The sequence below is a fragment of the Peribacillus sp. NPDC097295 genome, assembly GCF_044761665.1.
Taxonomy (GTDB): Bacteria; Bacillota; Bacilli; order Bacillales; family DSM-1321; genus Peribacillus.
On the sequence record NZ_JBIWCW010000022.1, the window covers coordinates 1 to 53,050 of the forward strand.

Here is a 53,050-nt window from a genome sequence, read left to right on the forward strand (position 1 = left end):
GAAATGTTTGACTTGCTCATTTTGCTTTTTTAATAGTGTGTGCTCACTCAAAATTTACGTTGGCGCTTTGTTTTGTTCAGTTTTCAAAGAGCAATGCCTTACGACAGCTTATTTATAATAACACTTTGTTAACCCAGAGTCAACAACTTTTTACAACTTTTTTTAAAACTTGTAATCCGTGTGTAACTCGTTCGTAACAACAGATATAAATATAACATCATTATTCAAACTGCGCAATACCTTTTTAAAAAGTTTTTTTGAAATAACAAAGTTTTTATTGAATGCATTAATCTCAAACCCTGATAACTTCATTATAATTATAATTAAAAAACAAAAACCGATTTGGAACAGGGTGCAGTGAGACATTGTTCTCGCTATAGCCTCTTCCTAAATCGGTTCTCATTACTAATCTTCAATATGGATTAACGATGTCTCATTAACGGGAACAATAGGACGTCACGAATCGACGGTGAATTCGTCAACAACATAACCAGACGGTCTACCCCAATCCCCAATCCTCCTGTTGGTGGCATTCCATATTCTAAAGCCTCTAAGAAATCTTCGTCCATTTCATGTGCTTCATCATTTCCTTGCTCACGCTCTTTCAATTGTGCCTCAAAACGTTGGCGTTGATCTATAGGATCATTCAACTCCGTGAATGCATTGGCATGCTCTCTTCCTACAATAAACAACTCAAATCTGTCAGTGAAACGAGGATCCTCTGGATTTTTCTTCGCTAATGGCGAAATTTCAACCGGGTGTCCATAAATAAAGGTAGGTTGAATCAATTTGTCCTCTACTTTTTGTTCAAAGAATTCATTAACAATATGACCAAATTCCATGGAATCCTTCACTTCAATCCCGTTGTCCTTCGCAAGCTGTTGCGCTTCTTCTTTGCTCATAGTAGCCCAGAAATCTACACCAGTATATTCTTTTACAGCATCGACCATATGGAGTCTTTTCCACTCGGGTTTCAAATCAATTTCATATTCTCCATACTGGATGGTTGTCGTACCTATAACCTCTTTAGCGATATGGGCAACAAGGTTTTCCGTCAGACTCATGATATCCTTATAATCAGCATATGCCTCATATAATTCAATAAGGGTGAATTCCGGGTTATGTCTTGTTGAGACACCTTCATTCCTAAATACTCTACCAATTTCATATACTTTCTCTAAACCGCCGACAATCAGGCGTTTTAAATGAAGTTCGATTGCAATCCTTAGGTTTAACGGCATATCCAAAGCATTGTGATGAGTCAGGAATGGACGTGCAGCCGCTCCACCCGCAACAGAGTGCAATAACGGTGTTTCAACTTCTAAATAACCTTGGTCATCTAAATAGCGTCTCATAGCCTGTACAATACGACTGCGCATAATTAAGGTGTTTTTACTTTCTTCATTTGTAATTAAATCTACATAACGTTTCCGGTAACGCTCCTCAACATCCTTCAAACCATGGAATTTATCTGGAAGCGGGCGTAGCGCTTTTGAAAGGAACACATAATCTTTAGCTTTAATAGAAAGTTCGCCGACTTTCGTTTTAAAAATAACTCCCGTGATTCCTACGATATCACCAAGATCCGTTTGATTGAATAGTTGGTACGACTCTTCTCCAACCTTATCCAAGCGGACATAGATTTGGATTTGGCCACTTATGTCTTGTATATTGGCAAATCCCGCTTTCCCTTTACCACGTTTAGTCATAACGCGACCTGCGATGGTAACCTCTATTTCTTTTTCTTCTAGTTCTTCTTTTTCCAATCCACTATATGCATCAACAATCTCCTGCGTAGTATGGGAACGCTCGAACCTGCTGCCAAACGGGTCTTGTCCATTGTCTATCATAGCCTGCATTTTATCGCGTCTTACCTGCAGCTGGTCATTCAATTCTTCATGACTCACGAAAATCATCTCCATCTCTATTAATCAAAACCTCTTATAACTATTTGAACTTTCTTTTTGCATACCTATTTATTCTTACATAAAGTAAAGGATTTCAACAGCTTTTTATCTTAAATCCTAATATATGGACAGATAAAAACTGCCAGGTTCCCTGGCAGTTTTTGATAAACGTATTATAGAAAAACAGGAAGGTAATGTCAAACATCAAACCATCTGGATGTTCTGTTCCTTCGCTTCAACTTCATCAACGAGCTCATAAACTAGGCGCACTACATCTTCTCTTGTCTCACATTCATTAATACCTTTACGTGCTTTCGCATTACCTTTGATACCCTTTAAGTACCATGCAGCATGCTTACGCATTTCACGAACTGCAACATGCTCATTCTTCAAGGCAATCAGGCGGTCCATATGAAGAACGCATACGTCCATCTTTTCACGAACATTAGGTTCATCAATCAATTTCCCTGTTTCTAAATATTTCACCGTCCTGTAAATCATCCACGGATTCCCTAAAGCAGCCCGGCCAATCATTACTCCATCAACACCGGTTTCCTTTAGCATTCTTTCAGCATCCTGAGGAGTTTCTACATCACCGTTTCCAATCAAGGGAATGTTAATGGAGTTTTTCACTTCTCGAATGATGTCCCAATTCGCTTTCCCTTCATACAGTTGAACGCGGGTTCTGCCATGAAGGGATATTGCCTTACCACCTGCCCGCTCTACCGCTTTGGCATTCTCAACAGCAAAAACATGTTCATCATCCCAACCAATACGCATTTTAACGGTAACGGGTTTATCTACCGCATCCACGACTGCCGAAACCATCTCATAAATCTTATTGGGGTCAAGCAACCATCTAGCACCAGCATCGCATTTCGTTATCTTGGGAACTGGACATCCCATGTTGATATCAATAATGTCCGCTGTTGTATTTTTATCTACAAACCGCGCAGCTTCTACTAATGTTTTCTTTTCACCACCAAAGATTTGCAAGCTTAGCGGTTTCTCTCTTTCATCTATATAAAGCATATTCATCGTTTTGGCATTCTGAAGAACGATTCCCTTATCACTTACCATCTCTGCACACACTAATCCTGCACCAAATTCTTTGACAGTCAAGCGGAAAGCCGAATTACAAACGCCAGCCATCGGAGCAAGGACTACCTGGTTTTTCATTTCGATATCGCCTATTTTTAACACATCGTGACCTCCTACGCTGTCTTTCATTTATCCTCAAGCGGTTGAAGATCCTCCATAGAAACATTCAGAACATCCACCACTTCTAATAAAAATTCCTCTGAGGGGTTACGGTTTCCTCTTTCGACTTCTCCTAACAAAGAAACGGAAACACCCATCTCTTTTGCGAACTCCTCCTGGGTAAATCCTTTTAACTTTCGAAAAGCGCGAATACGCCTTCCCCATTTTTCAGCTTCCATAATCGAACTCCTTCTTTATCCGGAATCTTATCAAGCAGGTCGCTCAAGGATGTATTCATTTTCGGAAGAATCATATCTGGTTCCAATTCCATTAAGGGAATGATCACAAATGCTCTTTCATCCATTCGGGGATGAGGGATCGAAAGAATCTCCGTCTCAACATTTTCATGATTATACAGCAAAATGTCAAGGTCTAAAGTACGAGGGCCCCACCTTATATCCCTTTTTCTCCCTAACTCTTGTTCGATTTGCATACATGTTTGCAATAAGTCCTCCGGTTTTATATCCGTCTCCACCTTAATTACAGCATTCAAGAAACAGTCCTGATCCGTATACCCAACCGGGTCCGTTTCATATAAAGAAGAACAGGACAACAGTTTAATATGCGCATGTTCATCCAGTAATTGGAAGGTCTTTTTAAATGTATCAAGGCGATTCCCCATATTCGAACCAATCGATAAGTAAGATATATTTTCCATATCAACGCCCTCTTACAATTTCTATGGCAACAGATTCGTAGTGTCCTGCAATAGGGGGGTCAGGTTTATACACTTTCACCGTACACAACGAAATTGTTGTAAACTTCGTTAATAACTCTGAAGCGATCCTTTCGGCAACAGCTTCCACAAGCTTATATGGTTTCCCTTCAACGATACCTTTGCAAACTTCATATAATTCCCCATAATTAATAGAGTCCTCGAGATTATCACTCTTTCCCGCTTTAGCTAGATCCAGTTCTACAACGAGATCCACTTTAAAACGCTGGCCAAGTTTAGTTTCTTCCGGAAATACCCCATGGTATCCGTAAAACTCCATCTTATTCACAAATATCTTATCCACTAAATTCACCTTTTCCCATAAGAGCATCCATCATTTTAGCTGTACGTCCCATTTCCTTTACATCATGAACCCGGACCATTTGGCAGCCCTGTAGAATTCCATGACAGATTGTGGCTGCGGTTCCTTCCAAACGTTCGTTTGCCGGTAAATTAAGAACTTGTCCGATCATAGATTTTTTCGATGTAGCAAGTAGTATCGGATACCCTAATGATACCAGCTTATCAAGGTTCCTCATCATTTCCAAATTAAGTGTTAAATCTTTTGCAAACCCGATACCTGGATCGAGAATGATATTCTCATCCAAGACTCCCTCTTTCTTTACAATCCTAATGCTTTCGAAAAGGTCTTGCAAAGAATCGCGGATAAAATGTTGGTACTCCATATTATCCCGGTTGTGCATTAAAATAATCGGCACCTGGTATTTAGCGGCCACTTTCGCCATGTCCGGATCAGCTTTTGCTCCCCAAATATCATTCAGGATATGAGCGCCGGCTTTCACCGCCGCTTCCGCTACTTCAGATTTGTACGTATCAACAGAGATGGGTATTTCGATATTACGGGCAATGGCTTCAATCACTGGTGCGACCCGTTCAATCTCTTCCAATTCCGATATCCGCTCATAATTTGGCCGCGTGGACTCTCCGCCGACGTCCAGGATATCTGCACCATCTTTGACCATCTGCTCTGCATGCTTTAGCGCGGAGTCTACCCGATTATATTTTCCTCCATCCGAAAAGGAATCAGGTGTGACGTTTAAGATCCCCATGATTAAAGTCTTCTTGTTGTAATCCAATTCCAACGTACCGCATTTGATCTTTGATGTACCCGCTAATGACATAGGACGCTCCCCTTCATCTAATAATCTCCATATATATGAGTTTACCTATTTACATAGGAAAAGTGCAAGCACCTTGGAAATCAGGATTGTACTGTTCCTTACACAAAAAAAGAGAAGCAAAGACCCTTGGAGGTACTTTGCTTCTCGGTTACCTTTTATTACTCTTATTCAAAGTTATATAGTGGCGTACTTAGGTAACGCTCGCCATTACTCGGAATGATAGCCAGGACCTTTTTACCTTTTCCTAGTTTCTCAGCCACTTTGATTGCAGCAGCGATGGCACCACCAGATGAAATGCCACCCAGGATACCTTCTTCTTTTGCTGCACGACGTGCGTACTCAAAAGATTCGTCCGTGTTTACTTGAATGATTTCATCATATAGGTCTGTGTTTAAAATACTTGGAACGAATCCTGCACCAATACCTTGAATCTTATGGGGTCCAGGTTTTCCTCCAGACAATACTGGTGAGTCTGCAGGCTCTACAGCGTAAATTTTAATATCCGGATACTTTTCACGAAGCACCTCTCCAGCACCAGTAATCGTACCGCCCGTTCCAATTCCTGCGATGAAAGCATCCAGACCATCTTCACCAAAAGCTTCTACAATCTCCGGACCAGTAGTGTTACGGTGAACTTCAGGATTTGCTTTATTTTCGAATTGTTGTGGAATGAAGTATCCGTGTTCTTTAGATAATTCAGTCGCTTTAGCAATCGCACCTTTCATTCCTTCAGGTCCAGGTGTCAGGACTAAATCAGCCCCATATGCACGAAGTAGGTTACGACGTTCCAAACTCATTGTTTCAGGCATGACTAGAATCGATTTATACCCTTTTGCCGCAGCTACCATCGCAAGTCCGATCCCTGTGTTACCACTTGTAGGTTCGATGATCGTATCACCTTGTTTAAGATCTCCACTTTTTTCTGCAGCTTCAATCATCGCAAGAGCGATCCGGTCTTTAACGCTACTCCCAGGGTTAAAATACTCAAGTTTCAAATATATATCTGCACTATTTTCATTTTGAAGTTTATTTAATTTAACGATAGGCGTTTGTCCGATTAAATCCGTTACAGAGTTAACAATACGTGCCATGCTCTCCACTCCTTTTATTAATACCGAGTATGTTTATTGGTTTTATTAATTTAAAGGTAACAGTTTCACTAGTTCGTTGTCAATGTTTATCTGTAATTTTCTAAATTTTCTTTTATATCTTTTTACCTATTTCTTGTCTTCTGTTTCATATATCCAATCCACGTCAAACTCTTCCCAGAAAATCTTACCGGAAACTGGCGTCTGGATTTGTTCAAGAGCCTTTTGGCGGTGAATTTGCTCTTTTACTTCCTTATAGGAATATTGTCTACCCTCAATTTTTTCATGTAAATAGAGAACGGCCCATCCTTCATCCGCCTCCACTGGCTGGCTCCATTTGCCCACCTTTAAATTTTCAGCAGCCGAAATATATGTCTCAGAGATTTGTTCATTATCCTCCGATATATATCCCATGTCGCCACCTTGATTCGCTGTAAATTCATCAAGGGATTTTTCCATGGCTAATACGGAAAACTTAACACCTTTATTCAATTCTTTAATTATTTGTTCCGCTTGGGTCTTCGTCGATGTGGTTATCTGAGAAATATGATACGTGGTTGGTATTCGATAGATGTCCTTATTGTTCTCGTAATAATCTTTCAAGACTGCTTCAGGAACTGTAACATCCTTTGTAAGCAGCTTTTCGAGCAAGAGGCTCGATCTAATTTCTCGCTTCCATTGTTCTTTACTTTTATTGAGATTCTGACCAGCTGTTCCATACATCGTTTTCATCATCTTAAGTTCCCGATCCACTTCATCATCCGATAGGGTCACTTTGTATTTTTCAGCCGCTTGTTCCACTACCTCTTCATCAACCATTTCCTCGAGTAGATCTTTACCATATCGTTTTTCCAGTTCATCGATCCATGCTTCCCGGGAAATATCTTTAGAACCAATCTTCGCTGCTGTTTCCTCTCCCAAGGAGATTTTGGAAGCGAAGAATGGCCAAATGACAAAGATTAGGATTGTCAGTAGGTTCAATAAGGCAAGACCTGCAATGATGGCCCTAAGCTTTTGTTTAGACAATATCCTTTTCTCCCGTCTTTTTTATTTTTTGGCTTCGTTCTCCAGTTCTTCAAGGTCCTCTTTGGAAAACTGGTAAGTTTCATTACAGAAATGGCATTGAGCCTCAGCTTGTCCATCCGTCTCAATAATATCTCTAATTTCCTCTTGCCCAAGGCTAATCAAAGCATTCGAAATTCTCTCTCTTGAACACTGGCAGGAGAATTCGACGTTTATTTTTTCTAAAACTTCTACATTCTTTTCCCCTAATAGTTCTGTTAGAATTTCTTCCGGAGTTAATCCATTCTGAATCATTTTGGAAACGGGAACAATCGTACTTAACCGCTGTTCAATCTTGGTAATCGTTTCGTCAGTAGCACCAGGCATTAGTTGAATGATGAAACCGCCCGCAGCAAGGATTGAATTGTCTGGATTCACCAATACTCCCACACCGACAGAAGAAGGAACCTGTTCTGAAGTTGCGAAATAGTAAGTGAAGTCTTCCCCTAATTCTCCCGAAACAAGTGGAACCTGCCCTGAAAAATGGTCACGTAAGCCGATGTCCTTCACGACGGTCAATAGCCCATCCGTTCCAACTGCCCTTCTGACATCCAGCTTTCCTTGTTCGTTTAAATCAAAATGGGTTTGTGGATTCGTAACGTATCCGCGCACTTCTCCTTTTGCATTACTATCTACGAGAATCGAGCCGATAGGTCCTCCACCCTCGATCTTAATGGTTAGCTTCTCTTCACCTTTCATCATGGCTCCCATCATTACGCCTGCAGTCATAGAACGTCCGAGTGCTGCAGATGCTGTCGGCCATGTATAATGCCTTCTTTGAGCTTCCCCTACTGTTTCTGTTGTAGAGACCGCATATGCCCGCACTTGCCCCTCATAACCTAACGCCTTTATTAAATAATCTTTCATTTTTATGTCCTCCCGTGCTGTTTTTGTTTACTTCTTCGCTTGTTCCCGATTTCGTTTATATATTAGCTGTAGCCCTTTTAATGTTAAAAATGGCTCCACTACATCGATAACAGTTGACTCATTAGCGATTAATGTTGCTAATCCACCGGTTGCAATGACCGTGGGCTCTAAATTACTTTGTGCTTTCATTCGATTTACGATACCTTCTACTTGACCAACATACCCGTATAAAATGCCTGATTGCATGGCTGAAACCGTATTTTTCCCGATTATTCCGTCTGGACGGCTAATTTCAATTCTTGGTAGTTTGGATGCCTTCGAATAAAGTGCTTCTGTAGAAATACCTATCCCTGGAGCAATAGCGCCACCCATGTACTGTTTTTCTTCATTTATATAGCAATATGTCGTTGCCGTTCCAAAATCCACGATTATGAGAGGGCTTCCATACTCCTGAATGCCCGCTACTGCATTCACGATTCTGTCCGCTCCCACTTCGCGTGGGTTTTCATATTTTATATTTAATCCTGTTTTAATACCAGGTCCAACGATAAGCGGTTTGATGCCAAAGTATTTTTTGCACATTCGTTCAAGTGCAAACATTATTGGCGGTACTACCGATGATATAATGATGCCATCAAATTGGTTGAAAGAGAGTCCTTCATGTTGCAGTAAAGACTTTATGACCATTCCATACTCATCTTCTGTTTTATTGCGACTCGTTTCAATTCTCCAATGATATTTAAGAATTTCTTCATCGTATACGCCCAATACAGTATTCGTATTCCCAACATCCAGTACAAAAATCATTGTTTTCACCACTCCGCTAAATTATTCTCCCACATCATACCATACTGTTATTTCCCACGCTATTAGTCACACTTCTTGAGCAATAAAAAATACCATCCTCTAGAATTGTAAGGGGTGGCACCGTTTCTTGTGTAAAGAAAAGGGTATTTCCGATGAGGAAATACCCTTTTGGCTTCAAGTCAACTTATAACTTTTTGTTGTCATCTTCATTTGGGAAAGAAAGTGGCTTATCTTGAGGTCTACCTTCTTCTATCGGAGGGGTCTTTAAGCCTTCCTCCGTTATCTCAAGGTCCTCAGGTTCTCTTTTATCCAAAGGATCTAAAAGTGCCTCTTTTTCTTCCTTTTTAGAATTGATGTTAACTTTTACGTTTTCATCAGTAGTCAAATTTCCATTTAGAGCGGTATAATCCCGTTCAGGTAATTTACCATTATGGAAAAGTCCTTTGATTTGTTCTGCATCCAGTGTTTCCACTTCAAGCAGGGTCTTGGCAACCAAATCAAGCTTTTCACGATTCTCCGTAAGGATTTTCTTACATCTTTCATACGCTTCTCTAATGATACGTTGAATCTCCAAATCAATCTCATAAGCGATTGCATCTGAATAGTTCTGATCATTATTGAAGTCGCGTCCTAAGAACACTTGACCTTGTGAATTACCAAACTGAAGAGGTCCAAGTTTACTCATTCCGTATTCCATAACCATGCTACGAGCAATGCCAGTCGCACGTTGGAAATCATTATGGGCACCCGTGCTCACTTCACCGAAAGTGACTTCTTCTGCCACCCTACCACCTAAGAGGCCAACAATCTTGTCTTTTAGTTCAGGCTCGGTCATGAAGAAGCGATCTTCTTTAGGAAGCATGACGGCATATCCGCCAGCTTGACCACGAGGGACAATCGTAACTTTATGGACCACTTCTGCATCATCAAGGACCAACCCGATAATCGTATGGCCCGCTTCATGCCAAGCGACAATGTTCCGTTCTTTTTTCGAAATGACGCGGTTTTTCTTTGCAGGTCCCGCAATAACACGATCCGAAGCTTCATCCAAATCGGACATATCTATTTTTTTCTTATCTTGACGAGCTGCTACAAGAGCTGCTTCATTCAGTAAGTTTTCGAGATCGGCACCGGAGAATCCAGGTGTACGTTGAGCAATTGCTTTTAAATCAACGCTATCTGCCAAAGGCTTGTTACGAGCATGAACCTTCAGTACTTCTTCACGACCTTTTACATCTGGGCGTCCTACCGTAATTTGACGGTCAAAGCGTCCAGGTCTCAGTAATGCAGGGTCCAATACATCTGCTCGGTTTGTTGCGGCAATGATAATAATGCCTTCATTTCCACCAAAACCATCCATTTCCACGAGTAATTGATTCAACGTCTGCTCACGTTCATCATGACCGCCACCAAGGCCTGCGCCCCTTTGACGACCTACAGCATCAATTTCATCAATGAAGATGATGCATGGTGCATTTTTCTTCGCATTTTCAAATAGATCACGAACACGTGATGCACCGACACCAACGAACATTTCCACGAAATCAGAACCACTGATTGAGAAGAAAGGAGTGCCTGCCTCACCAGCTACCGCCCGAGCAAGTAATGTTTTACCTGTACCAGGAGGACCCACTAACAGGACGCCTTTAGGAATACGGGCACCAAGCTCTGCAAACTTGCGAGGGTCTTTTAAAAACTCAACGACCTCGACTAACTCTTGCTTTTCTTCATCCGCCCCAGCAACATCATTGAAGCGTACTTTTTTCTTATCATCGTTATACAGCTTCGCCTTACTTTTACCGAAGTTCATCACTCGGCCGCCACCGCCGCCTTGTGCCTGATTAAGTAAGAAGAAGAAGAGTATGAAAATGATTACAAACGGAATGATCGAAGTAAAGAATGTAAACCAACCACTAGTTTGTTTTGGAGGTAAAACATCAATGATTTCTGTATTTTGTTTTTCTACAGCTTCACCGATGCGACTCTGTGCATATTCACTAAATGGAACGTATGCTACAAAGTATTTTTTTTCGTCTTCATACGATTTAAGCTTCCCTGTAATTTCAAATACACTGCCTTCGGGTTGCATCGTTAATGATTTGACGTCCCCACTCTCCAAATGCTTATAGAATTGATCTTGGGTCAATTTTTCCTGAGGTTCATTGTTATTGTTAAAAATGCTTACAATTCCAATGATGACTAAAAATATCAGTAAATAAAATATGGTATTACGGAAGATCCGATTCATTCCTTACCTCCTCCCACGGGTACAAAAACTATAGTAAATATTATCATACAAAATTAATGAATTACAATAATTTAACACCGCTGTTTTTATCTGGCTCTCACGTTTAAATGGATACCATTATTTCGTGTAAATCTCAGGCTTCAATATGCCGATATACGGGAGATTACGATATCTTTCAGCATAATCCAGACCATATCCAACAACAAATGCATCAGGGACGATAAATCCTACATAATCAGGTTTAATGTCAACCTTCCTACCTGTTGGTTTATCTAATAAGGTAACAATTTTAATTGACTTTGCTTTGCGGTAACGGAAAAGCTCTGCGAGGTAGCTCAATGTTAAACCGCTGTCGATTATATCTTCGATGATTAAAACGTCACGACCCTCAACTGATGTATCTAGATCTTTGATGATTTTCACTTCACCAGATGACACAGTGGAGTTGCCATAACTCGAAACATCCATGAAATCCATCTCAAGATGTGTATCCACACGTTTCAATAAATCTGACATAAATGGCATAGCGCCTTTCAAAACACCGATAGCCAGTGGGAATTTGCCTTGGTAATCAGCTTCAAGCTGCGCTCCCACTTCTCTAATTTTCTGTTGAAGTTCTTCCTCAGATATTAACACTTTTTCAATGTCATTTTGCATGGTCATTGTAATTAATTGCCCCCCAAGAAGATTAAGCTTTTTTATATTCTAAGTAGATTAAAGATGATTCATCAGAAACCAGGTCCGGTTCAACATTCGATTTTTTTAAGCCGGGAAGCCAAATGACTAATCCCGATTGATCGATGATAATCGGCCATGCATTTCTTTCAAGCATTGGGATTTTTTCATTGATAAAAATCTCCTTCAACTTTTTCGTTCCACCCAATCCCTTAACACCCATTCTTTCGCCTTCACGCCTTGTTCGGGCAATCAGGGGAAATTGAACAGCTGATTCAGGTAGTATAAAAGAATCATTTCCTCTTGAATGGGGAATCTCATCTTTTATATAGTGTGCTTTAATTTTATATCCATTCGGAAGAAAAGTCTCACCAGGAATTTGTAATAAAACGGAATAGTCAGGGCTTTCTTGCCGGAAAAATCTAAAGATGCATGTTTGATAGGACTTTTCCACAATAAGGCCTTCCGGTAGGTGCAATTCTGCAGAAGGTTGAGGATTTAAAAACAAAGCTAAAAGTTGATCGATATGTAATGCTGAAAGCGATGAAGGTCTCTCCAAATAAAGATAGTTTAATATTAGTTGAATAGATCTTCTTTGTAAAGGTTTAGGCATTGCAAGAACCTTTTCAATCTGAATGACCGAATGGTTCCTATCCTGTTGAAGCCAAATTTCAGAGGTTTCTTTCCTGGCTAATTCCTGTAAAAAGTTCTCATCCTCCAATAATTCTTCGCTAAAGCGTTGGAAGTGATCATGAACATTCCTATTTTCTTTCTTCAGGAATGGAAGGACCTCGTGTCTAAAACGGTTTCTTGCATAATCATTCTTTTGGTTGCTTGGATCGTATCTGGGTTCAAGATGGTGGATACTTGCGTATTCGATAATTTCATCCTTAGTGACTTCAAGAAATGGACGGATGAGCTGACCGCCATGGAAAGGTCTTTTTAACGATATCCCAGCTCTAGCTTTACCTGTTGCCCCTCTGGTCATTCGCATGAGGATTGTTTCGACTTGGTCATCACCATGGTGTCCTAAAACGAGCGTTGTAGCTTGGTGTTTATCCATCATTTCTTCATAGAAAGCGAAACGCAATGTTCGTGAAGATGATTGAGAACTTTGACCTGTCTCTTCAATATACGCTGGTACATTGATCCTTCTGCCTTCAAAAACGATTCCCCACTGTTTGCATATTTGTTTGACATATTGAAAATCGGCAAAGGATTCCTCGCCGCGAAACATATGGTCAACACTCGCAACAACGATATCGTAATGAAAAAGAGACCGAACTTCATTAAGGAAATGTAGCAGCACCAGAGAGTCAGGTCCTCCCGAAACACCTACGATCAGCTTTGAATCTTTCTGAATCAAATCGTTTCTATAAATGGTCTTGAGAACTTTTTCCTTTAACATACAATCTTCCTTTTTTATGTACAGGCATTAGTTTCTACGTTTTAAAAGCGTAATGGGTTTCATTTATTTCTTGTCTACACCTTATTAACTATATCATAACAACTGTTCATATATGTAAAGAACATAGATTATTGAAATGACGGCTACTAATAAAAAGGTCTCAACAAATCCTCCCCTTTTGTTTTTAGGCTGACTCTGGCTCCTTCTTGCCTGTCTGGTGGCAGCCTGACTTGACGGTTTTTTCATCGATTGATTCTGATCACTCAGTAAAGCAACTAGGTCTTCACGCATCCGTAAGGCAGAATCATACTTGCCGAGTAACGCCTTATCAAGCATCTTTCTATATGGTCGCAATTCCTTTTTCTGTTTGATCAATTCAGTTAGTTGACTATACCCCTCCCCTTTTTTCTGAAAACGCGCAGGATAGGCCGAATTAATGATAATCATGGCTACTGCAAACAAATCATACTGTAAATCGGCTTTTCTCGATCCCATTCCCCAGTATCCTCTATCAAAGAACTCGGTGAACTCCTTAACAGACCGCCCCATCAGGGTCGTTCCGCCAACATCTACACACCTGACTTTATAAGCTTGGGAGGTTACGATCAAATTCTCAGGCTTCAGGTCACCAAAAACCCACCCATTGGAATGCAAGGCAGATAAACTCGTTAATAATTGAAGGGTCAAGACTCCGATCCACGAAAATCCCTTTTTCTCAATAAAGTATAAGAAATCATGGCCATGGATATATTCCATCACATAAAACGGTAGCTGCTTTCCCTTTTTCATATAATCATCCGCTTCCAGAAATGAAGGCCCAAGGGTAGACCCCTGGACCTTAGAAAAGGATTTTAAGATATTCATCTCTGAAATAATGGATGTCCCATTATCACTGAGCTTCAGTGCATAATGACGGTTTTTGCTTTCAACTAGATAGACATATCCGTTAGCGCCGCAGCCCAACTCCTTGATAATCGTGTATTGATTTTTATTCCATTTTCCATTGATGATACTTCCAGGGGTTAGTTTACATAGATTCCTCAAAGTATTGTTCATCATCATGTGATAACAATCCCCTCAACGAACGTTTTTTACTAAAATGAGAAAGTGCTTCCCGAATTGCTGGCCCTGTCGGTGTAAGTCCTCCCGTACTAAGCTTGGAAAAAATTTTCGTCAACGCTTCCAGGTTCGGGGTCCAATCAAGCAATTTTTCCACATCGTCCCTTTTCCCGGGAAATGCAAATACGGAAAAACGACTATCGCCCATCCTTGCATTCATACTGAGGGATAGATCTAATAAGGAATCCTTCACGGTAGGAAGCTTATGTTTCATACTCGCACTGGAGTCGACAAGAATCAGCACTTCAAGCTTGCTCGTTTCCCCAAGCTCATCAACGACCTCCATCACTTCTCCCCTTTTATCAGGCGGGAGATCTTCCATTGTTCTCGAATCGCCTAATATTTGTTGAAGCTCACGATTAATTACTCCCTGTATAGTTTGAGTCATTGCTTTTTGGGTCACCATCTGAACGGTCTGTGATAATTGTTGTGCATAAACGATTTGGCTGACACCGCCTCCGGCTCCTGCAATTTTCTCAATCTCTTTAAGTCCCTTTTCATCTATTACGTCATTCTCCAATACTCCTATGACATTGATGGTTATGCCCTGCTCTCTTGCTAGTTCAGCTACAGATGCAGGCTCCTCACCGTGATTCGAACAGCCGTCCGTTATAAGCAAAATCTGTCTTAATGTACCTGCTTTCATGTTTGGCTCTCCCTTCCTTTCAATCTGTTACCATACTTGACTAAAAAGGAAGAATTTATACGCTAAAATACATAGACAACCAGTCTTTGTTCTAGACTGGTTGCCTATGAAATCTCTTTGTTCCAGCGAACTTGCTATATCGGGTAAAAAGGTACCAACTTGGCATTTAAGCTCCTCCTTATGGCATTTATAGAACCACCTCTTTTATTGGGCCTTTTTTCGTTTGGCCGAAACGGGAATGGACGCCCATTTAGGTGTATTGTGTTTAATTTTTGAAGTGACCACCGTCATGTCATCATCTATGACTCCTTTCGTCCGTATGACTTCCTCTAGAATCAAATCAGATATTTCCTGCGGATCATCCGTCTCCATTTCCTTGATTTTTCGTTTTAGCCAAAATTCAATATTTTCTACATGGGATGGTCCATCGAATACCCCATCACTCATCATGATCAAAATATCCCCGTCCCGAAGTTCTTCAGATACAACATCCACGTCAACTTCTTGGATAATGCCCATCGGCAGGTTACTTGATTCTATTTTTATGACTTTATCCCCCCTCTTGATAAAACTCGGAATGGAACAGATTTTCAAAAATCTAGCCTTTGCATCCTGAAGGTCAATCATCACTAGGTCAAGAGTAGAAAAAATTTCATCAGTCGTACGCAGAGATAGTACGGAGTTTACAGATTTAATGGCTATCTTTTCTTCTATTCCGGATTGTAAGAATTTCTGAAGCAGTTTCAACGTTTCGGTGCTTTCAAAGTGGGCCCTTTCCCCATTACCCATACCATCGCTTATAGCAATTGCGTATTTGCCGGCACCAATTTCCATCGTCGTATAACTATCCCCCGATACTAGCCCTCCCCCTTTTGCAGCATGTGCTACACCCGTTTCAACCATGAATTTTTTCGCTGATCGGAATATCACCTCACATTGCCCGTTTGGATACTTTGCACATTCCTCAGAATGAACGACGATCGTTTCCCCCAAAATGTCGGAAAGCATGGGAGCAATCAACTTCTCACATTCCCCCCTGCCTTGACAGTAAGGGACACTCATCTCTATATCCACACCTCCCTGTTCAAGGCTGTATATCTCCACATAACTGATATTCAGCCCAAAATCCTGAATGGCTTCCATTATAGATTCCTCATGTAAATGATGGTTCTTCCTTTCCCTTTGTATTTCCTTGGCGAAATCATCCATTACGGCAGAAACACCCCGTAACTGGTCTGCTACTAGTCTCCTGCTTTCTTTCACCTGCCTTTTCAGTTTTTGATTCGCCTCGAAATAATTGAGTTCTTGAGCAATTGCCCCTACGACCTGTGGACCTCTGGTACAGTATTTATCCCATTCTTTTGAGGTTTTTTGAGGAAGCTGTCCATCATTTTCACTCAATTGAATCATAATTTCCTGCATCCCATCATAGGTTGTATTAAAGTTCTTAGCCCAGCATTGATCCTTTTTAAAGCATATCTGACATGTCTTTTCAGTGACATTACTTAAAAAATAATCAAACTCTTTTTCATCCTCCTCCATTCTTCCGCGTTCATCCACTTGGGAGAAACTATTGGAAAGCGCTTCAAATACATGTGAGAACTGTTCGACCCTTTGCGCAGTCACGTCTCTCACTTTTCGGGCATACTGTTGCTGTTCATCCGAATTTTCCGTGGTCCCCGGTATATGTTTTGCTATTTTGTTTATGATGGATGATGGTGTTAATACAAATAATAGAACGGCAATAAATGATTCATAGAGTGTGATCATGATATTATTGGTTCCTTCTCCGTACAGGCCTATTAAAAGCGTCGCAATTAATAGGCCTGCGGCAACTCCAATCTTTCTACCCTCTTTCAATAACCCGCCGAGCAAGCCCGAAAAGGCAAGGAGGCTCATTTGATAAAGGCTGGCGATGCTCGCTAGGCTAAATATTAAGCCTGTCACTACGCCAACCGTGGATCCTATGGCGGCCCCGCCTGCCAGCCCGAATAGGAGGACCAGGTACCTTGAGAATATATGGTCGAGGGATAAATCATAAATCATCCAGCCAATCGTCCCGGTCATCACCGAGGCAAGTAAGATGATTATGCTGACGATCTCCTCTGTCCTTAATGCTTGCGATTTCTTTCGTATGGATAGTAACGGGATGGACTGAATGAAAATCAAGGTTAGAATCATTGCGAGTCCCGCCTCTACCCCTATCATCATCATGTCGTAAAGCTGGATCGTTCGGAAAACCAGATATTGCTGACCGAGATTGACCAGGAAGAGTGAAGCGAACACATACATCGACATTGTCTTGAATTGCCCTTCGATTCCCGGCCGCTTAATCTTGTTGAAAAGGAGAAGCAGGAACGCCGATGCAAAGATCACTAAACTATTGGAATAATGGATGGTCAAGCCTCCTGCAATTAAACCGAACAGTGCAAGTGGTGCTCGATCACGACGCATGAGAAATACGGCGGCGAAAAACGGAAGTGCAAATGGTGATAATTGTGAAAGAATTAAAGCTCGTCCTAATAAAAAACCGATAATAGCTAATGAAATGCCTTTCTTTATAAAGATGTCATCTGTTTTCGCCTGTAACTTTTGAATCCAGTTGATTGCACCCTCCTTCGCTTCTTTTAATTGCACATCTCCTAGTGGTTCCATCATAGGTCTTTCTATTTTCTCCATTTCAACACCCCATTCACTTTAATGATTTTTATTATATAGAGGGCATGTCTATTTTTTTGTCAGAATTTTATAAGCAACACGATAAAATGTTCGACGTAATTCTTCTTGAACGTTCATTTGTATACAGGTTTTTAGACAGTTTTGCTAAATAGAGAAACGGATGTTCTTTTTTTTGTGAAGAAAAGCAAAGTTTTTAGGTTATTTTTGTGGAAAATGCCCCGAATATTTATACTAAAATTGGATAAACAACATTTTTATTTTTTTTATTGACATTCCTTCTGTGCGAATGTAAGATATAACTTGTGCTTCAGTAGCACTTACCATTATGGCGGCGTAGCTCAGCTGGCTAGAGCGTACGGTTCATACCCGTGAGGTCGGGGGTTCGATCCCCTCTGCCGCTATCCTTTTGATAACTTTCGGCCCGTTGGTCAAGCGGTTAAGACACCGCCCTTTCACGGCGGTAACACGGGTTCGAATCCCGTACGGGTCATCCATATATAAGGAAAGCGCCATCAGTTACTCTCTAGGGGAGAACCGATGGCGCTTTCTAGTTGGGACAAACTCTCAGCCTATGAAAAGAAGGCAAGCCAGTAGGCTTGCCTTCTTTTATGATCTATATCTTTTTATTCATTCAATTGATTTTTTAACAGGGAAGTTGTTGCTAAACCATTTCAGCAGCAGGTTTATCCGCGTCTTCCTCCTCGCCCTCCACGTTTCGTCTCGGTGCTTCGTTTGAGGGTTGTTAAGCGGTCTTCGCTATCTTTTAGGAATTTAGCCATTTTTTGCTCAAAGTTTTCCTTAGGTTGAAAGCCGGCACCTTTTGATCGAGGGTCTTTAGAACGATTATCGTTTCCTCTTCCTTGTCGCGGACGTGGTGTGTACGCAGGCTTTCGCTCTCCTTCAGGCCGGTCTATTGCTTTTTTTATGGATAAGCCAATTTTTCCGTCTTTTTCCACATTAATGACTTTCACTTCAACTACATCTCCGACTTTCAAATGGTCATTAATATCTTTGACATAGTTATCTGCCACTTCACTGATATGGACGAGACCTGTAGAACCTTCGGCCAACTCTACAAATGCACCAAAATTAGTTATGCCCGTTACTTTACCCTGTAACTTGCTGCCTACTTCGATTGACATAAAAAAAATGTTCCTCCTTAGAAATGTTAAAAAATCTCTTCACTTATATTATAGCTAAAGTAAAAAAACAGTGTCAAAAATTCAGTCACTTTCTTCCTTTCCCTTTGGAAGGTTGAAGATGATTTCACCTTTGTCCGATAAGAAGTAATCCCGTCTAGCAATTTTCGCGATATAATCCTCATCATTAAGTTTAACGATTTCTTCTTTAAGAAGTGTCTCTTTTTTCTCCATTTTCGCAATCTTTTCTTCTAATTCTTCTTTTTGCTGTACCTTTTCATCTAAGGCCATATTCTGCGTGACAAGAGTGGATACAGCCACAATCAAAAAAATAGCGGCGAAAACGGAATATAGCGTTAATCGGCGAACTAAACCACGTTTCTTTTTCTGGACTGTTTGTACCTTTTTCTCTTGTTGAGCGACGTAAGGATTTTCGATTTTTGCTACTTTCCTTTTCTCGATGCTGCTCATGGTCCTATCACTCCTCACTTTTTTCTTTTTCTCCATCTATGGACTGTCTCACTTATAGAATTCTTCATTTTCAATAAAATCCCTTTTCCTTTATTATAAAACGTCTCGCCGTTTTTTGTAACAAAATCCGGCAACAAATTCCACATTTTTAAAAATATCCAACTTAAGGGCTTCCAAAATATATTCAATATAAAGAGAACTACTTTGCCGATACCTTTTAAAAGCGACCCAATAACCTTACCTATTCCAAGGATGAATGCAAACATGGACATGATGATCCATTTGATTGGCTCGAACAGTAGCAGGCGAACCAAATCTGTCAAAAACTTGAACAGCTTGATCACAACTAAAATCACAAATGCCAATAATTGAAGATATAATCCCTTCAAAAGAGCTTGGTAGGCAGAAAATCCGCACAATAAGGCCAAAAATAAATAGAGGCGTAGCTCACCCTCGTTCACTAAAAACAGGACATAAAAAATAATCAGACCTTGAATGACCCAGAAAAGAAAATCATGCAGGAAGACAATCCACTTACTTCTCTCTGCACGCTTTAGAAAATGATTATACGTATCTAGGGCAGCGCCAAATAAACTGCCCATTCCTATCATTGAAAGCAACGTATAAAATTGAATCGTCAGGGTCATTTGAACAATTTGCCAAAGAATCCTTTAGCTTTCTCCCCAGATTGCTCATCTAAATATACAAGGTCAAAAACCTTCCCCTTGATAGAAACAATCCCTTTATCGACGTCTAGATTCTTCATTTGTAGATTTTGACCGCGTATAGATAAGAAACCCATGGATGTTTCAAGCAGGAACTCTTCATTATCGAAGCTTTCCACTTGCTTAACCCCGGTAATATCCAATAAACGGCGGCCCTTCATCGTGACATCATGTTCCTGGATCGTTCCTTTTGTATAGCCAGCATTTGGATCAATATATTGGCTCATTTTTCATCCCTCACAATACCATTGATTTTGTACAAGTGTATGTGCATTTGGGATGAATTAGAACAAGCCTGTCCTTACTCTTCTGCCAGCTTCTCTTCCTTTATGATGGAAAACATCTCAGCGGCCGCTTCTTTTTTCGTGGTTTCCTGAATTTTCTCGACGCGTACCGTAACTAATTTTTGACCAAAACGCACCGTTAATTCATCGCCCTCTTTTACATTAGAACTCGCTTTTGCCTGTATGCCATTTATCGTGATTCGACCTTTATCCGCTACTTCTTTCGCGAGTGTCCTACGCTTGATTAATCTTGAAACCTTTAGGAATTTATCTAACCTCATCGTCATGTTATTTCCCCCTATTATTAAAGTCCTTTTGCTTTCGCTTCATTCCAATAAGAATCCAATTCCTCTAATGTATAATCGGAGAAATCTTTTCCTTCCTTCTTGATACACTCTTCGATATATGTAAACCGTTGATAAAATTTATGATTTGTCTTATGGACAGCTTCTTCCGCTTGTATGTCATAATAGCGTGAAACATTGACAAGCGCAAAAAAGAGGTCGCCCAATTCGGATTTGATCCGATTCTTGTCCGGATTCGGATTCTTCATTTCATCTTCAAATTCTTGCACTTCTTCTATAACCTTTTTCCAAGCCTCAGAAACCTCTCCCCAGTCGAATCCAACCTTGGCAGCCCTCTTCTGATAAACCTCGGCACGGAGCAGGTTCGGCAATGATTTTTCCACACCATCTAAAAGGGAGACATCTAGACCTGCCGCTTTTCCGTTTTCTTCTTCTTTGATTTTCTGCCAGTTTACTAAAACGTCTTCCTCCCCGCTCACCGTTACGTCTCCGAATACATGTGGATGGCGGCGGACCATTTTAGCCGAAATCCCACCAATTATATCGTCAATGGTGAACATGCCTTCGTCCTCACCGATTTGTGCATGAAGCATCACTTGTAAAAGTACATCTCCCAATTCTCCAATCATGCCCTCATCGTCTTCTTCATCAATCGAGTCAATCAGTTCATATGCCTCTTCTATTAAATATTTTTTCAAGCTTTCATGCGTTTGCTTCTTATCCCAAGGACATCCGTCAGGGCCTCTAAGTTGTGCGATGATCTGCCGGAGCTTAGAAAATTCCCGATACTGCAGCTCATCTTCTTTAACGGGCGGTACATAAACACTCGTTAAATTACTCAGCTCCATTTGCCGATCCAGCTCATAAAGCGCACATTGGGTCACCTTTTCCTCGCTGCTTCCCGCCGCTGTCACGATATACACCTCGTAGTCATCTGGAAGCTTCTCCATCAATGTTAACTTCACGTTAGAGGCACTGAACGCATCGTATACCTGCCCGATGATCATATGCTGCCCGATATGCAGGTCGTCCGGGGAGAGAGCCGTTCCGTCCAGTAGCTGAAACCCTTCAATCGGGTCGATTTTAACCGCCTGGAACAATGGATCAAGGAAGCTTTGCCCACCTTCCAGCTTGACGGTGATTCCTCGATTTTGCCCTTTCTCCAATAAGAGCTGGACCGTCTTCTCGGCAACCATTGGATGGCCTGGAACAGCGTATAAAACCGGTCCATTAATCGCTGCGTTTAATAGCGTTTCTGATATTTCCTCATATACCTCTTCAAACTGATCATGTTTTTCATAAACTGAATCAAATGAAAAGAACTGGATTCCTTCCCCGGTCAAATCTTTGATCACCGGATGGTCCAGCGTCCGGATGAAGCACTCTTTTGCTTGAGTCAGTTTTTTATAAATTCCGTATGGGAGCTGATCTAAATCACCTGCTCCAAGACCTATGATCGTTATCTCATTCGTCAACATTTTTATTACCTCTATTCTTCGTTATAATAAGCCGTTTAACCTTTGATCCTACTGGTATCAAGGAAAGCTCCTCTTCTGTGAATAAACCGGCGCGAATGATCATTGCAAGGAAAATCACAGCGCCTATGCCCACCCCGGCTAATGCCTGAATTGTAGCAAACAGTCTGCTTTCTCCGGAAGACATTAACCAGTGGAATGTTTCATTGAAAAGCACGACTGCCAAGCCCATGTAAACCGTACTCTTAAATATGATAAACAGGTGCCTCTTTTCAAATAAGGTCTTTTTGATATGTACCTTCAATACTATATAAAACAAAATCGTCATGATAATAAATGCGAGTACAGTAGAAGAGGCAGCCCCCGCAATATGATAATGGGGTACGAGTATAAGGTCTAAGACCCATTTGCTGCCTACCCCTATGAGCGTAATGATCACAGGGGTTGCTGAATAACCCAGGCATTGTATCACCGCCGCTGTTGTCATGATGAGCGAGGTGAATACTATCGATAAGGAGTAGATGGCAAGGGTGCCTGTACCCTCCGAGTCGGTGAACAACATGTAATTGATAGGCCTTATCATGGCCACCAATCCAACCGTTGCTGCCATTCCGATCGTTATACTCACACGTAAAACCAATCTTATTTTCCCAAGAGTTTCCTCATCATTACGATCCCGGACAACTTCCGCAATAACGGGGACCAGTGCCAGCGCAAAAGAGTTCACCACGACCGTACCCAGCTGAAGCAAAGGCTGTCCCCTATCATAGGTCCCTTTCCATCTCTTCGCTTCCCCTTCGTCCATCCCGAATTCTCTCAAGAGGGAATAGAGATGTAAGGAATCCACGAACTGAAATAAGATAAGGATAAGTCCCGTCACACAAAAGGCCAAACCTTGAAAGAGTAGGCTTTTGGATATTCGGAGGAAATGCGAGCGCTTTACAATCATGGGCGAAAATAGCTTCCATTCCCGTCTTAAAAGAACGAAAGCAAGTAAGAGTGCCAGCCCCGTGATGCCTCCCGTAATGGAACCGAAGACCGCCCCCTTACCGACAGCATACATCGAGTAGCCCTTTTGTACAAACAGCATCGATAATACGAGGATTGTTAAGACCCGGATACTTTGTTCAGCAACCTGCGAACCCGCTGTCGGCTTCATGTCGTGTCTCCCTTGGAAATATCCTCTTAAGACAGATGAAAGCGGCATTAATAAATAGGAGAAGGCAATGATTTTCAAGAGGCCGGATAGCCCTGAATCCATCATTACCCCTGCAATCCAATCTGCTCCAAGGAAAAGTGCAATAAATAACGATAAACCGATTGCGCTTAAAACAAGCATGGCAGTTGTTAGAATATCTTTAATCGTATAGTCGTCTTCAGAAGATCCCCGCTCTGCAATGAGTTTTGATATAATCACTGGGAAACCAATGGTCGAGAGTGTCAGAGCAACCCCGTAGAAAGGGTACACCTGCTGATAGATATAAAATCCGATATCCCCCGCGATATTTTGATAAGGTATGCGATAGGCCGCACTCAAAATTTTTACGATTATTGCCGCGGCACTTAAAATCATGGCTCCACGAAAGATATCCGTTGATGCCTTATAAGGCTTTTCAGCCATTATTTTTCCCCTTTTCATTTATATGTGGTTGTTATTATAGCATAATTTAGAAGTTCTTTTGCCTACAGGACAGTCCCCCTCCTATATTTTCCTTATGACTGACAGGGCACGTACATGCCAATTATTCATAGGGCTCCCTTGAAAATATCCTTTTATGAAAGAACAAAAAGGACAGCGAATGCTGCCCTTTGCCCGTCCATATATATAATTGCTTTACTTACTGTTCCATTTGTCTTGCTAGAAAACTTGCTGCTGTTTCAACAGACTTCTGTTCCACTTCCCCTAACGCTCCATCTTTAGAGAAAATCAAGACTGCACCAATTGGATCGCCGCTAGCTATGATGGGAGCCGCTGCATAAGATTGAACTTCCTCATCGTTTGAATCCACGAAGGAAACTTGTCCATTCGGCGATTCAAGGACGGGGTTTCTTTCTTCCATGATTTTTTCCACCAGGTCACTGATGCTCTTATTTAAATATTCCTTTTTAGATCCGCCTGCCACGGCAATGTAGGTATCTCGGTCACAAATCATAACTGGATTTCCAAGGCTATCATATATTGCTTCTGCATATTCTCTTGCGAAATCGCCCAGTTCACTAATTGGGGAGTATTTCTTTAAGATGACTTCTCCATCTCTATCCACGAAAATTTCTAGTGGATCACCTTCACGAATGCGGAGAGTCCTTCGGATTTCTTTTGGGATGACAACTCTTCCTAAATCATCAATTCGCCGAACGATACCTGTTGCTTTCATCTAATGTTGCCTCACTTTCATCTAATTGATTTGATTGATCCTCATTTTGTAAAGAAAAACATCACCAGCTATTGAACTTAGTATTTTTCTAATGGTAAGTTCTATACATTTTGAAAAAATATTTCTTTTTGATGTATTTTTTATAATAATTTAATAACGGTTTCGTTAAAAATTTCATTAATTTTTTGTCGCTTGTATTTCCTTTTTGACATGTTGCAAGCCTTTAGTCATTTCGAAAAGGATAGGTAACCACTTGCTTTGCTCTACTCCTTTTATGTGCAGAACAAGTTTCATTCGATTACCGTCCATACCGAACCCGACCATCCGCCCATATTTCGATCCAAGCTCAAAAATCTTTTGTCCATCTACGGCGCTACTTACTTCTTCCCTAAGGAGAATGGTGATTTCCTGCTTAAGCTGCTTCACGCTCTCAATGCCAGCATTATTAGCAAACACCTTCATTTCAGCGATTAAAAATAAATAGCCGACCTCTTCTGGATATTCGCCAAATCGATCGAGCATCTCATCTTTTAATTCTTCCACTTCTTCAAGTGAATCGATCCCTCTGAACCGTTTATACATTTCGATTTTCTGATGTCCGTCCAATATGTAGGCATCTGGGATATATGCATCGACTTCGATATCAATTTCGAGTGAAGACTTTTCTTCAATCGGTTTATCGGAACGTTTTGCCTCTACAGCTTCTTGTAGCATTTGAGAGTATAAGTCAAAACCAACTGAATCAATGAAGCCATGTTGTTGGGCTCCTAATATATTTCCTGCACCCCTGATGGATAAATCACGCATGGCAATTTTAAATCCTGATCCCAATTCCGTGAATTCCTTGATAGATTGGAGGCGCTTTTCAGCAACTTCAGTTAACACTTTATCTTTTCTGTACGTGAAGAATGCGTATGCGACCCGATTTGACCGTCCAACTCGACCACGAAGCTGATAAAGTTGGGAAAGACCCATTCTATCCGCTTCATTCACGATGAGCGTATTGACGTTAGGAATGTCTACACCGGTCTCTATAATAGTTGTACTTACTAAAACATCGTATTCTCCTTCTAGAAAACCAAACATGACGGCTTCTAGTTCCTGTTCGGACATTTGCCCATGAGCATATGTAACACGGGCATCGGGTACCAACATGGAAATTTCTTCTGCTTTTCTTGCTATATCCTCTACCCTGTTATAAAGGAAATAAACCTGTCCATCCCTCGCTAACTCTCGTTCTATCGCTTCTATAACCAAGTTTCCGTTATACTCCATAACATACGTCTGAATGGGAAAACGATTTTCGGGTGGTGTCTCAATGACAGATAAATCCCGAACGCCAAGCATCGACATATGAAGGGTCCTCGGAATAGGGGTAGCGGTCAAAGTCAATACATCGACATTGGTCTTTAACCGTTTTATTTTTTCCTTATGAGTCACACCAAAACGCTGTTCCTCGTCAATGACCAGCAAGCCTAAATCACGATACACCAAGTCCTTGGAAAGGATCCTGTGTGTTCCGACAACGATGTCCACTGTGCCAGCCTTTAAACCTTTTACCGTTTCCGTTTGCTGTTTTTTTGTACGGAAGCGACTCATGAGCCCTATGTTGATAGGATAATCCTGGAAGCGTTCCCGTAATGTTTCATAATGCTGTTGTGCAAGGATCGTGGTCGGAACAAGGAAGGCTACCTGTTTACCATCCATGATTGCTTTAAAGGCGGCCCGAATCGCTACCTCCGTCTTACCATAGCCCACATCGCCACATAATAAACGGTCCATTGGCCTTTCACGTTCCATATCTTTCTTAATCTCTGTGATGGATCGCAGCTGATCTTCGGTTTCGTTATAAGCAAATGATGTCTCAAACTGCCGCTGCATATCCCCGTCAGGAGAGAAAGCATAACCCTTTGCCGCTTCTCGTTCTGCATACAGCTTAATTAAATCATCCGCGATATTCTCCACAGAAGATTGAACCTTGCTTTTTACACGCTTCCACTCTGTTCCGCCTAACTTGTAAAGCTTTGGTTCCTTCCCTTCGGAACCAACATACTTTTGGACAAGGTTAATTTGATCAACGGGAACATACAATTTATCGTCCGCTTGATACTTAATATGTAAATAATCCTTATGTACCCCATTGATTGTTAACGTTTCAATGCCCAGGTATTTCCCAATCCCATGATTAACATGGACGACATAATCGCCGATCTTCAGCTCGGAATAGCTTTTGATTCGTTCCGCATTTGATAGTTTCTGCCGGCGAATCGATTTTTTTGCTTTTTTATTAAACAATTCCGTTTCCGTAATGATGCTGAATTTCTGCATCGGTAATTCAAAGCCGCTGTTAAGGCTACCATGTAGGATCTGTACTTTCCCCGGAAGAATGCTGTTGGCATCCAAAAGCTCTGCCGCTTCTATATCATAGTCCGCTAATATAGCATGCAGTTTTTTCACTCGTTCCTCATCTTGGCCGAGAATGATCACCGTAAAGTTCCCTTTTTTCCAGCGTTCCAATTCTGCTTTAAACACATTCATCTGTCCATGGAAATTCTGCATTTGTTTACTGGAAAAGTTAAGGATGTTTTGCGGGTTCGTGTGCGGCACATGCCGTAAAAACAAGGAAAGGTAAACAAACGGCCTATTTGATTTCACAATTAGTTCCTGCATCGGATGGGCTAATTGGATATCATGGATTATCTGCCCCTGGCTTATAAGGTCTGTATACCATGTTGCCTCTTCTTTTTCCAAGGAATCATTGAGTTCTTGTATCCTACTGATTTCGTCTAAGAAAACCAAGCCATTTACGGGAAGATAATCTATTAAACTAGCGGGTTTCTCGTACGCCAAACTAAGGTATTTGAAGATTTGATCGGGTTTATTACCCATTTTAAGCTGTTCAAGTTCATAGCTGATGGTTTGGACCAATTGTTCCTTCGTTTTATCATCCTTAAGTTTTTTCAAACTCTTACTCAATCCACTTTCAAGTTTCGAGATAATGGATTCAATATGAACCGTCTCCAATAACGCCTCGCTAACAGGACCGATGGTTACTGTCTGAAGCTTATTGATGGAGCGCTGATCTTCTGATGAAAACGTCCTGATAGAATCAATTTCTGTATCAAATAGCTCAATTCGCATAGGGTTAGGTTCCGTTATGGGATAGATATCAATGATACCGCCACGGATACTGAACTCCCCAGGGGAAGAAACCATCTCGGCCCGGGTGTACCCCATAGCGATGAATTTGCCTAAAGTGGATTCCAAATCGATTTCTTCACCTAATTTAAATGATAGCTGATGCTTCTTCCAAACATCTTTTGGAGGAAGCACTCGGCGGACACCAGGAATTGGTGCAATAACGATCCCTTTCTTACCCTTAGCCCAGAAATTCAAGGCCTCTACACGTTGCGCTCGCAATTCAGGACTGGCTACACTCAGGTCAGCTGCAATTAACTCATTGGCTGGATATATAAATAGTTCATCTTCCGGGATAAAACTGGATAAGTCTTCTTGGAACTTTTGAGCTTGCAGCAAATTATGAGTCACTACCAAAATTGGCCTGTTCGTCTTCTCGTACACAGATGCCAGCAGAAGCGATCTAGAAGAACCGGTTAGGCCAGATACCATTTGCTCCTTTAGTCCCTCGTCTATGCCGGATATTAATGAATGAACATCATCTTGCTTAGAAAACAAATTTTGCAATCCATCCACAGTCTGTCCCTCCTCTCTTTAATTTAAAAGAAATTGAGTAATCTTATCTTCTATTTTTTCTAACCGTATATACGAAAATGAACGGAAAAATGCTTTGGATATTTTCCAAAGCCTCTCCCGCTAATGAATGATATAATCGCCTTCATAAAATTCAGGGTTATCTTGCAGTGATTTATAACATTCTTCACATATTGCCTTCACATGCATATCCCCTTCGGAATCATAAACGATCATCTCTTGACGTTCTTCATCAGTAAGTTGATTAAACCCTAACTGCTCCGGGGTCAATGCGTCACTCTCTAGTGAACCTAGCTTAGTTCCGCAATGCCGGCAACGATAATGGAGAGCCATTTGGTAACCCCCTATTTTTATAATACCGTTAGTATGTACTAAAACAGGGGGGATTTATTCAGCGAAGCAGGAAGATATTTTATTTACTTAATATCTACTATTATTTTATTGGTTATATTCGTTCATAACCTGGATAAATGGTTTCTCTAGCCATGATTCACAAGCGGCTGCACTTTTTTCGATCGTAGCCCCAACATGCTCCCATTCTTCTTTAGAAAAGCGGCCCAAGACATAATCGGGCACCGGCATTCTACCAATTGGACGGCCGATTCCTATTCTAATTCGATTAAAATCCTGAGTGCCTAAATGGGCAATGGTTGATTTTATTCCATTATGTCCCCCGGCACTCCCCTTCTGACGAAGACGGATTTTTCCTGGTGGTAAATCGAGATCATCATAAATAAGGATGACATCAGCTACTTCCACTTTGAAAAAATTCATGACTGCAGCAATCGATTCACCTGATAAATTCATATAGGTTAATGGCTTAAGTAGCAAGACCTTTTCACCCCGCACCATCCCCACACCATAAATGCCTTTATGCTTGGCTTGGTCAAGTGAAATGGACCATCTTTTGGCTAACTCATCTATTACTTCAAAACCGACATTATGCCGTGTCTTTTCATATTGCTTGCCTGGGTTACCTAACCCTACAATAATTTTCATGATCCACACTCCGTCATTCCTGATATTTAGCGAGTTGCGTTTTAACGAAGTTTCTAAAAATCATAAATGACCTTAGAAAAATAGTACCTTAATTTTAAGCATTTCCGCAAGCGACCGGAGAACTAATTAGAAATAATTTCTATTTTAAATGAAATACTTCATAAGTGCTGTTCAAAATGCAGAAGGAGCAAAAAAGACGCAACTCGTTAGAGCTACGCCTATTATACCATGATTTACTTGTAGAATCCCGGCATCATGACTCTGGTGAAGCCTCAGTCTCCCTGCCTTCTTGGTTTTCTGGAATCCCACCATCTTGCTGTTCACCTGTGCTGATTTCCTCTTCCTGACGAGGTGGCAATACAGAAGCAATGACCTCTTCCCCGCTATTATCCAACGAAACTTTTTGGTTTTTTTGGATGTCGGATATGTAGATTGAGTCGCCTACTTGAAGCTCTGTGACATCAACATCAATTGATTCTGGAATATCATCTGGTCTAGCTGAAACGGTTACCTCATGTAGAGATTGTTGCAAGACGCCACCATCTTTCACCCCTTTGGATGTACCTACAAGGTTGATGCGCACCTGTGCTTGTAATTCAGCTGACATGTCGACGATTAAGAAATCGGCATGGAATATAAAGTTTTTCAATGGATCCTTCTGATAATCAGAAAGCATGACCTGATGTTTGGTTCCTTCTAAATCCAAAGAAATAATTCCGTTACGACCTACTTCTTTTATTGTTTTTTGGAAATCTGCATTATTAACCGAGATAGCTGTGCTACCGTTATGGTTACCATATACTACAGCAGGAATTTCTCCGCTTTCTCTTAAGTTTCTTAAATTAGATTGTTTGGCACCTTTGCGTTCTTTTGCTACTAATAGATTACTCATACATTCCTCCACCTTCCTTGAATTTAAAATATTACAGTTTCACTATATTATTAAATCTTCCCTTATGAGAGGTGGATTAAACATATACTGGCACGATCTAAGTCTGATTTACCTGAAGAAAGGATGGTTCGGTTCGCATCTCTTGCAAAGGTCTACCGGTGAATTCTATATAAAAAAGGTGGACCCTAAGGCCCACCTTTTATATATATCAATCGAATAATGTGCTAACAGATTGTTCTTCATGCACACGAATAATCGCTTCAGCGATCAGTGGAGCAACAGACAATTCAACAATTTTATCAATTTTCTTTTCTTCAGAAAGGACAATAGAATTGGTGATGACTAATTCCTTGATTGATGAATTTTGGATGCGCTCAATTGCCGGACCTGAAAGGACTGGGTGAGTACAACATGCATAGACTTCTTTAGCCCCATTCTCTACAAGGGCATTTGCTGCAAGTGTGATGGTTCCTGCTGTATCGATGATGTCATCAATCAGGATAGCCGTTTTGCCTTCGATGTTACCGATGATGTTCATTACTTCAGCCACATTTGGTCTTGGGCGGCGTTTATCAATAATGGCAATCGGCGCTTTTAAACGATCCGCCATTTTACGCGCACGTGTCACACCACCATGGTCCGGTGAAACAATAACGATATCTTCAAGATTTTTTTCTTTGAAGAAATCAGAAAGAATCGGAACTGCAACTAGGTGATCAATTAGAATATCGAAGAAACCTTGAATTTGTGGTGCATGTAGATCTAATGTAATGACACGGTGCGCACCAGCTGTTTCAAGCAGATTTGCTACAAGTTTCGCCGTGATTGGTTCACGTGCGCGAGCTTTTCTATCTTGACGTGCATATCCATAATACGGCATAACAATGTTAATGGTTTTAGCAGATGCACGTTTTAATGCATCGATCATGATCAAAAGTTCCATTAAATTTTCATTGACTGGCTGGCTCGTTGATTGAATGACATAAACATCACACCCACGAATACTTTCTTCTATGTTTATTTGAACTTCACCATCACTGAAACTCGTTACTGTACACTTTCCAAGTTCAACCCCAATTGCTGCAGCAATTTCTTGGGCTAAACCAAAGTTTGAATTCAAAGAGAATACTTTTAAATTAGGATCTAGATACTGATTTGACATGATGACCTCCGTGGGTTAGTTATTGAGTTTTAATCTCTTTACATAATCTTCTTTGTTAACTTGACGTGCCCGGGCAACTGACAGAGCTTCCTGCGGTACATCCTTAGTGATAGTTGAACCCGCAGCAACATATGCTCCTTTTGCAATTGTTACAGGTGCGACAAGATTTGAATTACAGCCAATAAAGACGTCGTCTTCAATCTTCGTCAAATATTTGTTTTTACCGTCATAATTCACGGTAATAGATCCACAGCCTATATTTACATTCTCTCCAACCTCAGCATCCCCTATATAACTCAAATGAGAGGCCTTGCTTCCTTTTCCAAAAACGGATTTTTTAATTTCGACAAAATTACCGATTTTCACGGAATCCTGTATATCCGATTCAGGCCGGATATGCGCAAACGGACCGATTTTCACGGAATTTCCAATCTGACTATCCTGTGCAACCGACTGCCGAATCTCCGTATCATTTCCAATTTCACAATTATTGATTTCCGAATGCGGACCAATCAGGCAATTGGGCCCGATTACACTTTGGCCTTTAATCATTGTACCGGGATATATAATCGTATCCTGCCCAATTTTCACATCAGCTTCAATATATGTCGTAAGCGGGTCAATTATCGTTACACCATTTCTCATATGAACTTCATTGATGCGCTTGCGCAAAATTTGTTCCGCCTGTGATAAAGCGACCCGATCATTCACACCTAAAGTCTCTTCGAAGTTATTTGATTGAAAGGCTGTTACCGTTTCGCCTTCTTGTTTCAAGATTTCAATGACATCCGGTAAATAATACTCCCCTTGGACATTTTCATTTGAAACTTTTTTCAGCGCGCTGAATAATGCCTGATTGTCAAAACAATATGTACCGGTATTGATTTCCTTAACATATCGTTCTTCAACGGAAGCATCCTTATGCTCGACAATTTTTTCAACCAGGCCATTTTCACTGCGTATGACTCTGCCATAGCCGTCCGGTTTATCTGCAAAAGCAGTCAGAATCGTCGCTTTCGCCTGGTTTTTTTCATGCAATGCGATAAGCTCTTCCATCGTTTCTGCTTTGATTAAGGGCGTATCCCCACAGATAACAAGTGTTATTCCACTTTTACCCGCTAATACGCTTTCCGCCTGCATAACAGCATGTGCCGTACCTAATTGGTGTTCTTGCAAGGCGTACTTGCATGAATCCCCAAGCTGTTCTTGTACTTTTTCGGCTCCATGCCCAATAACTGTTACAATATCTTCTATTTGAAGTTGATTGACTTGATCGATAACATGTTGTACCATTGGTTTTCCGCAAACAGGGTGTAAAACCTTGTAAAGCTGAGATTTCATCCTAGTGCCTTGCCCAGCGGCCAAAATTATTGCATAGCGATTACTCATAACAGGCCTCCATTTTCACCTTTTTATCCATTAAAAATATTATCTCAAATAAGGATTCATTTCAAGGTAACATTTGAAAGTGGATGATATTATTAGCCCCCATCCTTCAGAAAAAGGATTGATTCCCACTGCTATTTATCCTATATTTAGGAATAATGACTGTCTTAAATTTCACCATTTATCACGATACCCCGTACAAAATAGGAGGTATTCTCCACTCGAAAACAATCCTTAACAATATCTCTAATGCGATAACAACCCCATTAATACGGACATATCGTCCCCTATTCCCTTAAGTAAATGAAGTACTTCTTCTATGTAAATACTTCTTTAATAAACGAACAACACCGTTGCTCAGATTTTCCTTTTATGGTAAGTATCTTAATTTCACAAAAAAAATTTATTTCCAAATAAAAAAATGTTTAAAATATAAAAAATCGGGTATTTGTAACTTTGAAGATATGAACAGATAACTTGCTTATCAGGTGGCTTGCAAGTCTTCCACTCCGTAATAAAAGTAAAAAAGAGCACTACTTAAGAAGTAGGCTCTGGTTGCGCTTATCTATAATTACCCATATAAACAGTTAAGAAGCTCCTGCTCCCGCTTCCTCTAATTCGGCTTCAAGTTCTCCTAAACGATGATACTCTGTCAAGACAGCTTCTTGAATTTTCCCGCGTGTGGAAGAATTAATCGGATGTGCAATATCGCGGAATTCTCCATCTGGAGTTCGTTTACTTGGCATAGCCACAAATAAACCATTATTCCCGTCTATTACCCGAATATCATGAACCACAAATTCATTATCCAGTGTGATTGATGCGATTGCTCTCATACGACCATCCGTATTCACACGGCGTAGCCTTACGTCAGTAACTTCCATTTAAGCTCACCATCCCTTTTTGTTGTTAAATCTTAAAGTACATATTCAACAAAAAGTTAGGAACTCCTTCTATTATCTGTAAGTTTTTTAGAAAATTAAGCCTAGTTTTGAAAAAAATAAGGATAATTCCTTAAAATTCAGGAAAAGTACCCACTACATTCCCCCTAGAAAGACAAAAAAAAGGCCCGTTTAATTAACGAGCGCAATCACTTCTATTTCTACCAGAGCATCTTTAGGCAATCGTGCAACCTCTACGCAAGAGCGAGCTGGCTTATGTGTGGAGAAATACTCTCCGTATACTTCATTAATCGAACTGAAATCATCCATGCTTTTAATAAATACCGTCGCTTTAATGACTGTGTCTAAAGTGGCCCCTGCCTCTTTCAATACGGCTTTAAGATTTTTAAAGACCTGATGTGTTTGTTCTTTTACATCTCCATTAACCATTTCACCTGAAGCTGTAAGAGGAATTTGACCCGAACTAAAGAATAAGTTATCCACGATCATACCTTGTGAATATGGACCAATTGCTGCTGGAGCTTCATTCGTCTGTACCTTTTTCATGAAAAATCCCCCCTAATCCCTTTTTGTAAAATAGTTCCCACGACTGACATTTATTTTTTTATCTCTTTCAACAACTTGTGTCAGCTTGATTAATGAAACATAATCCTCCACGAGACACTCTTCTGTATGTTCCGATTCTACAAGAACAGCAATCCCGGCAACGGTTGCCTTAAATTCATCCAGTAGGCTGACCATCCCGTTAATAGTCCCTCCTGCCTTCATGAAATCATCCACAATCAGTACATTCGATCCCTCGACCAGGCTTCTCTTTGAGAGCACCATTGTCTGAATTCGCTTAGAAGACCCCGAGACATAGTTGATGCTAACGGTAGAGCCTTCTGTCACCTTATTATTCCTTCTAACTATGACGACGGGAACATTCAAATAGTTCGCCACTGCGTAGGCTAATGATATTCCTTTAGTAGCCATCGTCATGATCACCGAGACATTTTTCTTGGCATACATGGAAGCAATAATCCGACCGACCTTATTTACAGTTTGCGGGTGACCCAAAATATCAGTCATATATAGATAGCCGCCCGGTAACAGCCTTTCAGGACTAGCGATCGTATCACAAAGTCCGTCTATAAAAGTATCGGCTTCCTCCTGCCTAATGGAAACGATATACTTCACGCCACCCGCTGCACCAGGTACAGTCGTCAAAGAACCTATTCCTCGTTGTTCAAAGGTATCCTTGATGATCGTCAAGTCTTCACTTATTGAAGACTTGGCCGAGCTATACCTTTCAGCAAAGTAGGTCAGCGAAACGAGTTCCCCTGGATGTTCTAATAAATAATTGGTCATATCGACTAGCCTCTCGCTGCGACGAAATTTCATTTGAAACACATCCTCTGTCATTTCCGAATATTATAATGCAACTATACCATCATTGTACGCATTTATTCAAGGTCATTCCGGTCACCTAACATGCGGACAGCATAGACTTGATCACAAAATCCTCTTAGTCCATTATAGATTCTTTGCATACGGGAATCATGCTCCACCAGGCCAAAGACGGTCGGCCCACTTCCGCTCATTAAGACAGCATCCGCTCCGAAGGTCTTCATTTGATCTTTGATATTGGCCACTTCTGGATACAACTGCAACGTGACCTGCTCCAGTACATTTCCCAACCCTAAACATACATCTTCATAACTATTGTCTTTTATGGCCGTAATCATACCTGGAATATCAGGATGATCCATTTTGGCAACTTGCAGCCGTTTATAGATATCAGCTGTAGACACGCCAATGGTCGGTTTAGCTAGAATAACCCAGCATTTTGGCGGTGTGGGAAGATGCGTGATTTTTTCCCCACGCCCTTTGGCCAAAGCTGTACCTCCATAAACACAAAACGAAACGTCTGAACCGATTTCGGCCCCGATTTCAGCCATTTCATCCATGGAAAGTCCTAACTTCCACAGTCTATTTAATCCTCTTAGTGTAGCCGCGGCATCACTGCTACCACCTGCAAGTCCGGCTGCAACCGGAATGTTTTTCTCTATAGTAATAGAAACACCTTTATCAATCCCATAACGTTCCTTTAATATGAATGCAGCTTGATACGCCAAATTCCGATGATCATCCGGAACAAACCGATTATGAGATAGAATTTGAATGTGGTTCCCTTTTATTTCTTTTAGCTCTATTCTATCCGCAAGGTCGACTGTCGTCATGATCATCTCTACCTCATGGTACCCATCAGGCCGTTTGAAAAGCACATCCAAAGCCAAATTAATTTTAGCCGGGGCTTTTTCCATAATCCTCAATATGTCCACCTACTTTAACGTTCTTAAAAGTTCTTGTCCTATTCTACCATATTTGTTTCTATTCTAAAGGTTTTTTCATCCTATTTACAATTGATTGAAGTCGGGATCGCCTTAGAAAGGAGAAAAGAACTGCAGAGAGAGGGGGCCATTGATCCTTGGTAAGGAAGAAGCTGTGCAACTTAATGCCCGATATGCGTATGTTTTTATTCATAATAAAAGGCCAGACTCCTGTCTCTACAATGTAAGCATAATTGGATATCGCTATACATCGAAGAAAGAGCCTGGCCCATTTCGTAATGGACAGCATGATTCATTTTAGTGAGATTTTATTCTTTATCCACCATTTGACGTTGTGCTTTTTCGATTGCAAGTTTTACCATGTTCCCTGCGTCGCGGGCTCGGATTCCTCCCCAACCCTCTTTCTGGACAACATCATAAAACCCAAGTTCTTTTGCCAATTCTTCCTTAAAACCCTCTGACATAATCCCTTTTTTTCTACTCAAGCGAAACAACCCCTTTCACATGCTGTCACATGCCTAGTGTTTGTTACATACGCTATTTCATGACTACTTCTTTCATCCTGAACTGGTCACTTTTGGGGTTTTGAACAAATCAAAAAGCAGCAAACATATTGTCTGCTACTTCCTCTAAGTTAAATCTCTTGTTGTTTGTTTAAAAAGGTTAGTTCCACGGCTTCCGTTAATACATCCGCATAGCTGTAAGATACTCTTTCAAACGCATTTTCATCTTGGTCGAGTTCAATTACAAAAACAGCCGGATAAGTTTCCGCCAAAATTCCAAAACGTTCTACAGTCTTTCTTCTTCCACCGTTTGCTTTAAGAAGCAATCTTTTACCTAGGTTTGAATCAAGTGCAGTTTTAATATCAGCTAGAGTTTTTGGCATTTTCGGTCCACCTCACTAAGTATAGTATATCACGAATTGTTAATCTACGCAAACAAAATAATAAATTATATCAGCAGTTAAAAATGTAGTCAATATATTTTTACCTTTATTCTGCAAAAAATCGTTAACAATTTTATTATCTCCTAGTACCTAGGAATATATGTAAGCGAACTATTCATTAGAAAAAAAGCTGAATTTTCGCTACTGAGTCGTCTGCTCACCTTTTCGCTCAAAAAAGTCCAAGCATCCTTGCATATATCCGAAATTCCAAATAACAAAAGCGAGCTGCATTCTTTCAAAATGCAGCTCATCATTCTTCAAGAAAAGGTTTAAAGGGAAGCCCTGTTCGAAGCATGCCTTTTGTTTCAATTCCACCTAATCCCTTTTCGCCAGTCAATGTATTGCGTAGAACATCCCATACATGAAGATTTTCCATATAGGCCGTGAAACTCACCTTACCCACGATGTACACAGGGTCTAGTGCGTGAATATTCACCCTTGAAGGGGAACTTGCATAATTGGCCCCTGCTTGGATGATGGATTCAAAGTGGGATTGACAAGCCCCTGCAAAAATAACTAGTTGATCGAGATGTGATACTTTCTTTCTCGCCTCTCGTACGGTTTGCACAAAATCCTGCGAGTGACGATACGCATTAATATCCGACATCGGTCCTTTTGCTTTAGAATAGGCGTCATGTCCCGTGACGACAAGGATATCCGGACGATAATGGTCCAATAGACTTCCAATTCGCTGTGGCATTTCCTTTTCGTTACAATAGACGCCATTCACCGGTATGCCAAATTTCTGGTATAAATCTAGGCATTTTCGTAGATAGGAGGCATCTCCATCTACGTGTAGCACTCTACCCGGTATTTGAAAATACTCACCGCTATAACGATAACCATTGCTCGATTGATACCCACTTTTTTGTTGCTGCAGCTCTAGATCCTGCGTTAATAGGCGGTATGACTGTTCTTGAAGTACTTCATTGGACCTTTGACGTACACTTCGCTCGTTATCATTTATAATCATCAAATCTTGAAAAGGTGCATCTGCGATTAGCCGGATATCTTCCCCATAAAGAACCGCTTCACGTCTTCCGTTATTGTCCCTGATATCAATCACCCGAAACAATACGTCGCATTTATAGGAAAGTCGACCGACTATATCGTTTATCTGAACATTCATTGCTCCACCCCATGAGAAGACTAATTTTAAAGCCCACCCTAGATTGTTTTCTTTCTTAAGTTATGCCAACTCCCCATGAATGGTGAAAGTAAAAAATGACGTATATCTTATGCAAGAATAGGTTCACAAACCGCTCAAATCTAAAAAAAAGCCGGATGAGGGAATATAGACTCCCTTTCCGACTTAAATTAATAGTAGTCCTTATTTAAAATTCGGCAGCAATGCGTCACTCAGGCGCCCGAATTCCTCAATGCTCAATGTTTCCCCTCTTCTTGTCGGATCCACTTCTGAGGCCTCAAGAGCGGCAAGAATCATTTCCTTTTTCGCTTTGCCCTCTGGCAATTGACTTGTCAGGTTATTTAATATCGTTTTACGGCGCTGCGCAAAGCTCGCTCGGGTCACGACGAAAAGAAAATCCTCATCTTGAACTTCTACAATCGGTGTAGTTCGTTTTGTGAGGCGAATAACGGCCGAGTCAACATTCGGTTGCGGCATGAATACCGTTTTTGGAACAATCATCACCGTTTCTGCTTCCGTATAATATTGAATCGCAATCGATAGAGAACCATATTCCTTTGTCCCAGGTTTAGCTGCAATCCGATCAGCGACTTCCTTTTGCAACATACATACGATACCCCTTATCGGTAAATCCTCCGACAAGAGTTTTAAAATAATCGGCGTCGTCACATAGTAAGGAAGGTTGGCAACAACCATGATGTCCTTAATATCCTTGAATTCCTCTTCTATAGCCTGCTTAACATCTGCTTTAAGAACATCTCCATGGATGATTTTCACATTGTCATATGGAGACAGAGTATCTGCCAGGATTGGAAGCAAACGCTGGTCTATCTCGAAGGCCGTAACCTTTTTGCTACTTTTAGCCAATTGTTCCGTCAACGCTCCGATACCTGGCCCGATTTCGATTGCTCCACTTTCATCTGTTAACTCCGCATGTTCGACAATCCGTTTCAAGATATTCGTATCGATTAGAAAATTTTGACCTAGGCTCTTTTTAAACGAAAATCCATACTTCTTTAAAATGTCTTTCGTCCTGACAGGGGTTGCTATATCCTTATTCATGTTTTTCCTCCTGATTTATCTGTACAATCGCTTCGCAAAAAGCCTCAGTTGATATTTGGAACATCTTTAAACGCTTATATAATTGCTTTCCGTTAGTGAAACCGATCTTTAAGATGGACCCCAATCTTTCTCTGCGCTCTCTAGCACCCGCTCCACCGATTAAACCTGCATCTATTAAATCCTGCTGGGATATTTCCTCTTGGGCTTCTTCATCCATTAATTGTGCGTCTTTCAATGCATTGCGGATCGCTTCTGGAGAAGCATGTTCCACGCCTATTCCTCTGCCAGACTTAGGCAATGCTTCCTTCTTTGTTAAAAAGGCATGCTTACAGCCTTTTACTTGTTCGGAAATGATATTTCTGATTTTTTGGCCTGGAAAATCCGGATCCGTAAAAATGATAACGCCCCGCGTCACTTGAGCTAGCCTCACCTGTTCTATACAGGATTCATTCACGGCAGACCCATTCGTTTCGATGGTATCCGCATTGACTGCCCTTTTTATCGCCACCGTATCGTCTTTACCTTCTACGACAATAATTTCTTTAATCTTTTTCATGTTTTCCTCCATACAGAAAAGCGAAAGATCCTTGCAACGACTTTTCACTCGAGATAGCTTCTGGACCAAGACATCATCACTCAACCCATTTTTTCTTTATACTGAAACTTTATGACGTATTAAATCGTCTATCTTATTAAAACAGGTTTATACTGATGTTTTCAACAAATGGAAAAATAAAACGTCAAAAAACAGGAGACTATTTATCTCCTGCGAGAAAAAAACTTATTAGTTCAGTACACGGATTTTCACTTTCTTTACGCCCCAGCGATATGCATCATTCTTCGATGAGAAGAACACATCTATTTTATTTCCCTTGATTGCTCCACCCTTATCAGCAGCAGTGGCATATCCATATCCCTCGACATACACTTTCGATCCCAAAGGAATCACGCTTGGGTCGACTGCTATAATTTTGGCATTTGGATTACTCTTCAAGTCTACGCCTGTGGAAGTAACACCCGAACAGCCCTGGCAACTTGCCGTATATGCCGTTGATGAGACGTAAATCTCTTTACCACCAGTAGAGCTCACATTGGTAGCTCTAGGTGCGGCGGCTTGAGTATCTACCGTTTTTGTCCCGACTGCTACCACTTTATCCTGCTTTTTATTCACAATTTTTTTAGAGAGCAATTTTCTTTTGACTTCTTTGCCATTCTCTTTAATCACTTCATATTCCTTAGAAGTGATGCCTTTTTTACCTTCTTTTACAATATTCTCTTTCCCTTTTAATAAGGAGTCGTCTTTTTTAGTAATGACAGCATAATCGACAGGTTCTTCCACTACATCGGTGACTTTTTCAATCCGAATAACGTTTACCGTATTCTTTGCTTCAACTTTTTCTACTAACCCCGGTTCAACTCGATCCAAATCATTGAGCTTGACACCCTGTTGCTTTAAAAAGTCAGCGACCGTAGTCGAAGTTGACCAAACCTGCTTTTCTTTTCCACCTACAACCAGTTTCAGTAAAAAAGCTCTATCGATGCTAACTTCCATATCTGCCTTGAGCTTCGTATCATTAGAAGGTGTAATTTTATCCTTCTCGTCCACCCCAAGCTTTTGTTCCTTCAGAAATTCCTCCACGGTATCAGCGGTTGACCAGACTTCCTCTCGCTCACCATCTTCTACCATGACAATTTTTCGAGCCTGCTTGTACACAACCTCTAGGTCATCAGCTACCTCGCTGTCAACCGAAGGATGAACATAATCTGCGGCTTGAACCGTAATCTCTAAATCTTTTAACATATCATTTACAGTAGCCGCGTGTGTCCGCACTACCTCTTTTTTTCCGTCCAGCATAATAGTAACGGTATTCATTGTTCCTTTATGGATCAGTATTCCCAGCGCAGTAGTGACGAGAATTGCCGTGGATATTGCGACCGCTATTCTCTTCTTGCCTACAAGCCTGGAAATTAGGTTTTTCATAGTTTTTAATAGAATGAAAAACTCCTCCTTCCTCCCGGTGATTATATAGACATACTTATCGAGCTGTCAACCCATTCACTTCTCATTAAGGAAATTATTACCTATTATGCATATTCTGTGTAGAAAAGGAAAGGGTGACTTCTCGACATAAATTGCCTATGTTGGGAGAGAGATTTGTAGAATCTTAAAAAATTGCCTTCCAGATAGCAAACCCGGGGAGATTATGACCCAAAATGCTGTCAATTAATGCCGAATAATTTCTTGGCATTATTCGTTGTAGCTTGAGATACTTCTTCTACTGAAAGCTGCTTAATTTCGGCGATTTGCTCCGCAACAAGCTTCACATAGGATGGTTCATTACGCTTTCCTCTAAAGGGATGAGGTGCAAGATAAGGACAATCCGTCTCGATTAATAGACGGTCTAAAGGCACGGCTGCAGCTACTTCTTTTGGTTTCTTCGCATTCTTAAAGGTCACAGGGCCTCCCAATGAAATATAGAAGTTCATATCAATGCATTCCAATGCAGTTTCAGCACTACCGCTAAAGCAATGCATGATGCCTCCCACTTCTGATGCCTCTTCTTCCTTTAAGATGCTCACGATATCTGCGGTCGCTTCACGATTATGAATGATGATGGGTAAGCCCACTTTTTTCGCTAGGCGTATTTGCTTCCGGAATACTTCCTTTTGTATTTCCTTTGGCGATTTATCCCAATGATAATCAAGTCCCATTTCCCCTATAGCCACAACCTTAGGATGTGCGGACAGCTCTTCTATCCACTGTAGGTCTTCCTCCGTCATATCTATTGCATCAACGGGATGCCAGCCGACTGCCGCAAACATAAAATAATATGTTTCCACCAATTCCATCGCTCTATTAATGGTAGGACGGTCAAAACCGACCACGACCATATTTTTCACTCCCGCTTCCTGCGCTCTTTCTATGACCTCTTCAAGGTCTTCGTTGAATTGCTCTGCATTAACATGTACATGTGTATCGAAAAGCATATTTTTTTCTCCCTTTCTAGCACTATTTTATTTCGGATTGAAAGTTTTATGTTTCTCATTTAGGTAACAAACATATTACATAGTTGCCGCCCCAGTTATGTGCAGGTATGTGCAGGTAAGTAACCTGTTCTATTATTGATCATATAAATAAAAAACATAAAAGTGTTTCATATGAAACACTTTTATGTTTTTTTGATTTATTTCACTTTCGATCCATTAGGAATGGAAGCATCTATCGTTGCAACAGATAGAACGCCATCCTGGCTGCCCGCCAAAATCATTCCTTGAGAAAGCTCCCCACGTAACTTCACTGGTTTAAGATTGGTTACGCAAATCACTTTCTTTCCTACTAGTTCTTCCGGTTTGTAGTGTTGGGCAATACCTGAAACAACCTGACGCTTTTCATAACCTAAATCTAGCTGTAATTTAAGTAGCTTGTCTGCCTTCTTAACAGGCTCCACTTCCATCACCTGTGCTACGCGAAGTTCAACCTTAGTAAAATCATCGATCGTAATTTCATCAACTTCTGGGATTTCCACTTCTACCTTTTCTTCCTCTTTGGAAGTGCCACCCTGCATTTGTTCTTTAATATATTGAACTTCTTCTTCCATTTCTAGTCGTGGGAAGATAGGGTCCCCTTTTAACACGTTTGTCCCGGATGGGATTTGGCCAAACTCCGACAGACTTTCCCATGCTTTCAAAGTCTCATCCTCAATACCTAGCTGGGCAAAGATTTTTTCCGGTGTCTGTGTTAAAAATGGTTTTAACAGAACGGCTGTCCGGCGTAGAGATTCGGCCAAGTGAATCATAACACTCGCAAGTTCCCCTTTTTTGGATTCTTCTTTTGCCAGTGTCCATGGTTGGGTTTCATCGATGAACTTGTTAGTTCTGCTCACAAGCTGCCAAATGGAAGTCAGGGCCACGGAGAATTCCATTTTTTCCATTGCTTCTTCATACTTATTGACCGTATCTTGGTTCATTTCAAGCAGGATCTTTTCAAATTCACCGTTCGATCCTTCGTAATTCGGAATCACACCATCGAAATACTTATTGACCATCGCGACCGTCCTGTTCAATAAGTTACCTAAATCATTCGCCAAATCAAAGTTAATCCGTTCTACAAAGCCTTCTGGTGTAAATACCCCATCCGCACCGAATGGAACTTCGCGAAGTAGGTAGTAACGTAAGGAATCCAAACCGTAGCGGTCAATCAATGTAACCGGATCGACTACGTTTCCTTTTGACTTCGACATTTTGCCATCTTTCATAAGCAACCATCCATGGGCGAATACTTTTTTCGGTAGCGGCATATCAAGAGCCATTAACATAATCGGCCAGTAAATGGTATGGAAACGAACGATTTCCTTCCCTACTAAATGTACATCCGCCGGCCAGTAATTCCTGTATTTAGAATCATTATCCGTTCCATACCCTAAAGCTGTAATATAGTTAGTCAACGCATCAATCCAGACATATATCACATGTTTTGGATCTCCTGGTACTTTAATTCCCCAATCGAATGTTGTACGGGAAACAGCCAAGTCTTCTAATCCTGGTTTGATAAAGTTATTGATCATTTCATTTTTTCTTGATTCAGGCTGAATGAACTCTGGATTTTCCTCATAAAACTTCAACAATCGATCCGCATATTTGCTCATCTTGAAGAAATAGGACTCTTCCTTCACTTTCTCTACTGATCTTCCGCAATCCGGACAGTTCCCATTGCCTTCTTCGACTTGTCGTTCCGTAAAGAAAGATTCACATGGGGTACAATATAAGCCTTCATATTGATCGAGGTATATATCGCCCTGGTCTAGGAGCTTCTTGAAGATTTTCGCGACAACCTCTTTATGACGGTCCTCTGTCGTCCTTATGAAATCATCATAGGAAATATCAAGCTTATTCCAAAGCTCTTTTATCCCGGACACGATATTGTCCACATATTGCTTAGGTGTGATTCCCTCTTCTTCCGCTTTCCGCTGGATTTTCTGGCCGTGCTCATCTGTTCCCGTTAAGTACATAACGTCAAAGCCACGCATCCTTTTATAACGGGCCATGGCATCACCAGCCACTGTCGTATACGCATGCCCTATATGTAAATTACCGCTTGGATAATATATGGGTGTTGTAATATAAAATGTTTTTGATTTATCCTGCATTGTATTGCCTCCTCATCATTTGCGAAACTAGCTAGGGGCTTCTCCCTGCCAATTAGACTACAGTAAAACTATTATCTCTATTTTAACCCTATCTGTCATTCTATGCGACAAGAATCAACAATCATTTGTTCTTGGGAACCGAATGAAAGGCGAAGGAATATACTCATCAATAAATCTTACAAAGATGCTTCTATTCTATTATGTCATCATTACCTCTTACCTCAACAAAATATACCTTACTAATCATATTTTACGCAAATACCCATTCGGATCGGCTTTTATAGTCAAAATATCCTATATTCAGAAGTTTTGGTTTGAAACTAAAAGAACATTAATCATATAATGGGAGAAGTTATCATAGTTTGTCGAATCATGGCTAAGTAATTAGTTGATAATGCATAATATTTTTGTCTGTTCATTTCTTTCTTCCTACGTAAAAAAGGCTTCTAAATACGGTCATACAGAAAAGTGAAAATAAATCATTGACGAATATGGGAATGCCTGGTATTATAAATTTATAAATAAATTGTCGAATAATGACGAAAAAAATAGAAAAAGTACTAAATTGTATTTTGAGAGGGGAATTTTTCACAATGAAATCTACAGGAATCGTTCGTAAAGTTGATGAGTTAGGCCGGGTAGTTATTCCAATCGAGCTTCGCCGTACATTAGGCATCGCTGAGAAAGACGCTTTAGAAATCTATGTTGATGATGAGCGTATTATCTTAAAAAAATATAAGCCTAACATGACTTGCCAAGTAACTGGTGAAGTTTCTGATAACAACCTTACACTTGCTAATGGTAAATTGATTCTTAGCCGTGAAGGTGCAGAAATGCTTATTAAAGAAATTCAACAGAACTTTACAACTTCTAACTAATTAATATACAAAAAACTTCCGGTATCCGGAAGTTTTTTTTCTGTCTTCTTAATCGGCATCGACATGGAATGCCTGATATACGTCACGTTTTTGCATATTTCGATCTTTTGCAACCTGCTTTATAGCATCCTTTGAGGAATGTTCCTTGTTTTCAATATAATAATTGACATGTCCCACAATGTCGAATGCCGTCCACCATGATTCTTCCGGTTCTTCATCGTGTTCTTGTGCCCCTTCTATTATCAGACAGAACTCACCGCGTACCTCATTTTCGACTGCCCAATTCATTGCCTCACTTATCGAACCACGTATGAACTCTTCAAATTTCTTGGTTAATTCACGACATAGGACAATTTGACGGTCACCGAGGATCTCTTGCATATGTTTCAAGGTTTCCTTCAAGCGATGTGGCGACTCATATACAATCCAAGTGGCCTCCATTTTTTTCAGTTTTTCCAACTCTTGTTTCTTCTCTTTTGCTCCCCGCTTTAGAAACCCATAGAAGTAAAAGGGTTGAGGGGCAAGACCTGAGGCGATCAACGCCGTTAATGCAGCGTTAGCACCAGGCAATGGGATGACCTTAAACTGCTCTGCGATTGCTTCCTTTACTAGTTCATATCCAGGGTCTGAAATCGTCGGTAACCCCGCATCACTGACAAGAGCGATGACTTGACCGGAACGAAGACGTTCAAGCATCTGCCGCCCGCTGTATTCTTTATTATGCTCATGGTAACTGACGATAGGTGTAGAAATCTCAAAATAATTGCAAAGTTTTTTTGTATTTCGCGTATCCTCAGCAGCAATGACATCCGCTTCCTTTAAAATTCTTAACGCCCGGAAACTCATATCCTCTAGATTTCCTATTGGTGTAGGCACTAGATATAACGCCGGCTCCAATCCCTCTTTTTCAAAACTCTTTTGTTGCCACATAGATTAAGTCTCCTCCTTTGCCATCCACTGTTCTTTTTGTTTTCTAGTCAGTTGCTTAAACTGGTATTCTGCCTGCATGGCCAATGTTTGGTTTTCAAACGTTTCATGGTAAATCAGTTCCACAGGAATCCGTCCACGCGTGTATTTTGCGCCCTTCCCCTGATTATGCATGTTAATTCTACGTTCTAAATTGTTTGTGTATCCCGCATAATAACTATCATCCCTGCATTTCAAGACGTAGAAGTAATGTTTATTCGTCTCCATATAAAATCCTTCTAATTTCAGGATTATATTCATTCTGTTCATTGTAAACGACAAGAGGAGGCAAGATTTTCAAATCCGGGTTTCCGTCTTTAATTCCTTCAATAAGAATCGTATTGGCCTCTTTCGAACTTTTTGGATATACGAATTGCAACCTCTTCGGTTCAATCCGATACTCCCTCATGAGTCTTAGTATATCCATCAAACGTCCCGGTCTATGGACGAATGCTGCTTTGCCGCCCTGACGAAGTAACTGACTTGAAACACGCATGACGTCTTCTAACGTGCACATGATTTCATGACGGGCAATCGCAAAGTGTTCGTTCTTATTGATTTCCTCGATGGATGGAGTTGTAAAGTAAGGCGGGTTACATGTCACTACATCGTATTTACTGTACCCTATTTGCTTGGGAATTTCTTTTATATCAGCATGTATCATCTCAATCTGAGAAGATACTTCGTTATAGTCGACACTTCTTTGGGCCATATCATATAAGCGTTCCTGAATCTCTATGCCTGTTATCGAGCCTTTAGTTCTCGTGCTTAACAACAAAGGTATGACACCATTTCCAGAGCAGAGATCCACCAACTTTCCCTTTTGAATTGGTACGTTTACAAATCTGGATAATAGAACGGCATCTAATGAAAAAGAAAAAACCGATGGACTCTGGATGATTCGTAAATCCTCCGCCAATAGGTAATCAAGCCGTTCATCTCCTTTAAGTTCTACCATTGCAGTTAACCCTCCTATATATGTAGAAAAAGCAGGATTAGGACCTTACTTTAACCTTCTTTCGTACCAAAAAGGGGCCTGACTCATAGTATGCGTCAGACCCCGAATCACTATATATTGTAAACGGTCTATCTATCACGTAAAAGAGATGGAACATTCTTTTATAGTATTCCATTTTCACTTCTTGTTTAAAAAGGATAAACAGAACAGGCAATCTCCCTCTTTTCGTAAACTGCCAAAATGCAGATTACAAATATGAAAGCCTTCTTGATAGATACGGGCTAGATTATCATAGCCTTCCCCTATATCCATGACCTTATCCGTACTCTCCGCACGGTTTTTCGCTTTTTGTTTCACCTTTATAGAAGTAGAAGTGGGTTCACTCTCAGCATCAGTAAGGCCTAATCGATGGCGCAAGTGCTCATTTTCCAACTTGAGCGACTGATTTCCTTCGAGGATATCCGCAAGATTCTCCTTCAATTCTCCAAGCTGTTTATATAATTGGCCTATCTGGGCTTCCATATTGGTAACCGACTCAAAGATATCTTTTTTGTCCACGCTCTCCACCACCTTAATAATCTGTGGCTTGAATAGAAACGGCTCCCTCTTTTAGAATCTCATCTAAAGTATACTCTAATACTCTTTCCTGCTCGATTAGTTCAATCTGAAGTACGCGTTCTAGAATATTAAGCCCTACTACCTTGCCTTTGCCACCAGGCGTTTCTATCATCTCACCTAAATCAGGAAGCATTTCCTTCGCACTTTCGTACTCATCATTTTCGTATTTCAGACAGCACATCAACCGGCCACATAACCCTGAGATTTTTGTAGGATTGAGTGATAAATTCTGATCCTTCGCCATTTTAATGGAAACAGGTTCAAAGTCTCCAAGAAAAGTGGAACAACACAACATTCTCCCACACGGTCCAATGCCACCAAGCATTTTTGCCTCATCCCTGACCCCGATCTGTCGAAGTTCGATCCTGGTTCTGAATATGGCGGCTAAATCTTTGACTAAATCACGGAAATCCACGCGACCATCCGCTGTAAAGTAAAAAACTACCTTATTTCTATCAAAGGTATATGATACATCAACAAGCTTCATATCCAATTTATGCTCGTCGACTTTTTGACAACATATATAATAAGCTTCTTCTGCAGCAGCCTTGTTTTCTTCAACAATCAGCTTATCTTTTGCATCTGCAACCCGAAGTACTTTTTTCAATGGCAGGACAACATCATTTTCATCTACTTGTTTACGGGCTGTAACAACCTTACCAAATTCTACACCGCGGACGGTCTCCACTATTACAAAATCGTCCTTAGGAATAGCGAATTCGCCCGGATCAAAGTAGTATATCTTGCCCGCTTTTTTAAAACGGACACCTACAACATCATACAAATCATGATCCCTCCTGCAAATTCAGCACAAGCTGTTCCATTAACAGCTGTGGATTTGTGTTGGACATCAATTTCCTTTTCGCTTCCAAAATAAACTCCATATGTTCAGCGAGTCGTCTTGGAGAAAGATGAAGCGCGTGAGTTTCAAATTCCTTCAGTTTATTTTGGAATACAACCAAGTCCTTCTTGTCCAACTGAATGTATAATAAATCCTTATAAATAAGAAGTAACAAATCGAGACCTCTGTCTACCTGTTCTCTTTCTTTAAAGTGTGAAAACCAATCCGTCTGAAGGAATAACAATGCCTTCAAGGAATTCTGTTTTAACACTTCATACAATTTTACCACTATTTTTTGACCTTGTACAAACCATTCATCATGACTCAGGTCGATTCCGTCTCCCACATTCTGTGTTATATGAGAGATAATAGCGGCCATCTGCGGATCCAAATCCTGTTCCATCAGCTTTCGTTTTACATTCTCCGGTGATAAGGGTTTAAATGATATCATTTGACACCTTGACAAAATCGTCGGAAGGATGCGCTGGAATTGTTCGGTCATCAGTATTGCTACCGTATCTCCCGTAGGTTCTTCTAAAAACTTCAAGAGACTGTTCGCTGCTCCGACCGACATTTTATCGGCGTCCATAATCATGTACACTTTCCGATCGGCTTCCACACTTTTCTTTGAGAATTCTTCTTGGAGACTTTTAATCTGTTCTTTTTTAATCGAGATCCCGTCTTTTTCAATCAAATGGATGTCTGGATGGTTTCCACTTGAAATTCGTTTGCAATTCTTACACTTCTCGCATGGCTGATAACCCTCAACCGGAGCTTCACATAGTAAGCTTTTTGCAAAAGTTTTACTAACCTCCTGCTTTCCTGTACCTCTATCCCCTTCAAATATATACGCATGAGCCACTCTGTTCTTCGTGATGCTATTTTGCAACATCGTCATAACCTGTGGCTGAATTTGTCTCATATCCTGCCATGTTTTATCCAACTTCATCCACTCACTTACGTATATAAATTAATCAGAAGGCCTTTAATTTCGCCTATCATTTCTAATATCTCAAGAGAGCTCTTCTCTTTATTCAATATTTCCTCGCTTAACTCTATCAATTTCGCATCAATCGTTTCCACGGTTTTCAATGGACGACTCTGTCCGTATTGATTCCAACTTGTCGACTGCTTCAGCTCAAGTCCATACTCAACAGCTTCGCGTACAAACCGTTTCACTAATGCCTTATATTTGGCCAGTTCCCTAAATGTCCGGGACCGAACTAGGCGCTGACCCGCCCCTTCAATGTCACCGATTAAACGGTTCAAGGTCTGAACCTGCATCTTCTGATCCTGTGTTTGGACCATCTGTTGAAATCTTCCATTACCTGGTTGCATTTGTTTGTTATCTTGCCGGGCTTTATCCAACTTAATGGGAATGTCATGGTTGATTTTCATTAAGAACCTCCATATATCTGGCCGCTAAAATTGCATGAAATTTTCAACTGGCAGAACAAATATGGTTGCACCGCCTACTTGAATTTCCACTGGATAAGGCACATAGGATTCGGCATTGCCTCCCATTGGTGAAACCGGTGATACTATTTGGGACCGTGACTGACAACTTTCCTTGATTATTTCGACGGCCTGATCGACACGTGAATCCTCCGTCCCAATCATAAAAGTTGTATTCCCTGATTTTAAAAACCCACCCGTGCTGGCGAGCTTGGTTGTCCTAAAATTATGTTCCACTAATTCATTAAGCAGTCGATGGCTATCCTTATCTTGAACGACAGCAATGATCATTTTCATTCTCATCATCCTCCGCTTACTATGAATTTTCATTACCATTACATCTATTATAACAATTTGTCTTTGCATGTAATAGGGCGTAGTTGAATATTATGGAAAACCTCGAATTATATTACCGTTTTTTCAAAGCAATCATTAATTGTTCCTTCGTTTCCTGAAAAACTTCCTCGATGGTCTTATCGGCATCAACGATAATGAAACGGTCTTTCCATCTATTAATGGTTACCTGATAGCCCTCATATACCTTTTCATGAAACTCCAAGGCTTCCAAGTCTAGCCTGTTCACTTCCCGGTCTCCATTGGACTGAATACGTCTCAGACCTACTTCGGGCTTTATATCAAAAAAGAACGTGACATCGGGCATCATGTCACCAATTGCAAATTTATTGATATTGTACACTTCTTCTATATCTAAGCCCCTTGCGTAGCCTTGGTAGGCTAACGAGCTATCTATAAATCGATCACAGAGAACGATGGTTCCCTTTTCAAGGGCCGGAGTGACTTTCTCGACCAAATGCTGACGCCTAGCTGCAGCATATAGTAAAGCCTCCGTTCTTGAATCCATTGCTGTATTACCTTTATTTAAGATGACTTCCCTTATTTGTTCGGATATCGGGATGCCACCTGGTTCACGTGTTAATAAAACTTGATAGCCTTCTTGTTGTAGAGCCTTTCCGAGCATATGGATGATTGTTGTTTTCCCTGCTCCCTCCGGCCCTTCCATTGTTATAAAAATACCACGATTCATTGGTGTACCTCCAAGGTTCTTTGTATGTAGTATATCATCTTATCCAACTTGGCTGCTCTCATAAACAATCAGCTTCCCGCTTGAAAGTAAAGAACCACCATGAAACCTGGAGCCCAGTGCTACCAATCTCTCTAAATGCACCATATGCTCTGCTGTAATCATTTCCCCGGTCATAATCAATGGAATACCAGGAGGGTAAGGGATAACCATTTCGGCGGAAACCGAACCGATAGCCTTTCCAAATTCAACAGGCTTTGTACTTTTTTGCTTCAAGACAGAGTATGGGTAGGCCAGGGTTGTCATCGTGCCATTATTACTCCCCATCACTTCAGGGACTTCTACTTGTTCTCCTGAACTATTTTTTGTTGCATGTTTAATTTTTCGAACGACTTCTTGGAACGGGAAATCCTGGTTTCCCTTAACTAACGGAAGAGTCATCAATAGATTGTAGGGATCTGCAAGCTCCGAATAGATGCTTTCCGCTTCGCATAACTGTTGCAAATGAAAACCACTTAGGCCCATTTTAGACCGAATAGTTACTTTCAAAGGGTCAATAGACGTGCCCCGCGGTGCCTCTAGCACACATATCGTACCAATCTTAGCCAGCTCCACCCTGAAGTCTGAAATCCTCTTAATAAGGTGATTTTGATCTTCTGTTGTAAATGAAGCTAGATACCCCCGTGCTAAATCAAGAGATCCCATAATCGGGTAAGACGGACTGCTCGATTGTAGCATTTGCAAATTGAAGGTCACCTTCTCCACCTCCAACAAGTCGGATTGAACATGAAGGAAAGAACCCATGGTCATGGCCGGTAAAGTTTTATGCGCCGAGTGGACAACTGCGTCTGCTCCCGCCAGGATTGCAGAATCAGGAAAAGGATTCCCTAATTGGAAATGAGCACCATGTGCCTCGTCTACCAACACAGGGATGCCCCTTTCATGTGCCATTTTTACAATGCCGGACAGTCCATCTTCAGTAAGTCCATAGTAATTGGGGTTGGTCAATATGATAGCCTTTACATCCGAATGAACAACCAGTGCCTCCTCCAATAGATCCGAACTGATACCACCCGCCACTCCCCATTCCTTGTAATAAATCGGTTGTAAAAAAACAGGCTGCACATTTGTCAACATCAGGCCATGCAAGATGGATTTATGACAATTTCTTTGAACCAGTACCTTGTCCCCCTCCTTACAAGCAGCAAGGATCATGGCAAGGTTTCCTACGGTTGATCCGTTGACTAAGAAATAACTCTTCTTTACCCCATATAAATCGGCTAGAAGTAGTTCAGATTCTAATATGACTCCTTCTGGAGCATGCAGATCGTCCAAACCCGCTATTTCCGTAGCATCTACTCCAAGCAGGGTCTTATAAATTTCTCTCCCTTTTTCGTTGAACACTTGACCATTTTTATGGCCTGGGACGTGTAATGAAATGGGGCCCTTTTTATTTAAATTGCTCATTGCATCGAACAATGGTGTATAGGATTGATTCATTTACCTCTTCCTTCAACTTCATAATATTTTCATTTTATCAAATATGTCCAGGCTTATCCCAGGTCATCTTTTTCTTTCTCATTTTGGGCGCAGAAAAAAGTTAGAGAATAAGGAAATTCCGAACCTCATTCTCTAACTCTACAATTATCGACAACTACTATTTCTTTATGAACAGATTTCAGGATTCGTGATTTTCCTTAACTTTTTCAAATAATGTTTATACCTGGGATCATTCGTATCCGTCCCAATCATATCCCTTTCGCATTCCTCACAGATAAATGTCGTATATAGGTGTATCCCCATTCCTTTTACCTGTTCACATACCACGCACGATTCCCCTGCTGTTGTTTTGGCTGTTGTTATCCCCAACATCTCCACCTCCATAGCTGCATTCTCCCCAAAAATCAGTGTCCACATACATGACTTTAAATAGTTTAAGAGAACTCGGGGCACTTTTAATAATGTATGATGAAGGCTTACGTTAGGTGTATGTCTATATAAAAAATCCCTACCTAGGGATTCGTTTCTTCCTAAATAAGACGGCTTTTGCTCACACGAAAAAAGGCCAGCACGATGGCTGACCTTTCAAATGGCTTGGCGGCGTCCTACTCTCACAGGGGGAAACCCCCAACTACCATCGGCGCTGAAGAGCTTAACTGCCGTGTTCGGAATGGGAACGGGTGTGAC

At 40.9% G+C, this 53,050-nt stretch carries 54 protein-coding genes, 2 tRNA genes and 1 rRNA gene; 3 read left to right on the top strand and 54 right to left on the bottom strand.

Going from position 1 to position 53,050, the window contains the following annotated elements:
- Positions 1–422: 422 nt before the first annotated feature.
- The 16 genes from lysS to spoIIE form a co-directional block, all read right to left on the bottom strand.
- Positions 423–1,916 carry a lysine--tRNA ligase gene (gene lysS, locus ACIQXN_RS19920; protein ID WP_402970795.1) on the bottom strand — a complete coding sequence of 498 codons (1,494 nt, stop codon included), beginning with the start codon at positions 1,914–1,916 and terminating at the stop codon, positions 423–425.
- Between the two features lie 195 nt (positions 1,917–2,111).
- Entirely contained in the window at positions 2,112–3,110 is a 999-nt protein-coding gene (gene dusB, locus ACIQXN_RS19925) for a tRNA dihydrouridine synthase DusB (protein ID WP_402970798.1), read from the bottom strand.
- A 23-nt stretch (positions 3,111–3,133) separates the two neighbouring features.
- Entirely contained in the window at positions 3,134–3,346 is a 213-nt protein-coding gene (locus ACIQXN_RS19930) for a helix-turn-helix domain-containing protein (protein WP_402970801.1), read from the bottom strand.
- Positions 3,298–3,825, bottom strand: a complete 528-nt coding sequence (gene folK / locus ACIQXN_RS19935) for a 2-amino-4-hydroxy-6-hydroxymethyldihydropteridine diphosphokinase (protein ID WP_402970804.1) — start codon at positions 3,823–3,825, stop codon at positions 3,298–3,300. Before folK ends, ACIQXN_RS19930 begins: the two co-directional genes overlap by 49 nt.
- A gap of 1 nt (position 3,826) precedes the next feature.
- Positions 3,827–4,186 carry a dihydroneopterin aldolase gene (folB, locus tag ACIQXN_RS19940; protein WP_402970807.1) on the bottom strand — a complete coding sequence of 120 codons (360 nt, stop codon included), beginning with the start codon at positions 4,184–4,186 and terminating at the stop codon, positions 3,827–3,829.
- A complete protein-coding gene (folP, locus tag ACIQXN_RS19945) occupies positions 4,179–5,024 on the bottom strand; it encodes a dihydropteroate synthase (protein ID WP_402970811.1) in 846 nt (281 codons plus the stop codon). The genes folB and folP overlap by 8 nt, the downstream gene beginning before the upstream one ends.
- A 164-nt stretch (positions 5,025–5,188) precedes the next feature.
- Positions 5,189–6,115, bottom strand: a complete 927-nt coding sequence (gene cysK / locus ACIQXN_RS19950; RefSeq protein ID WP_402970814.1) for a cysteine synthase A — start codon at positions 6,113–6,115, stop codon at positions 5,189–5,191.
- Between the two features lie 126 nt (positions 6,116–6,241).
- On the bottom strand, positions 6,242–7,138 hold the full coding sequence (locus tag ACIQXN_RS19955) for a peptidyl-prolyl cis-trans isomerase (RefSeq protein WP_402970817.1): 897 nt from the start codon (positions 7,136–7,138) through the stop codon (positions 6,242–6,244).
- Between the two features lie 21 nt (positions 7,139–7,159).
- Positions 7,160–8,041, bottom strand: a complete 882-nt coding sequence (gene hslO / locus ACIQXN_RS19960) for an Hsp33 family molecular chaperone HslO (protein WP_402970820.1) — start codon at positions 8,039–8,041, stop codon at positions 7,160–7,162.
- Positions 8,042–8,068: 27 nt separating this feature from the next.
- Positions 8,069–8,848: a type III pantothenate kinase gene (locus ACIQXN_RS19965; protein WP_402970823.1), complete on the bottom strand. Its 780-nt coding sequence runs from the start codon at positions 8,846–8,848 to the stop codon at positions 8,069–8,071.
- Between the two features lie 184 nt (positions 8,849–9,032).
- Entirely contained in the window at positions 9,033–11,096 is a 2,064-nt protein-coding gene (ftsH, locus tag ACIQXN_RS19970; RefSeq protein WP_402970826.1) for an ATP-dependent zinc metalloprotease FtsH, read from the bottom strand.
- A gap of 117 nt (positions 11,097–11,213) precedes the next feature.
- On the bottom strand, positions 11,214–11,753 hold the full coding sequence (hpt, locus tag ACIQXN_RS19975; RefSeq protein ID WP_402970951.1) for a hypoxanthine phosphoribosyltransferase: 540 nt from the start codon (positions 11,751–11,753) through the stop codon (positions 11,214–11,216).
- 31 nt (positions 11,754–11,784) lie between these two features.
- Complete coding sequence (gene tilS / locus ACIQXN_RS19980; protein ID WP_402970829.1) at positions 11,785–13,179, bottom strand: tRNA lysidine(34) synthetase TilS; 1,395 nt, start codon at positions 13,177–13,179, stop codon at positions 11,785–11,787.
- A 93-nt stretch (positions 13,180–13,272) separates the two neighbouring features.
- Positions 13,273–14,241: a protein kinase domain-containing protein gene (locus tag ACIQXN_RS19985; RefSeq protein WP_402970832.1), complete on the bottom strand. Its 969-nt coding sequence runs from the start codon at positions 14,239–14,241 to the stop codon at positions 13,273–13,275.
- Complete coding sequence (locus tag ACIQXN_RS19990; protein WP_402970834.1) at positions 14,207–14,944, bottom strand: VWA domain-containing protein; 738 nt, start codon at positions 14,942–14,944, stop codon at positions 14,207–14,209. The genes ACIQXN_RS19985 and ACIQXN_RS19990 overlap by 35 nt, the downstream gene beginning before the upstream one ends.
- Before the next feature lie 204 nt (positions 14,945–15,148).
- Positions 15,149–17,623, bottom strand: a complete 2,475-nt coding sequence (spoIIE, locus tag ACIQXN_RS19995; protein WP_402970836.1) for a stage II sporulation protein E — start codon at positions 17,621–17,623, stop codon at positions 15,149–15,151.
- A gap of 327 nt (positions 17,624–17,950) precedes the next feature.
- On the opposite strand from spoIIE, the gene ACIQXN_RS20000 reads away from it, so the two are divergent.
- Positions 17,951–18,024: transfer RNA gene (locus tag ACIQXN_RS20000), tRNA-Met, on the top strand.
- Positions 18,025–18,041: 17 nt separating this feature from the next.
- Positions 18,042–18,113 (top strand) — tRNA-Glu (locus ACIQXN_RS20005).
- Between the two features lie 193 nt (positions 18,114–18,306).
- Here ACIQXN_RS20005 and ACIQXN_RS20010 read toward each other — a convergent pair.
- The 26 genes from ACIQXN_RS20010 to metG form a co-directional block, all read right to left on the bottom strand.
- Entirely contained in the window at positions 18,307–18,765 is a 459-nt protein-coding gene (locus ACIQXN_RS20010; RefSeq protein ID WP_402970839.1) for a S1 domain-containing RNA-binding protein, read from the bottom strand.
- 81 nt (positions 18,766–18,846) lie between these two features.
- Positions 18,847–19,233 carry an FtsB family cell division protein gene (locus ACIQXN_RS20015; RefSeq protein WP_402970842.1) on the bottom strand — a complete coding sequence of 129 codons (387 nt, stop codon included), beginning with the start codon at positions 19,231–19,233 and terminating at the stop codon, positions 18,847–18,849.
- Between the two features lie 14 nt (positions 19,234–19,247).
- Positions 19,248–19,880, bottom strand: coding sequence for a spore cortex biosynthesis protein YabQ (yabQ, locus tag ACIQXN_RS20020; protein WP_402970845.1), 633 nt, complete (start codon positions 19,878–19,880; stop codon positions 19,248–19,250).
- Complete coding sequence (gene yabP, locus ACIQXN_RS20025) at positions 19,877–20,185, bottom strand: sporulation protein YabP (protein ID WP_402875924.1); 309 nt, start codon at positions 20,183–20,185, stop codon at positions 19,877–19,879. Before yabP ends, yabQ begins: the two co-directional genes overlap by 4 nt.
- A 74-nt stretch (positions 20,186–20,259) precedes the next feature.
- On the bottom strand, positions 20,260–20,523 hold the full coding sequence (locus ACIQXN_RS20030; protein WP_402970956.1) for an RNA-binding S4 domain-containing protein: 264 nt from the start codon (positions 20,521–20,523) through the stop codon (positions 20,260–20,262).
- A 23-nt stretch (positions 20,524–20,546) separates the two neighbouring features.
- On the bottom strand, positions 20,547–22,025 hold the full coding sequence (gene yabN / locus ACIQXN_RS20035) for a bifunctional methyltransferase/pyrophosphohydrolase YabN (protein ID WP_402970848.1): 1,479 nt from the start codon (positions 22,023–22,025) through the stop codon (positions 20,547–20,549).
- Positions 22,012–23,643, bottom strand: a complete 1,632-nt coding sequence (locus ACIQXN_RS20040) for a putative polysaccharide biosynthesis protein (RefSeq protein WP_402970851.1) — start codon at positions 23,641–23,643, stop codon at positions 22,012–22,014. The genes yabN and ACIQXN_RS20040 overlap by 14 nt, the downstream gene beginning before the upstream one ends.
- Positions 23,644–23,860: 217 nt before the next feature.
- The gene (spoVT, locus tag ACIQXN_RS20045; protein WP_402970854.1) at positions 23,861–24,397 is read right to left on the bottom strand and encodes a stage V sporulation protein T; all 537 of its coding nucleotides are present in this window, start codon (positions 24,395–24,397) and stop codon (positions 23,861–23,863) included.
- Between the two features lie 177 nt (positions 24,398–24,574).
- Positions 24,575–28,111 (bottom strand): transcription-repair coupling factor, encoded by a 3,537-nt coding sequence (gene mfd, locus ACIQXN_RS20050; protein ID WP_402970857.1) that lies wholly within the window; start codon positions 28,109–28,111, stop codon positions 24,575–24,577.
- A gap of 120 nt (positions 28,112–28,231) precedes the next feature.
- Positions 28,232–28,462 (bottom strand): anti-sigma-F factor Fin, encoded by a 231-nt coding sequence (gene fin, locus ACIQXN_RS20055; protein ID WP_402970861.1) that lies wholly within the window; start codon positions 28,460–28,462, stop codon positions 28,232–28,234.
- 105 nt (positions 28,463–28,567) lie between these two features.
- On the bottom strand, positions 28,568–29,128 hold the full coding sequence (gene pth, locus ACIQXN_RS20060) for an aminoacyl-tRNA hydrolase (protein ID WP_402970864.1): 561 nt from the start codon (positions 29,126–29,128) through the stop codon (positions 28,568–28,570).
- A 253-nt stretch (positions 29,129–29,381) separates the two neighbouring features.
- Positions 29,382–30,020, bottom strand: coding sequence for a 50S ribosomal protein L25/general stress protein Ctc (locus tag ACIQXN_RS20065; protein WP_402970867.1), 639 nt, complete (start codon positions 30,018–30,020; stop codon positions 29,382–29,384).
- Between the two features lie 208 nt (positions 30,021–30,228).
- Entirely contained in the window at positions 30,229–31,182 is a 954-nt protein-coding gene (locus ACIQXN_RS20070; protein ID WP_402970871.1) for a ribose-phosphate diphosphokinase, read from the bottom strand.
- Between the two features lie 15 nt (positions 31,183–31,197).
- Positions 31,198–32,571, bottom strand: a complete 1,374-nt coding sequence (glmU, locus tag ACIQXN_RS20075) for a bifunctional UDP-N-acetylglucosamine diphosphorylase/glucosamine-1-phosphate N-acetyltransferase GlmU (protein ID WP_402970875.1) — start codon at positions 32,569–32,571, stop codon at positions 31,198–31,200.
- A 584-nt stretch (positions 32,572–33,155) separates the two neighbouring features.
- Complete coding sequence (gene spoVG, locus ACIQXN_RS20080; RefSeq protein ID WP_402970879.1) at positions 33,156–33,452, bottom strand: septation regulator SpoVG; 297 nt, start codon at positions 33,450–33,452, stop codon at positions 33,156–33,158.
- Between the two features lie 189 nt (positions 33,453–33,641).
- Entirely contained in the window at positions 33,642–34,016 is a 375-nt protein-coding gene (locus ACIQXN_RS20085) for a RidA family protein (protein WP_402970882.1), read from the bottom strand.
- Positions 34,017–34,028: 12 nt separating this feature from the next.
- Complete coding sequence (purR, locus tag ACIQXN_RS20090; RefSeq protein ID WP_402970885.1) at positions 34,029–34,853, bottom strand: pur operon repressor; 825 nt, start codon at positions 34,851–34,853, stop codon at positions 34,029–34,031.
- A gap of 62 nt (positions 34,854–34,915) precedes the next feature.
- A complete protein-coding gene (gene ispE, locus ACIQXN_RS20095) occupies positions 34,916–35,785 on the bottom strand; it encodes a 4-(cytidine 5'-diphospho)-2-C-methyl-D-erythritol kinase (protein ID WP_402970889.1) in 870 nt (289 codons plus the stop codon).
- A 326-nt stretch (positions 35,786–36,111) separates the two neighbouring features.
- Positions 36,112–36,288, bottom strand: coding sequence for a small, acid-soluble spore protein, alpha/beta type (locus ACIQXN_RS20100; protein ID WP_402970892.1), 177 nt, complete (start codon positions 36,286–36,288; stop codon positions 36,112–36,114).
- Between the two features lie 149 nt (positions 36,289–36,437).
- Complete coding sequence (gene veg, locus ACIQXN_RS20105) at positions 36,438–36,689, bottom strand: biofilm formation stimulator Veg (RefSeq protein WP_402875897.1); 252 nt, start codon at positions 36,687–36,689, stop codon at positions 36,438–36,440.
- Positions 36,690–36,999: 310 nt separating this feature from the next.
- The gene (gene yabG / locus ACIQXN_RS20110; RefSeq protein ID WP_402970895.1) at positions 37,000–37,878 is read right to left on the bottom strand and encodes a sporulation peptidase YabG; all 879 of its coding nucleotides are present in this window, start codon (positions 37,876–37,878) and stop codon (positions 37,000–37,002) included.
- 201 nt (positions 37,879–38,079) lie between these two features.
- Entirely contained in the window at positions 38,080–38,958 is an 879-nt protein-coding gene (gene rsmA / locus ACIQXN_RS20115; RefSeq protein ID WP_402970898.1) for a 16S rRNA (adenine(1518)-N(6)/adenine(1519)-N(6))-dimethyltransferase RsmA, read from the bottom strand.
- A complete protein-coding gene (gene rnmV, locus ACIQXN_RS20120) occupies positions 38,951–39,514 on the bottom strand; it encodes a ribonuclease M5 (protein WP_402970901.1) in 564 nt (187 codons plus the stop codon). The genes rsmA and rnmV overlap by 8 nt, the downstream gene beginning before the upstream one ends.
- Positions 39,515–39,742: 228 nt before the next feature.
- Positions 39,743–40,939, bottom strand: coding sequence for a ubiquitin-like domain-containing protein (locus ACIQXN_RS20125; RefSeq protein WP_402970904.1), 1,197 nt, complete (start codon positions 40,937–40,939; stop codon positions 39,743–39,745).
- A 239-nt stretch (positions 40,940–41,178) separates the two neighbouring features.
- Entirely contained in the window at positions 41,179–41,946 is a 768-nt protein-coding gene (locus ACIQXN_RS20130) for a TatD family hydrolase (protein WP_402970907.1), read from the bottom strand.
- A gap of 197 nt (positions 41,947–42,143) precedes the next feature.
- Positions 42,144–44,105, bottom strand: a complete 1,962-nt coding sequence (gene metG / locus ACIQXN_RS20135) for a methionine--tRNA ligase (RefSeq protein ID WP_402970910.1) — start codon at positions 44,103–44,105, stop codon at positions 42,144–42,146.
- Positions 44,106–44,698: 593 nt separating this feature from the next.
- On the opposite strand from metG, the gene ACIQXN_RS20140 reads away from it, so the two are divergent.
- On the top strand, positions 44,699–44,983 hold the full coding sequence (locus ACIQXN_RS20140) for a transition state genes transcriptional regulator AbrB (protein WP_402970913.1): 285 nt from the start codon (positions 44,699–44,701) through the stop codon (positions 44,981–44,983).
- Between the two features lie 48 nt (positions 44,984–45,031).
- Here the strand turns inward: ACIQXN_RS20140 and rsmI are convergent, their stop codons facing one another.
- The 12 genes from rsmI to rrf form a co-directional block, all read right to left on the bottom strand.
- Positions 45,032–45,913, bottom strand: coding sequence for a 16S rRNA (cytidine(1402)-2'-O)-methyltransferase (gene rsmI, locus ACIQXN_RS20145; protein ID WP_402970916.1), 882 nt, complete (start codon positions 45,911–45,913; stop codon positions 45,032–45,034).
- Positions 45,914–45,916: 3 nt separating this feature from the next.
- Positions 45,917–46,177: a GIY-YIG nuclease family protein gene (locus ACIQXN_RS20150; RefSeq protein WP_402970919.1), complete on the bottom strand. Its 261-nt coding sequence runs from the start codon at positions 46,175–46,177 to the stop codon at positions 45,917–45,919.
- Complete coding sequence (locus ACIQXN_RS20155; RefSeq protein ID WP_402970922.1) at positions 46,164–46,907, bottom strand: tRNA1(Val) (adenine(37)-N6)-methyltransferase; 744 nt, start codon at positions 46,905–46,907, stop codon at positions 46,164–46,166. The genes ACIQXN_RS20150 and ACIQXN_RS20155 overlap by 14 nt, the downstream gene beginning before the upstream one ends.
- A gap of 177 nt (positions 46,908–47,084) precedes the next feature.
- Complete coding sequence (gene yabA / locus ACIQXN_RS20160; protein ID WP_402970925.1) at positions 47,085–47,465, bottom strand: DNA replication initiation control protein YabA; 381 nt, start codon at positions 47,463–47,465, stop codon at positions 47,085–47,087.
- A gap of 13 nt (positions 47,466–47,478) precedes the next feature.
- A complete protein-coding gene (ricT, locus tag ACIQXN_RS20165) occupies positions 47,479–48,309 on the bottom strand; it encodes a competence/sporulation regulator complex protein RicT (RefSeq protein WP_402970928.1) in 831 nt (276 codons plus the stop codon).
- Position 48,310: 1 nt separating this feature from the next.
- Positions 48,311–49,315 (bottom strand): DNA polymerase III subunit delta', encoded by a 1,005-nt coding sequence (gene holB / locus ACIQXN_RS20170; RefSeq protein WP_402970931.1) that lies wholly within the window; start codon positions 49,313–49,315, stop codon positions 48,311–48,313.
- A gap of 8 nt (positions 49,316–49,323) precedes the next feature.
- A complete protein-coding gene (locus ACIQXN_RS20175) occupies positions 49,324–49,764 on the bottom strand; it encodes a YaaR family protein (RefSeq protein WP_402970935.1) in 441 nt (146 codons plus the stop codon).
- Between the two features lie 24 nt (positions 49,765–49,788).
- A complete protein-coding gene (locus ACIQXN_RS20180) occupies positions 49,789–50,118 on the bottom strand; it encodes a cyclic-di-AMP receptor (RefSeq protein ID WP_402970938.1) in 330 nt (109 codons plus the stop codon).
- A gap of 112 nt (positions 50,119–50,230) precedes the next feature.
- Positions 50,231–50,866 carry a dTMP kinase gene (gene tmk / locus ACIQXN_RS20185; protein WP_402970941.1) on the bottom strand — a complete coding sequence of 212 codons (636 nt, stop codon included), beginning with the start codon at positions 50,864–50,866 and terminating at the stop codon, positions 50,231–50,233.
- A 39-nt stretch (positions 50,867–50,905) separates the two neighbouring features.
- Positions 50,906–52,363 carry an aminotransferase class I/II-fold pyridoxal phosphate-dependent enzyme gene (locus ACIQXN_RS20190; RefSeq protein WP_402970944.1) on the bottom strand — a complete coding sequence of 486 codons (1,458 nt, stop codon included), beginning with the start codon at positions 52,361–52,363 and terminating at the stop codon, positions 50,906–50,908.
- 165 nt (positions 52,364–52,528) lie between these two features.
- A complete protein-coding gene (locus ACIQXN_RS20195; RefSeq protein WP_402970947.1) occupies positions 52,529–52,747 on the bottom strand; it encodes a sigma factor G inhibitor Gin in 219 nt (72 codons plus the stop codon).
- A gap of 208 nt (positions 52,748–52,955) precedes the next feature.
- Positions 52,956–53,050 (bottom strand): 5S ribosomal RNA (gene rrf / locus ACIQXN_RS20200); the annotation flags it as partial.

Coding starts and splice junctions, on each gene's coding strand:
- lysS (WP_402970795.1), bottom strand. CDS start 1,916: ATGATTTTCGTGAGTCATGAAGAATTGAATGACCAGCTGCAGGTAAGA.
- ACIQXN_RS19930 (WP_402970801.1), bottom strand. CDS start 3,346: ATGGAAGCTGAAAAATGGGGAAGGCGTATTCGCGCTTTTCGAAAGTTA.
- folK (WP_402970804.1), bottom strand. CDS start 3,825: ATGGAAAATATATCTTACTTATCGATTGGTTCGAATATGGGGAATCGC.
- folP (WP_402970811.1), bottom strand. CDS start 5,024: ATGTCATTAGCGGGTACATCAAAGATCAAATGCGGTACGTTGGAATTG.
- cysK (WP_402970814.1), bottom strand. CDS start 6,115: ATGGCACGTATTGTTAACTCTGTAACGGATTTAATCGGACAAACGCCT.
- hslO (WP_402970820.1), bottom strand. CDS start 8,041: ATGAAAGATTATTTAATAAAGGCGTTAGGTTATGAGGGGCAAGTGCGG.
- ACIQXN_RS19965 (WP_402970823.1), bottom strand. CDS start 8,848: ATGATTTTTGTACTGGATGTTGGGAATACGAATACTGTATTGGGCGTA.
- ftsH (WP_402970826.1), bottom strand. CDS start 11,096: ATGAATCGGATCTTCCGTAATACCATATTTTATTTACTGATATTTTTA.
- hpt (WP_402970951.1), bottom strand. CDS start 11,753: ATGCAAAATGACATTGAAAAAGTGTTAATATCTGAGGAAGAACTTCAA.
- tilS (WP_402970829.1), bottom strand. CDS start 13,179: ATGTTAAAGGAAAAAGTTCTCAAGACCATTTATAGAAACGATTTGATT.
- ACIQXN_RS19985 (WP_402970832.1), bottom strand. CDS start 14,241: ATGATGATGAACAATACTTTGAGGAATCTATGTAAACTAACCCCTGGA.
- ACIQXN_RS19990 (WP_402970834.1), bottom strand. CDS start 14,944: ATGAAAGCAGGTACATTAAGACAGATTTTGCTTATAACGGACGGCTGT.
- spoIIE (WP_402970836.1), bottom strand. CDS start 17,623: ATGGAGAAAATAGAAAGACCTATGATGGAACCACTAGGAGATGTGCAA.
- ACIQXN_RS20010 (WP_402970839.1), bottom strand. CDS start 18,765: ATGTCAATCGAAGTAGGCAGCAAGTTACAGGGTAAAGTAACGGGCATA.
- ACIQXN_RS20015 (WP_402970842.1), bottom strand. CDS start 19,233: ATGAGCAGCATCGAGAAAAGGAAAGTAGCAAAAATCGAAAATCCTTAC.
- yabQ (WP_402970845.1), bottom strand. CDS start 19,880: ATGACCCTGACGATTCAATTTTATACGTTGCTTTCAATGATAGGAATG.
- yabP (WP_402875924.1), bottom strand. CDS start 20,185: ATGAGCCAATATATTGATCCAAATGCTGGCTATACAAAAGGAACGATC.
- ACIQXN_RS20030 (WP_402970956.1), bottom strand. CDS start 20,523: ATGAGGTTAGATAAATTCCTAAAGGTTTCAAGATTAATCAAGCGTAGG.
- yabN (WP_402970848.1), bottom strand. CDS start 22,025: ATGTTGACGAATGAGATAACGATCATAGGTCTTGGAGCAGGTGATTTA.
- ACIQXN_RS20040 (WP_402970851.1), bottom strand. CDS start 23,643: ATGGCTGAAAAGCCTTATAAGGCATCAACGGATATCTTTCGTGGAGCC.
- spoVT (WP_402970854.1), bottom strand. CDS start 24,397: ATGAAAGCAACAGGTATCGTTCGGCGAATTGATGATTTAGGAAGAGTT.
- fin (WP_402970861.1), bottom strand. CDS start 28,462: ATGGCTCTCCATTATCGTTGCCGGCATTGCGGAACTAAGCTAGGTTCA.
- pth (WP_402970864.1), bottom strand. CDS start 29,128: ATGAAAATTATTGTAGGGTTAGGTAACCCAGGCAAGCAATATGAAAAG.
- ACIQXN_RS20065 (WP_402970867.1), bottom strand. CDS start 30,020: ATGAGTAATCTATTAGTAGCAAAAGAACGCAAAGGTGCCAAACAATCT.
- ACIQXN_RS20070 (WP_402970871.1), bottom strand. CDS start 31,182: ATGTCAAATCAGTATCTAGATCCTAATTTAAAAGTATTCTCTTTGAAT.
- glmU (WP_402970875.1), bottom strand. CDS start 32,571: ATGAGTAATCGCTATGCAATAATTTTGGCCGCTGGGCAAGGCACTAGG.
- spoVG (WP_402970879.1), bottom strand. CDS start 33,452: ATGGAAGTTACTGACGTAAGGCTACGCCGTGTGAATACGGATGGTCGT.
- ACIQXN_RS20085 (WP_402970882.1), bottom strand. CDS start 34,016: ATGAAAAAGGTACAGACGAATGAAGCTCCAGCAGCAATTGGTCCATAT.
- purR (WP_402970885.1), bottom strand. CDS start 34,853: ATGAAATTTCGTCGCAGCGAGAGGCTAGTCGATATGACCAATTATTTA.
- veg (WP_402875897.1), bottom strand. CDS start 36,689: ATGCCAAAAACTCTAGCTGATATTAAAACTGCACTTGATTCAAACCTA.
- yabG (WP_402970895.1), bottom strand. CDS start 37,878: ATGAATGTTCAGATAAACGATATAGTCGGTCGACTTTCCTATAAATGC.
- rsmA (WP_402970898.1), bottom strand. CDS start 38,958: ATGAATAAGGATATAGCAACCCCTGTCAGGACGAAAGACATTTTAAAG.
- rnmV (WP_402970901.1), bottom strand. CDS start 39,514: ATGAAAAAGATTAAAGAAATTATTGTCGTAGAAGGTAAAGACGATACG.
- ACIQXN_RS20125 (WP_402970904.1), bottom strand. CDS start 40,939: ATGAAAAACCTAATTTCCAGGCTTGTAGGCAAGAAGAGAATAGCGGTC.
- ACIQXN_RS20130 (WP_402970907.1), bottom strand. CDS start 41,946: ATGCTTTTCGATACACATGTACATGTTAATGCAGAGCAATTCAACGAA.
- metG (WP_402970910.1), bottom strand. CDS start 44,105: ATGCAGGATAAATCAAAAACATTTTATATTACAACACCCATATATTAT.
- ACIQXN_RS20140 (WP_402970913.1), top strand. CDS start 44,699: ATGAAATCTACAGGAATCGTTCGTAAAGTTGATGAGTTAGGCCGGGTA.
- rsmI (WP_402970916.1), bottom strand. CDS start 45,913: ATGTGGCAACAAAAGAGTTTTGAAAAAGAGGGATTGGAGCCGGCGTTA.
- ACIQXN_RS20150 (WP_402970919.1), bottom strand. CDS start 46,177: ATGGAGACGAATAAACATTACTTCTACGTCTTGAAATGCAGGGATGAT.
- ACIQXN_RS20155 (WP_402970922.1), bottom strand. CDS start 46,907: ATGGTAGAACTTAAAGGAGATGAACGGCTTGATTACCTATTGGCGGAG.
- holB (WP_402970931.1), bottom strand. CDS start 49,315: ATGAAGTTGGATAAAACATGGCAGGATATGAGACAAATTCAGCCACAG.
- ACIQXN_RS20175 (WP_402970935.1), bottom strand. CDS start 49,764: ATGAAAATCAACCATGACATTCCCATTAAGTTGGATAAAGCCCGGCAA.
- ACIQXN_RS20180 (WP_402970938.1), bottom strand. CDS start 50,118: ATGAAAATGATCATTGCTGTCGTTCAAGATAAGGATAGCCATCGACTG.
- tmk (WP_402970941.1), bottom strand. CDS start 50,866: ATGAATCGTGGTATTTTTATAACAATGGAAGGGCCGGAGGGAGCAGGG.
- ACIQXN_RS20190 (WP_402970944.1), bottom strand. CDS start 52,363: ATGAATCAATCCTATACACCATTGTTCGATGCAATGAGCAATTTAAAT.
- ACIQXN_RS20195 (WP_402970947.1), bottom strand. CDS start 52,747: ATGGAGGTGGAGATGTTGGGGATAACAACAGCCAAAACAACAGCAGGG.